Genomic DNA, 57,671 nt, shown 5'->3' on the forward strand with positions numbered 1-57,671 from the left:
CCATCAAACGGCCCTGCATGTCAACCAGACAAACCAATACCGTATCAATCTCGCCAGACGAAACCTCAGCCTTCAAATGCTCAAATGTCAGTGTCGCGCTCACGATGCGCCCTCCCTGATCGTGATATCGTTCAGCGCCGGTTCAAGCAGCGCCAGTATGTCCCGGGACATGTTGGCAACCTGTACTTCATTGCCCAAAAGATCATTGCGTACTTCGATCATCACATTGGCCAGCCCCCGGCTCAGCGCATGAAGACGGAGCGAATGCGTTACACCGTCAGCGGGGCCATAGGGCTGATTACGTTCCGTGCGGCGATGCGGGATCTGATCCATGTGATCCAGCATGGCATCGACCAGACGACTGTCCTCGTCATGGAGAAGTCCAAGTTCAACCGCGCGCGGCTTACCAAAATAGACTGGCGTGAAGGAGTGAATAGTCACAACGACTGTATCCGGACCGCGCGCATCCAGAACCTGTGCAACAGCCTGACAGAACGGGGCATACACTGCCTGGGTGCGTGCATCGCGTTGCGATTGATCCAGGCCCACATTGCCCGGCACTTCGATCAGTTCAGATTTCTCGGGCATCGCGCTTGCCGCTTCGGGCGGGCGATTGCAATCATAGACCAGCCGCGACAACGTTGAGGCCACCACCGGCGCATCCAGTGCCTGCGACAACACCTGGGTCAGCGCCAACGCGCCAAGGTCCCAGGCGGCGTGGCTGACCTGATCAGCTTCGGACAGGCCCAGCCCATCATATTCTTGCGGAATGTGGTTGCTTGCGTGTTCGCACAGCAGAACAACCCGCCCCTTACCCGCCTGGTTCAGGATTTCGACCGATCCGGTCATCCTTTGACCTCGGTATCCGCATCCTGTTCCATCTGCGGCATTTCTTCGATCAGACGCGTTTCAAGCAACTGCCCATTGCGATACAAGATCGGATAGGCAACCGCCGCGATATGGCTGTTGAATTCGCGAAAGGCGCGCAGGGTTTCGAGGTGGATGTCACTGGTTTCAAAGCTCTCCGCACTGCCATGTTGCAGACGCTTTAGGTGACGTTTGCGGCTGTCACGCTCGGCCCGTTTGATTTCGGTCTTCTCAAGGCTCAGCAGGCGCGCGCTTTCCAGATCGTCCGAGATCAGCACGTTCGAGGCCAGTTTCAGATTGGCCAGAATACTTTCGTGCATCTCGATCAGCTCGGACCAGCCTTCTTTCGAGAACGAGGCGCCCTTCTTGCGCATAACATCTGCCAGTTCAGTCAGGCGTTTGGCCGCCACGTCGCCCGCCGTTTCCAGACGAATGGCATACTCCATCAAGTCACGCGCGATCTTGGCATTTTCCTTGCCGAACGCATCAGCGGGGATCGCCGCCACAAATTGCCGGATGCCGGACAGGCATTCATTCACATCGGTATCCATGTCGCGGATCAACCGAATCTGCTCTTTGTCGCCACTGCGATACATCTCCAGCGCAGGGCGGAACATCGCGCCAACCATGTCGCTCATCCGCAGCAGTTCGCGCTTGAGGCTGGACAGTGCCTGGTTGGGTCTGGCCATGGTGTCGAGATCCAGCGCGCTGATCGGTTGGCCCGGCTGTGAGCTGCTAACGGTTGTCTTAGGATCAGGTAGCAAACGCTCGAACGGCGCGCACAGCATGCCACAGAACGGCAGGGCCAGAACCAGAAGCGAAGCGTTGAACAGCAAATGCGCGTTCACCAGCATCTGCCCGCCCTGCAGGTCTCCCAGCACTCCGGTTCGAAGCGCGAGATTGGCGGCAAACAGAGAGACGATGGACCAACTGCCCCGCAGAGCCAAATTGGCAAAAGGAATGCGTCGGGCAGACATGGGCATGCCGCGTGTCAGCCAAACCGGGATGAAGGCGGACCCGAAATTAGCACCCAACACCAGCGAGAGCCCGGCGGCAAACGGGATCGCCCCGATTTGCACCAGGGTCACACACATCAAGATCGCAGCGACCGAAGAATGCATGACAAAGGCCAGCGCTCCACCGACCAGGAACGCTGTGATGTAATCACGCGCAAGATACTCGGCGATGGCGGGTAGAAAGGCGCTGTCACGGATTGGGTCCATCGCCTCGCGCAGAAAACGCAGTGAGATCAGTATGAATGCGACACCCATCAGAATACGGCCCAACTGGCGCGGTTTCTTGGCCTCTGTCTTGACGAACAGATAGCCGCCGACCGCAAGCAGTAGCGGCACCAACCAATCCAGTTTGAAGGACAGAACCTGAATGATCAGCGCCGAGCCGAGATCGCCACCCAGAACCATCGCGAGCCCGGTCGGAAAGGCCAACATCCCGCCCGCCGCAAATCCGGAGGTCAGCAATGCAACCGCGGCCGAGCTTTGCAAGACGACGGCCATTGTAAGCCCTACCATCGAGGCCTGCACATAGCTGCGCTGCCCCGTCATCACCCGCTGAAACGATGCACCATAGCTACGCTCGATGCCCGTGCGCACCATGCGCACAGCGTAGAGCAGCAGCATCGTTGCACCAGCCAGACTTATGAGGAAACTGACAATCGCCATTCCGTTATCCGTTCACCAGATCAAGCAGCTCGGAATGCAGTTGCGGCGTGGCCGCCGATATGACTCGGCCGTCGGAATTCAGACCTAGCGGCTTACCCTCCCAATCGCTCATGATCCCGCCCGCAGCTTCAACTACGGCGGAAACCGGCAGATAGTCATAAGGCTGCAGATCATAATCGATGACCGCATCCACATGGCCCATCGCAAGTAGTGCATGCGGGTAGCAGTCATAGGCGAAGCGTCGGGTCTGTCCCGAATTCATCAACCGATCAAACAGGGCCGGATGATCCCGGTAAATCTTGTCGCCTTCGTTGACGAAAAAAACTGCGTCGCTCAATTGGTGTGTAACGCTGACCGAGACAGGCTTGCCATTCAGTGTGGCCCCTTGACCTTTCATGCCGATCAGAAATTCGTTCAGGGCAGGCATGCCGATGACCCCCAATCGGGGAACACCATTCGTGAGATATCCCAACAGGAACCCAAACAACGGATGCCCCGACAGGAATGATCGGGTGCCGTCAATGGGATCTACAATCCAGATATTCTGCCGATCCTGACCTTCGAACCCCTGTTCTTCGCCAAAGATACCGTCATCTGGAAAGTTCTCAGCCAAATATTGTCGCACCACGGCCTCGACACCCTTGTCCGCCTGTGTGACCGGGCTTTCGTCCGCCTTGAACTCAACCCCCAAACGTCCCCGAAAGTACCCGCGCGCAGCCTGCGCAGCGATATTGGCGATTTCGGCGGCGTGAATCGCGATATCTGACGTACCTTCGGGCGTTGCAACGGTATTAGGTGGGGTTAGCATCTGTTTTTGTCCCTCATTGCAATGCCTTAAGCAGTATTCAGAGACGCCGTCATGGTACAGGTAAACTGGATGACTAACGGATCGCCATTGCACATGGGTGTTCCGGTTGTATCGTCACTCTGCGATGCTGCATTATGCAACATCTTTTAAGCATCAACGTCACAAAACCCCACACAGCACAGCAACATTAACCCACAAAAAACAACTTATTCAACCAAATTATTCCGTTTTTGGTTGATTAGCGGTTTCGTTTGTGGATTTTTGAGCGGTGGGTATCGCCATTCCGAGGCAAAGCAGGCAATACCGCCGCGTAGTTTTGGCAGGAATACACGCGCAGGGCCAAGGATTCGGTTCAGCGATCAGGAGCACCGGGATATGACAGACAAACACAACGTCCTGTTTATCATTACCGACCAGATGCGGGCGGATTGTTTGTTTGGGGCATTGAAGGCCCATGTTGACCTGCCTCACATGCGCGCATTGATGGAGGACAGTGTTTCTTTCACGCGGCACTTTTCCGTTACCAACCCCTGCGGGCCATCGCGCGCCTCATTGCTGACCGGGCAATACGCGATGAACCACCGGTCGGTACGAAACGGCACGCCCCTGCGCCACGATGCACCGACCATCGCCAGCGAGATGCGCAAGGCAGGGTATCTGCCGATGCTGTTTGGATATACCGACACATCACAGGACCCGCGCGTGTTTGATGCAAAAGACCCGGCGCTCAGGTCATATGAATTCCACATGGCCGGTTTTCAGGAAATGCTGGAAATGCGGTTGGAGATGTCATTCCCATGGCGTTCTCATCTGAAAAACCGTGGATATGAGTTCGAAAACTATATTGATGTGTTCAAACCGGTCGCACCCGATGGCGGTCAGCCTGCGCTGAATGACCCGGCCTTCTACGCGGCCGAGGATAGCGATACCGCCTTTCTAACCGATCGGTTTCTGGAAACCATGCCGGCATATGCGGATGATGACCGGGGATGGTTTGCGCATCTGACCTACATTCGCCCACATCCACCGCTAGTTGCCCCGGCACCATATAACCGGATGTATGACCCTGCCTCGCTACCATTGCCATCGCGACTGCCGAGCGCCGAGGCTGAAGAGGCGTTGCATCCGTTTTTCGCCCCGGCACGGGCCAACAGCACGGTTGCCGGATTTGTTGAAGGCTTCCCGGATCTTGAACCGACGGACGAGGTGATCCAGACGCTACGCTCGATCTATCTGGGTCTGGCCACAGAAGTGGATCATCACATCGGCCGTGTGGTGTCGTTCCTGAAAGAGACCGGGCAGTATGACAACACATTGCTGGTGGTCACCGCAGATCATGGCGAGATGCTGGGGGATCGGCACAGTTGGGGTAAAATGTCGGTTTATGATGCGGCCTATCATACACCGTTGATCGTTCGCGTGCCCGATGGAGCCCGTGGCAAACGGGTCGAGGCACCAACGGAATCGATTGATATCGTTCCAACAATTCTCGATTGGGTCGGACAGGCAATACCGGATTCCATGAATGGGCAATCGCTGATGCCCTTCCTTCAGAGAGAATCCTCAACCCCGGTTGACTGGCGCCGCTATTCATTCTCGGAGCTGGACTTCGCTGATCCGCTGAACCCAACCCGCTGGCAACGCGATCTGGAAACGGGGCTGGAGGAAAGCTGCCTAAGCATCCTGCGCGACGACCGATTTACTCTGATCGAGTTCGCAGCCGACCTGCCGCCCATGCTGTTTGACAGTGAAGGGCAGGGTGAGATGGAGAACGTAGCAGAACATCCTGAACACGCAGCCACATTGGCACGCATGACACGCGACATGTTGCGTCACCGGATGCGGAAAATGGACAAGACCCTGTCAAACTGGATGATCACCCCGGATGGTCCGCGCCATCCGTGACATTCCTATATGGCTGAGGATCGTCAACCACCCCAGGTTACAGTCATCAGCATATCCTCGAACTCTGCGGTGTCGAAAAACAGCACGATCTCACCCGTTGGGCCTGCGGGCAACGGAACCGTCGCCAACTGACCAACCGCCAGATCGCCCAGTTCCGGACGGCGGGTCAATGTGTCCTGAACCACACCTCCGTCGCTTGTATCAGAACGATCAGACACCGTGATTGTTGCCGGAGCAGCATCCAGACTGCTTTCAGCAAAAAGATCGCACCGTTTGAGCGTCGTGAGGCGACCAGCCGACCAATAGGGATAGTGCTCGGGTCGGAGTGTCAGCCGCAGCTCGTGACGCCCACCCGCAGCGGGTGTTTCGCGGCGGAAGCGTGCCCATTCTGTCGGGAACTCGTGCCGCAGTGAGAATAGCCGCACATTGCCCACAGTCCCGTCTGCCGCGATATCGGCTTTCAGATGATCAACCGCCGCATTGCGCACAGGTCCACCGCCATCCCGCGCAGTGTAGCGCAGGTGCAAGACGACGTCCGAGATCGTGTCATAGTCGAACTGTTGCGGATCGCCCTGCGTTGGGTCCGCCGGCAGCTCTAGCCGCCATTCGCTGACTGCGCCCACATTCTCGAATGGTAAATAGCGATCATCAGGCATGCCCTCGAACTGACCGGTTTCCATTTGCGCCGCACTGAACACATTGCTTTCGGCGCTGTGAATATCGGCGAAACGGTCGTCTTCGGGGCCCGTGCGAACATAGCCATCCCCGATATCCGGTCGTTGCCGGATGCTGCTCTTGAGATGCACAAGTTTCGCATGGGTTCCTATATAGGGCCCGGAAACACAGGGCAGGCTGAGCGCAACACTCTTGATCCGGCGGAAGTAATGGCCCGGCCCATCCAGATCGAACTGGGCCTCGGGGATTTTAAAGGTACACCGACCTGTTCTTCGCAGATTGACCAGGGCCAGCGGATCGATTTGTAGCAGGCTGACATGTTTGGTCAGCTCGTATTCGTTGCGATTGTGCTCGTGATACGCAAGCTCCATCCGCTTGACGTCCAGCAGCAGCGCCTCGCCTGAAAGAAGCCCCTTGCGACCGCCATCCCAATAGTTGAACTGCACCAGAGTTTTCTGATCCAGCTCGGGCCGCATCAGTTCGGCTTTCATGGTCTGCTCGGCACGCCGTGCGGTATCAAAGGCAAAGCGGTAGTACTCGTAATACAGCTTTGACAACTCGCCTTGCAGCCAGCCATAGAGCTCTTCGTTGGTGTACTTGTCCTGCAAGAAATCGCGGGTTTGCTCTGATAGACGGATTGCCTTCTTCAAGTTCAGATATTCGCGATGCTGCGCCTGTTCCGCGATCAACGATGTCAGAATCTGACGCCCGATCTGCATCACATCATGGGCCGCCAGATTGTGCTGCAATATCCATTCGTCGGCGCGGCGTTCATAGGCGGCAGCGCGAGCCGCCATCCCGGCCTGATCACGGTTCCAATCCGCGATCATCCCGGATACATCCCCCGCGATCCGCATGACCGAGGACAGCACGGTTCCTACCTTAAAGTCGATGGTGCCACCGAGGCCCCAATAATGCAGGTCCAGTTTCGGGTCGGGGATCGGGGTAAGCGTTGCCGAGATCGAGTGGAATACCGATTTGGCCAGCGTTGTGTCCCGGGCTATTGGCAGCAGGATGTTAAGTTCTTCATTCTCTTTTTTCGACAGGTGAAGGTCTCCGTCCCCGGTTTGGCCTGACGTCTGCGCGCCATCGCCATCGCCCGGACGCTCAAGATCGGGAAACTCCAGCCGCTGAACCGGCACGTCATATTGCGCAACAAGTGCTTCGTAGGCTTCGTCGAAATTGGCCTTTGTCAGGGTCTGACGGGTCAACTCAAGGGTCTCGGGCGCATTTGGATCAGCTTCCTGACCCAGCAGGCGCTTGTAATAGTTCAATCGCTCAAGCGCCGCGCCACGACTGCCTATCAGCGCTTGCGTCGCTGCCTCGGTGTTTTTCCATTGAAGGTAACGAAGATCGACCTGCAGTTTCTGCAAGCTGACTTCGTGACCTTGCCGCAACAGGGCCAGTGCCTCGGCGTCGCGTTTTTCCAAGGCGGTCAGCAAGGCCGACCCGATATTGCGGACCTCTCCGGCCAATTCCGCCGCCTTCTCGATCAACACGCGCGAGCGGACGGGGCTGACCGGTTGATTCAAACCCGAAACGACAGAGCCGATATCCAGCCCAGCCGCCGCCGCCTTGACCAGCATTCCGGGATCGATCGGCGGGTCGAACAGGGCAAGCGGACGAACCTGCCCTTCGATATCCATACAGTTGCGGATTTTGAACAGCCGGTCGGCAACCGTATCCCAATAACCCAGCAGCTTTTCATTATGCGGGATGCAGAAATACAACGTGCGGGCCATACCGAATAACGGCGCAGCGCTGTCGCTGGTGCCCGCACCTGTTGGCGTTGTGAAATTGAAGGGGAACGCGCCTTCAAGCTCAACCAGTGCATTGCCCATCGGATCAAGCCCTTGCGCCCGAAGTTGCGCAAAGGTCCGAGGTGTGGTTGTTCCACCCGCAGGCGAACGCTGCGGCTTGTCGCCCAGCAAGTTCGAGGCGAGCACATAGATCTGCAGCGCTTCCATGATAGCTTCGCGCGTGAATTGCTGGAACAGGTTGTCACCCCAGGCAATCAGATTGTCGAGGTACTTCATCACCACGTGCATCATGAATGAAATCGTCCGTGTGCGCGCGACTGTAAAGGGCTGAAACGGGGTGTTTCGCACCGCTTCATACCCATTTAGGATCGCTTCTTTCTCGGCCAGCTCCGCGTCGGTGCATTCGTCGTTTGGTTTGCTGAGCAGGGTCAACAACGTATCGATGGATTGGGCTTCGCCCTCGCGAAAGGCAAGGAAACGCCAATAGCGTGTGGGCACCGGTACATCGGGGTCATTCTCGGTCGGATCGAAAATCAGATGGAACCAGCGTTGCGCTTCGGCGAAACGTTGGGTCTTGGACAAGTGCACCGCAATGGTCAGCGGCACATGGAACATCAGTTCCCAATTGTAGTTGGCATAAGGCCCACCCATCCGCGTGTCGATTTCCTTCGGGAACGAATGGATGTCGATCTTGTCGGTTTCCTGCGGGGAATAGAGGGAATTGAAGAATGACTTGCGCAAGCTTTTGTGAAACTCCGGGGACAACATCCCGGGCACACCCTGTATGTTCAGACGCTCGATCAACTCCGACACGAAGGGGTGGAAGAAGTTTTCAAACGTGTAGTCCCAGTGTTTTTCATAGCTGATAAGCTTGATCTTCTGGGGGCCGAAAATGTCCTGATCAAGCAGGTGATGATAGCCGTAAGTGCTGATCTTGCTGGTATCCATGATCAAAGTCCTTTCCGGATCAAGTGCGACGCATGCGGACGGTGCTGCCCATCGGGCCGATGTCGCGGTCGCCAAAGCGGACCGTGCCACCGGTGCCCAGCGCTGTATGGACAAAGGCGTCTTCGGTCACGAATGCACGAAGAGTGCTCAGGTCGGCGCTGCCAAAGCCGGGGATTGCAGTCACCCGTTCAATCCGGTCGGGCTGCTCGGCAAACGGCTCGAATGCCAGCACCATGGTATCGATTGTCGGGTCAACCTCGGCCACGCGGCCAAAATCAAGCCAAGTCACAACTTCGACGATCCGCTGCTTCGTGGACACGTAGAACACATGTCGCGGGTCGGCATAGAAGAACGGCGACTCCCAGGCTTCTCCATTGGTCGGGTGATGCGGCTGTGTGGCCTGATCGGGCGCCTTATTGGACAGCAACCGATGCGTGATCCCGTCATTGGAATAGATCGCTGTAAGGCGGTTTGACCCGGTCGACGTAATACGTTTCGGCAAGAAATGCGGCGCCTTCTTGGGTGAGCGCGTATCGGGTGTGCTAAACGTGTTGTACATAAAGAACGAAACGCCCAGCCAATCCTTGTACGAGATCGATATCCGCATCCCGTTGGTCCATGGGAATGAAGACAGGCGGATGCCTTTGCGGAAATTGCGCATCTCTCGGGCTGGCACGTTTTCGCGCAGCAACAGGGGCTCATCAGGATCCGAACTGCGCGGCGGTTGCCAAACGCCATCCACCCGTTCAGTCCAGTTCAGCATGACCTTGACGTCAAAGGTGGGTTCATCAACATCCATCAACGATGACGCCTCAACCTCGGCCAGCGGGCCTGATCCCGCATTGGGTGTTCCTTGTGCCGTGTTTTCCGGCATCATCTTGATCCAGAACAGGAACAGACGATTGTTCCAGACCAGCGGCATGACCGGATTATCCTCGATATCCAGCGGGATTTTCTCCCACGCGCTCCACGAGCCGTAGGCACGGGTCCGGTGGTAATAACTGCGTTTGGCCCCGGCGGTGCGCCCGATAACATGCAACACGTCGTCTGCAGCACCGGGATCGCCTTCGATCTTGTAGAGACCGCATACTTCCAGCTTGGCGACCTCTTCCAGTTTCTGCAGATACCCGATCAGCGAGGTGGCTGCGCGTTCCTCGGTGATGTCACCCTGCAGCAATTCACTCATCGCCTCGCGGAAGAAGGGTGACTGGTCGTCGCGCAATTCCGGCTCCATCCAGTTTTCAGGGTACAGGAAGATTTTCCGGTTTGCCTCCCACACGCGGTAACGCTTCATCCACTCCCAATGCTTGGACCGAAGGCTGGATGCAGCCACACGGGGTTCAAGGTTCATCAGGCAGCGCTCGGTAAAGATCTGTACCGAGGACAATGCGTGACGAACCCGCGAAGTGAGCATGCACGGCTCCATCTGCACGTCCATCAGGAAGTATTCGAACAACTTTTCGGGCGTGTTGATATGCGCCGCATCCGGACGCCCGCGCAGATCGTGCAGGATATGCGCCACCAATGCATCACGCTGGCGCTGGCGCAGGCGGTCATTGATCGGTTGCAGGATTTTCAGCCAGTCATCCGGGCTGTAGCGCGCGCGAAGGGCAGCCCGGAAATTCCGCACAATGGGTCCGGTTGGGGCGGGTGTTGCGGCGTCGATTAGCGCTGTCGCTGGAATCCCAAGTGCCGTCAGCCATTGGGCGATGTCATGAAGCCGCTCCAGAACGGCCAGATCGCCAATATCGGCTGGGGTGAGTCCGAAATGTACCAACAGGGCGGCGATATCCACGGGATCCCAGCGCGTGACTTGGAACAACTCAGCCTCGGCGTCGGCTATGGCGACCGCTGGATTCTCGGCTATCGAGACCAGCCGGGCATTTTCAGGGGCATAAGCCGCCTTTAATCGCGCCATGCGCAGGTGGGCCGTTAGCACCCCCATCAGCGCGGCAGAGGTCGGATCATCAGGTGTGCCGGTGACGGGCAGGCTGTTTGGCCAGGCCGCACCCGCAATCTGCAAATCGCCATGTGTCGTCAGGTGCAAGATCTCAGCGACGTCAAGTTTCAGCGTTTCGGACAACCGGGCAATGCGGCGCGTGCGCAAGTAGGCCGCGCCCAGATGCGATACCGGATCAGCCGGGTAGAGATGCGAAGCGCCGATGACCTCAGTTCCTCGGCCCGGTGCACTCCAACGCAACGCCAGTCGGTCGGTCACATTGGCCACGCCCAGCGCGATTTCGACCAAAGTGCCTGCGCGAAGCTCGATCGCGTTGGTGTTTGACCATATGCCGCCCGCCTCGGTCAGAGGAACAGGTTCGCCTGCGATGCTGAGTGTCACGGTCGCGCCCGCATCAGCTTCGACAGCAATGTTGAAGAATCCGTTTTCAGGCGCTTCCAGATATCCCCGTAACTGGATCGAAATCGAAGAACCTGGTGTGGTTTGATTGTCTGGCAGCACTATTCCAGTGGAGGCGAAATCAATCGCGCCAGATAAGGTTTCGACCCGCGCAGGCGGTGCAGTGTGGGCCGGGCCATCGCTGATTTCAGCACTCAGACCCCCGGATTCGAGCATCAGGGCATCCTCAAGCGCGGAGCTGGCCGGATCAGTCGCCGCATGGAGAACCTCGGCCTTTTCGAACAGGACGGCTGCCAGATCAGCCTCAACCTCGATCGCGGTACCCAGAAGCTGCAGCGCCACCTGGCGTTTCCGTCTTGAGATCAGCTGCGGCAGGATTCCTTCAAGCAGGGCACGATAGGCCTCGGCCTTTGACGCAGTTGAGCTGCGGTATGCGTCGTGAAGCGGGAGCAGCTCGGGGAAGCGGGTGAAGAATGGCTGTGATTGTGCCTCGCTGGCGCTGAACAAAGCGTCAATTGCTGGCGTGAAGGCAGCAGGTGTCCCGGCGACGGCCTGCAGGGCATCTCTGACCGTGGTCGACATGAGCCCGTTGAAAACCAGAACCTTGCGGAAATCGTCATAAGCGATTTGATCGGGCGCCTCGGCCAGGATCGCCGGCTCTAGCGCAGGGGCAGAATGGTCATAGGTAACCTCGGCCGAGGATGTGGCCTCCAGATATCCGAAGAACTGCTCGGTCGCTTCGGCCCCATAGACCAGAGCCATGTGGGACCGGGCAATACCGCCATCGGGATCGTCCACCAGAACAAAGTCATTGGTGATCGCCGCAAACCCTGCACGCAGATCGCGTGCCAGGGTCGTGATGTTTTCTGCGGGCGGTGTCGTCTGGCCACTTGGGTCATGGTTCAACAGCAGCGCCAGCGCTGTTTCCAGCGACAGGCCTAGCTCGGACAGGCGATGCACCAGATCGATAACCGTCAGCAGAGCGGGTGCAGTGGCGTCTTGCGGGCCATAGGGGTCAAGACCGGTGGCTTGCAGCAAACGCTCCAATCCCGGCACGCTTTGCTCAAGCGCGCGCGCCAACCAGCCGCGACGGTAGATTGCGCTGACCGTCTCAATGGTCAGGGGTGTCGTGTCATCGAACCCCAAAACAGCAACGACCCGGTTAAATTCCGGACCCGTCAATGAAAAGGCCGCGCGCAATGTTTCAACCTCGGGCAGCAACAGGGCCGCAGGGTCTGTAAGCACGCCGCCAAAACCATCTTCGGCAAAGGCGGGGTTTTCGCGAGCAGGCCGCTGGAACATTTCACGGAATAGCGCGGCGGTTCCATTGGTGCTGATTGGTCCAAAGAGGGCCAGGATCGGGCGCAGCGCGTCCTCAGGCCTTAGCTCCAGCGCATCAAGGGCCGACATGGCGATGCCCAACTGTGGCAGGAGCTCGGCAAAGCCGGCGTCCATGCGAGCCAGGTCCACCTGCGCGTCGGCGCCGTCCGGCATCTGGTTCGTCGGATAAAGCGCAGAGATGATAGCATCCGTGTCGGCAATGCTAAGTTCCAGAACACGCCACAGACGGACGAACCGGTTAATCCGGATAAAGTCATTCCATTCAAGGCGGTTGGACAACGGATCAGGGTCTGGGTGACGCAGTTCAAGCGCGCTTAGGTCGCACATATCCGACGGGTCTTGCGGATTTGTAAGCACGATCAGACCCATGATCCGGTCGAAAGTAGTGTCATCAAGCAACCATGCCTCGATATCACCGCCAAAGCGTTCAGGCTCGACCCCTGCCGCCATCCGGCTTTGTAGTTCTGCGGAGTTGATCGCGCCGTCCCGGAAGGCCCGGATATCGTCGAAGCCCAGGCCAAGATGCTCAAGCTTCGGGATCAGCGCGGCTCCGGGGTTCACGAACTCGGTCTTTAGGATGTTCACGAGATCAACCGGCGTGATCTCGGTGCGGCGGCATAGGTCGCGCACGCTTTCCAAACCATCACGCACTTCGGCTGCGCTGGCACCCGCATCAAAACCATAAAGCGAACGCACTGTCAGATCGGGTCGCGCTGACCCGGCAACCGCCACGCTTTCGGTCAAGACGGCGTTGAGACCGCGCGAGATGTTCAAGCGCTGCAGCCAGATGTCGCGCCATCCGTACGGTGCATCGTCCAGCGCGTCTGACGAACGCAGGTCAGCCATGACCTGATGTAAAGGCGCGTCGAAACGATTGAACAGGGCCTTCAGTGCCTCCAACGAACGGTCAAACGGCAGGGGGGCGGGGAATTGGGCGATGGCCAGCGTGGCATAGGCGGCATCGCGTACAAATTGGGGGCTGGCCAACAACTCTTCAGGCGGTGTTTGACCATCGGTCGAATGACCCTGATATCCACCCAAAGACATGCCATTGACAACGAAATGCTCCAGCACCTCGTTCACCAAGTCGATGTATGGCACAGGCGTCAGAGTGTTTTCGCAAGTCAGAGGCAGGTGTTGAATATCAGGCCGCCGATCAAGCAACACATCAAGTGGATTGGTGAAGCCGTTCGGAATCTCGGTCGCGGGGCGATCGAGAAACAGCAGAAGATCGACAAGATAGGCTGCGGGGCTGAGGACTGACCGGCAATGCTCGCATCCGCAATAATCCATCGAACCAAATAGCTCTTCTAATGTGGAGTATGCGATCACATCGCCAAAATTGTCCGACCCGCCCGGGGTAGGGTTCAAAAACCCGTCAGCAGCGCCCACGCTGGGGCCGATCGCTGGCATCATCCGATGAGTCATATAGGCGGTGGCCAGATTCAGAACCGCTCCATGGACCTGTTCTGCCTTGCGGTAGATCTGCATCGCGACGGCCTCGTTCAGAACGGCCTTGTGGGCGCGCAGGAACTCATCTTGTGGCAGCGCCACGACCGTATAGGCCGAATCCAACCCTGCAGCCAACATGGCATTCATACTGCTGTCGTCGGGCGAGATCTGATAGACCCGCTGAATGCGTGAGATTTCGCGCACCACTTCTGGCGGTTCGTCCAGCGCATTTTTTGCAATAAAGCGCGCAACGGGCTGCTGGCCTATTTGGAAGGTATCGGCATGTTTTGCGAGGAAATCATGCACGTTATTCGACAGCCCTGTATCGACCAATGGCGTCTCCTGCGCCCGGACCATTTCCGCAACAACCGCAGTCGGGAAAGACAGCCGCACCTGAGCGGCCATGAATTCTGCATAGTTGGCGCGTCTTTCGGCGGCATCCCGGCCCTGAACTGCCTCTGGCACGGGGTCGGTATCATCCATGATCGCGGCCCAGGCATCGGCTTTATGAAAACCCGCCTTCACTAGGCCTCCCAACGTACCGTCCGCATCGCCATCGGTGTCACGGTGCAAGCGTTCGACCAGCTTGGAGTTGTTGAGCGTCAGATAGGCAAGCTTGCCATCGGTCTGCAAACGGGCGGCTTTGTCCTGACCCAACTTACCCTCTACCTCGGTCCAGAATGTATCGAGATCATCACCATGCGCCGCATGGAGCGCGGCAAAAGTTTCACGCTCGTCATCCCGCGTCAGCGAAAGTGCAAGCAAAGGCTGCATTCCGGCCAAAGCCCCGGGAGGGGGCGTATCCAGCCGCACGCGCGCGGAGACTTCGGTAAATCGGGCAAGGGAGGCATCTGTCTGATCCGCCAGTTTGGCGTCGATCAATCCTTCATCCAGCGCGGATTTCCAGATTTGCGCCACTTTAGCAGGGGGCGTGCGGAAAATCGCGGTGTCATTGGCGGGAACACCTGCACGTAAAAGCGCATAGAACAGGCCAGAGTCGATGCGTTGACCACGCCGTCCAGCGGTCTTGTCAGACAACTGCTGGGATAGCGACGCCAGTGCCACGGCGCGCGCGTCCCAACCTGTTTTATTGGCCAGATATGTGATGTCCTGACGGGTGTCGCTTTCTTCAAGTTTCGACAAGGCACCGTTGAACTGACCAGAGAGCGCCTTGGTCAGTGTGGCGTGTTCTGACGACAGTTTTGCGGCACTTTCAGCAGGCAGAACCACGGAAAGCTCGGACTCCGGTCCGGCGTCATATTCCACCGCCGAAGCGGCAACCACATCGTCATTCAAACGCACCTGCACCTGAAGGTCTGGCGCATCCTTGCCGCGCTTGGTGATCTGATCTCCGGTAAACACAATCTCGAAGGCACCGCGTTTACCGGTTGTAGCCTTCCCCAGTTCAACGTCGCCGCCGACACCTTTGTCGACAACAACAACAGCAAGGCCATCAACAGCCGCACTTTGCGCACTTATAACGCGACCGCTGACACGGTAGGTGCCAAAATCCGTCGGCGTGTCCAGTCGAGCGACCAGATCGTTAATCACAGCTGCCGTTCTTTTATCGACACTGCCGGTCGGGGACAGATCGGCCTCTTTCTGAACCAGGCGAACGGCTTCAGTGGTGCCCTTTCCGTAGGTCGGTGTGCGGCCATCCTTTTCGCGCGACACGATATCGGCCAGCGCTCGGCGCGCGCTGATATCATTGGCCAGCAGCAAGCCTTCACGCAGCAGTGCCAGCAAAGCGGATTGCAGATCGCCCACCGTAGCGCGGCGCATTCTGGGCTTTAGCGGATGCGTAACTTTGGTCATGAGGAGGTACCCTTTCTGACAACTGCGTTCACCATTTCAAATGGCCTTTGATGCCCTGGCCTTGCAGGATCGATATCGTGCCTGCCGCGCCCAGGCCAAGGTATCCAGCGGACCGTCGGAAGAAGCCGCCAACGCCGCCCTGACGATGGCCTGCGTCGATTTCGTCCACCCAAAAATCGGCCGCTTCGCGCGCGGCGGTTTTTTCGCCTTTGATTGCGGAGCGAGCTTCGGTTCCGGCCAGTGCAATTGAGCCGAAAGCAGCGAGCCCGGCGGCAAAGACCGATCCGGCACCACCACCCGTGACGAGCTTGCCCGACACCGAGACCACGTTGAGAGTGCCCGAGGCTGTGCCCTCGACCACATTTGCGGTGCCCACGCCGGTCTCGCCTTCGGCGATTTGCGTGATCCCTGTGCCAACCTGAATGCCGCTGGCCGCCATACCGATCACCATTAGCCCACGGCCCATGACCCCTAGGATGGCGCGGCCCCCGGACAGGGTCTGCGACACTGCTTTGCTACCCCGCATTGCTTTGGCGAGCTTGGAGATTGAGGTGATTTTGCCTTGCTTGTTCACCATGTTCATGGTGTCGACTTTTTGCACCATCGACGCAGTATCGGGCGCAGCGCCCGGGCGGTAGACTTGCACGGTGCCCTTGATCATGCCGGTATTGGTGTCGAATGAGGTCAACATTCCGTTTCCCTGTTTCGGGATCTCGATCAGCGTCCAATTGCCGTTGCCATGCGCCACCAGGTGAGACCGGACTCCGGCGACCTTCACACCCTGGGCATGGGTGGTGTTGACGTCTGCAAAGGAAACCATGGCAGTGGGCGGGTGCGTGTGTGCGATAGCCGTCGTTCCCTTTGGAATCGAGACCTCGGGCTTGGTGGCCGTGCCCTTCAATATCTTGAACGTGTTGTTCTCTTTGATAAGGGCAAACTCCTGCACGCTGCCTTCAGTGTTCCTGACCTGAGTCGCCAGCGCATCAAGCGTCTCAAGACCCTTCTGCAACGATGCAACTTCAAGGCCTCCGTTGGGCACAGTGGGCGGCGCAGTGCCCTCGGGATCGTTGAGCGTTACCGGGTTGTTATAGGCATAGGCATAAAGGTTCAGCCCACCTTCAATTCCGATGGGATCAGCGCTGATCCATCGACCGAGCCAAGGGGCGGCATAGCGGGCACCATGATGGTTAAGCCCGGTTTCGGCATCCCGCTCCATCGCGGTATATCGAAAACGTTTCGGACCTAGGCCAGCGGTGGCAACGCCTTGATAGGTGGTACTGCCGAAGGGGCTGTATTCCTCGTAAGACAGAACATTGCCGTTCTCGTCCAGTTCGATCCCCACACTGCCCACATGGTTACTGTGCTGATAACGAATGACGCGGCTGACCGCACCACCGGCGATCGTCGTCTCAACCAACGCAATACGGCCAGCTTCGTCCCCCACATGCAGGGTCTCTCGGGTCCGCGGGTTTGCACCCGGTTCGCGGATAATGTCGAACCCGCCCAGCGAGATCGTTTCGCGACGGATGGCTCCTGCAGCGGTTTCTGTCACTTTTCGGATGCGGGTCCCGTCAGATGCGTAAACAAAGAATGTGCGGTCCCCCTGATGGGCAAGACCGTCCGTATCACCCGGTCCAACTGCCTGACGGCGACACATACGCAGCTGGTTGTCATGATCCCATTCGATCTGATCGAGATGGGAAAGCCGCAACATGTTACCCATCGCGTCATAGCCATCGCCGCCCTGACTGATGATATCATTCACCGCACCGACCGATGTTTGACTTAAGCGGTTCGAGGATACCCCCGCGGCCAGATCGCTGTCCTCGCCATAGGTGTAGGTCCGCGTCCAACCGGGCGCCACGGGATCAGAGCCCCGGTGGCGCATCTCAATCAAGTTGCCCGCAATGTCATAGTGAAAACGCTCAAGATAACGGCCAAGGGCGAAACCATCACTGCGGTGTGGCAGCCGGGTTCGCGCGGCGTCGTTATAGCTGTGGGCGCCGAGTGCGCCGCCTTGCTGGCCCAGATGTTCGCGGCCCGTCGCCTCGATCAAACGATGCAGGGCATCAAACGTATAGTCGTTAGAGGCATCAACACGGCGATTGCGGAAAAAGATCTGCTGTTGCGCGCTGTCGCGGATGTGGATCACGTGACCGGACACATCGTAGATCATGTGCTGCGCCTGCAAGTGGCATCCTGGCCAGCCTGCAACTGGCGGTGTCGGACAGTCCGAGCCAAATCCGGTTGCATCGCGCCGGGTGATGATGCGTTCGGTGAGACGGGTCAACGGATCATGCAGGATTTCTGTTTCAACCGCGTTGCCATAGGTGATGCGTTCGCGGTCGCCCCAAGGGTTGTATGCAATGCCTGTGACCACGGCATGATCCGCAGTGGCGGGATCCAATAAAGTGTCAGGTGCCGCGGGTCGTGCGTGCCAGGCGTCCACCCGATCAAGCCGCGAGGACGGGTTATAGCGGTACTGCACAACCTGGATGCGCGCGCCCGGCGATTGCGATTGCAGCGGCACCAGTTGGACCGGACGGTCCAGCGCGTCAAAGCGGGTTTGCCCTGCGAAAATCTCGGGCTCAGTCGCCACGGGTGCGGCCCAATCGAGCGTGGTGCGAAACTCCTGCGCCAGTTGCCGCTGGCTGCGGATTGGGTTGCCTTTGAAATCATGGGCCAGAATTTCCATCGTGCCGGATTGGTCGCGGCTGATCGCGATGCGTTTGCGGCGGTTCAGGGCTTCGGGCGTCGGCAGCGATTCTCCGTAGATCGTTTCATCGATCCGCAGCTCAGGACCCGCATTGATGCTTAGATGAGTGGCGATGGGTCGGCGCAATACATCGAATTCGTGGCGCAGCCGGTGGTCGCGCGCATCCCACGTAAACGCCGTTTCGCCACTTACATCCGTTAGCCGCCAACGGGTACCGCCCTCCATACTGTCGGTCCGAATGGCGGTGCTGAGCATGTCGAAAGCGGTACGCTGAACCTCGCGCCCAAGCTCATCCCAGGTTCGGCGCGTATTGCCTTCGATATCGATTTCGGTCGCAACGCGGTGGAGTGTCTCGGTCGGTAGGGTGCCCGGGGCCGTGTTGCTGTAGAGCGTGCGGTTCGTGGTGAGGCGCGCGATCAGCGCACCACGGGTATCCGCCAATGCCCGCATCGGTGTGTCATCATAAAGCGCCGATTTCGATGCAGCCTCAGTGGCGCGCTGCCGGTCTTCGGGATCGGGGAAACGGGTAGCCAACGCCTGCGCTTGCGCCGGATCAGTGCGCAGCGCGTGCCAAGTGGGTAAATAGGCAGCCTGCGGCAACCTGCGGAAATGGTCGCCAAGATCGGGGTCTTGGGCGGGATCCGAAATCAGTACAGTATCGCCCGGGTCCCATGTCGTCTGGTCCCAAACAGAAAACCGGTGTTTGCTCCATGTATGATCGGGATTCAAAATCCCGATCTCTCTGCCCAATGCGTCGTAGAAGAAAATTGGGCTTACACCGATGCGGATGTCGGACTCATAGGTCGGGCGATCTGTGAAGAACGGTTCGAACTGTCGAACAATATTGCCTTTGTTGTTGCGCACTTGCCAGCTGGTACCGACCCAGCGTGGCGACGGCGATGCGGACATAACCGGTCGACCATCAGGACCCAACAGGATGTTCCCCGAGCCATCACGCGTTGGGACCGGACCGTCTTCGGCCTGAATCTTGCGTTGAATTTCCTGCCCCATCCCATCTGTAAAGGTAAGTTCGGCCAGGAACGGGGTGGTTTGACCCGGCAAAAGATCACTGTCGTGAACCTCTCGATGCAGGGAAAGACCGATGACGGGTGATGGGACAGGATCCCCACGAGAGTGATAATAGGCCCAGGGATCATAAACATAACGCATTGTCGCGCGCCCAAGTGCTGCCAGAGCTTCAGGTCCACGCGGATTAGTCAGCACTTGGGTGCGTGCTGCAGGCACCAGTGTCGGATCAAAGCCATCCAGCCTGTCACCTTCGTCGGGCCCATCGACCTTGCCCATTCGGGCCATGCCGGTCACGCGGCCATAGGCGTCAAAGACCACCTCGCTGCGATTACCGTTCTCATCGGTCAATACCAAGGCTTGCAAAACGCGATAATCCTGTCGGCGTTCGGTGATTGCGCCTGCTGGACCGGTCGAGCGTACCCCTGCCGACATGCGATTGCCCAATGCGTCCTGCGTTTCCTCGATCAGCAGGTCGAAAGCGTCATAGCGGGCTGTTGTTTCCGTATGTGTCGCAGGCTGATGGAACGGGTCCCGCAGGCGATGTGGTCGAAAGAAATGCTGTCGTGCAAATGCCAGCTCTTGCGCGGGCGTATCACCGCTTGAGGGCGACAAAAGCTGACGGTCCGATGGGCGCCACCACTGGCCGTCGCCGTCAATCTCGGTGTATCCCGCCTGCGCCATCTCGGCCGCACCAACGCGGCCTCCATAAACCTGCGTGACAAGACCCGGCGTGAAGGCCAGTTGGAAGCTTTGATGGAGAAGCCCCAAACTGCCCATCTGGCCAAGCGGCAGTGGGCCGGTCAGCGTATCATCCCTGAAGTACTGACGGCGGTGTTCGATCAGACGACGCTGCACCTGACCCGCGGTTGGGGTCGCTTCATAAGTAAGATCGGCTGCAGCGTTCGCCTCTGTCTCGATCTCATCAAAGGACAAACGCGTACCCGGCGCTGGGCTTAAGCCGGTAAGCTCAAAGCTTTGTTCTTCACATGACACCGGGGCGCGGTAGGTTTGATCTGTCGCGATCAGGTCCGTGACGCGCCGCGTGTGTAATACCGCATGTAACTGCGCCTGACGCGCCTGATCTTCAGGCGTCAGCGTCGGATCAGGTGTTTGCCGGCCATACATGACATCGACGCGGCGCAGTTCAGTCCCAAACGGGTCAACCTCCAGTATGACCTGATGCTGAAGGCGTGGGTCATCGGGGATCCGCTCATAATGCGCGGTTAGACTTTCCCGGGCATGGGTCAGAAACACGGCATGACGGTTGGGTCCACGGGATTGCAGAAGATGCACAGTCTGCGTTTGCTCGACCACCTGATAGGGGTGACCGTTGGGATAGCCGGGCTTCGCCCTGCCATCGAGCGCATAGGTTTCACGCCGAAGCACCGTGCCGCGAAGCGCGCGCGCAGCCTCGCGGGTTTCTCCGGTTGTCAATCCGGGTGGCAACACCGTGTCTGGCAAAAGCCGCCGCCGCGCTTCAACATCGTCGTCACGCCAAGCGGGTGCGCGCCAGTATTCCCCACGATCCTGCCCATCAAGCAGACCAGCCAAGACATCGGGCAGACTACCTTGGTCGAGATACACGCCGGTATGAAACCATGTTCTGGTCAGTACGGGCGGAACATGAGATGCCGGGTCTTCGTTTGATGCCAGTGGCCCCAGCGCATCTGACGAGAGCGTCGCAAATTCCTCGGTGTCCCATTGTTCGACCATGCCGAACCCGCGAAACTCGCGCTCGACCCCGTCGAAATGACCATGGTGAAAGGCAAAGCGAGATACGAACCGGGTTTGCGCCACACGATCATGTGTAACGATGCGATCAACCACCTGCACCGGGAACGGCAGGCGCGTGGCCCAAGGGCGTCCTTCATAAAGGTCTTGCAGGTAAAACCGCGACGACGAGGCATAGTGCAACTCGGTCTCGCCACCGAAATTGTTGACATATCGGGTCATAAGATGCGGTTTTTGTCCGCCCATCAGATCGACGTAACGCAGTGGCTGACCTGCGTCGCGGGACAAAGTAGAGGACCACACAAGACAGGCGGTGCCCGTTCCAAATAGATCGAGCAGATCAACCGAAGTTTCGGTATCAAGCGGCGGCACATTCCCTAGGCGTCGACGCGGTGCAAGCCGGTTGCCAGACATGTTGAAATAGAGGTCGATACCTTCTGCACCCAGATAGACAATGTCGGTGGTGCCCGAGCCGTCGATATCCGTCAGGCGCAGGCGGCTGCGGTCGAACATCTCGAGGCGATCAAATTGCGGCGCGTCGTCCATAGCCACTTTGGTGCCGAAACGCCCATATCCGCAATTGGGCCAATAGGCGACTTCATCACAGCGGATACGAACCAGATCAGACAATCCGTCGCCGGACATATCCGCCAGAAAAATTGCAGCCTCAGGATCGGAAAACACAAGTCGGGGTCCGTCAGTGTCGTTCCATGGCTGCGCTTGCCTGCGCGCGGGGCCAAACCCGGCCTCGCCTTCGGAGAGGTGCCAGACAAAAGCGGTGTCCTCGGTCAGAAGAATGTCAGCAAGGCCATCGCCAGTCAGGTCAACCATCTTCATGCTGTCGTTGGACACATCTACATGTGGCCAATATTCAAACGCGCGGAAGTCGGACCAGCCGGATTGCGCGTCGCGCTCATGGAACCCCGGAGTGGTCCGGTCCATTACCACCAGATCCGGGCGACCGTCCCCTGCAAGGTCCATCCATTGGCCTGACTCAGCAAATGCAGGCCGCTCGGCAACCAGCACGGGGGCCGCAAAGCGCGCCGTGCCGTTCATTGGCCCAAGGTTGCGAGTGTAGTGCCAGGCACCCGGGGTCGAGGTCAGTATTCCACCAACACCGTCACCGTCCAAATCAACCCAGTTTGCCGGATCGGTAAGTCCGGCCGGAGCACCTTCGGTCTGCCCGCGGTCAAGGCTGTGCACAATATCGTTCACCTCGGCCCGGCTATAGGTGAATTCCACCGGTGGAATCGCCTGACGCCGATAGGCAAGGAACGTGGCTCCGTTCACATCGCGCGGTGCAACAGTATCGTCCGGAGCGAAGCCCGACTGCGCGACCGCCATGAGGAATGAGCCATAGCGCGTACTGCCGAGGTGCTGACGCTCGTCATCAGTGTCAGCACCGGGAGGGGTGAAATCGTCATAGGAAAACTCAATTGCCTTCACGAGACCGCGATAGCCCGGTTCGCCCGTCGGCAGGTCGGGGATATCGTGAAATGTCAGAATTCGATGGCAGCGACGATAGCGCCGAACCTCAAAGCCCGCGCGGTAGCTTGATGTGGGGTCCGGGCGCACTTGCCAATTTCGGCCGGGATCAGCGGATGCATGGACAAGCTCATGCTGTGCATCCGCCGCCACGTTGGGATCAGGTGCGATTGGCAACAGGTGGTCTTCGCCATAATCGAATACGACCGTGAACAGCCATCCACCTGCATTCACATCCGGATCAACCAAACGAGAGACTCGATTGCCGTAGCGGATGCGTTTCAGATACCGCTCGGCTGTGCGGGACCGATTGGCTTCGTGCGCCTGCGCCTGATCGATTCCAACTGCGTCTTCGGCGACATGCTCGTATCGGATGGCGTTGCCTTTGTCGTCAAAGGTCTCGGACAACAACCAGCGAAATACACGGGCGGGGTCGTCCGGGTCTGCCACCCTTGATAGGCCTGACGCGCCATAGATCGAAGTGACGTTTTCGCGCGACGTGACACGCCAATGCGCGATACCCGTCGCCTCGTCTGTCCACCGCTCAATGCGGGCAAAGGTGCTTTCGATCCGGGGGCGGAACCTGTGGATGGTCACACCTGGAAACCGCGCGCGATCTTCCCATTGTGCCCCCTGAGAATCGAGCAGCGGCACCAGATCTTCAGACCCCGAAATCAGGAAGACATCCGATCCGGCGGCATCGTCGTATTGGGGCAGGCCTTTTTCCGTTTTGCGCGTGATCTCGGGCAGCGAAAGTGACCATCCAAAGCCGAAAATGCCACTGCTGGTGCCAGCCTCATAGCTCAGTTGCAACTCTGGTGTGAAACCACCGCGCCCGGGGCTGACAGGAACCGGAATCGTCAAGGACGCAGACCCGGTCACCGGGTTTGAGGTGATCTTTTCACCAATACCAGAAATCGCGCCACCGCCTTTCGGCAGATTAAGCGACAGCACATCTTTGTTGGCGCCATTGTCACCTGAAATGGCGGATGCTTCCGACCTTTGGGGTCGGGAAATGGCAGTGGAGCCTAACATTCGGCCACCATAAATTCGTCATAAAAATATCAGCGCCACAAGGGCGCTTTACGTAAGGTAAGCAATCGGAAACCGCTGGGTCAATGCAATCAGATGGGATCGGCGATTGTCTGCCATACCGTTCTGGTTGTGTTGTTAAGCACAACCTCGCAAGCCTTGGACAAGGCTACGAAGTTTCATTGCGCCGGCAGTTTATCACCGGGGTTGCGGGACCTGCAGAAACAATAAACCAGTAGGGGTAAGGGCAGGGTTCGCGTGCGAATCCGGTTCATGTGGACCAGCTAGAATCAGCGATCCGACTAACGGACGCGCCTGAGGTAAACGTAATAGGCGCCATCACCGCCATGGCTGATATGTGCGGGTGTTACTTGCAGCACTGCTTGTGCAAGTGGTGGAATAGATAACCAGTGGGGCACCTGATTGCGCAAGACCCCACGCGGCGTTGGAATGGGTCCCGGTTCGTCCCGGTCCTTGCCCTTGCCGGTTATGACAAGCACCAGCCGTTTGCCCTGTGCCTGTGCGGTCAGGACGAACCGAACCAATGCGGGATGAGCAGCGCTCATGCGCATCCCGTGCAGGTCCAGCTTGCCTTCGGGCTTGAGCTTGCCGCGTTTCATGCGACCAAAAGACTTGGTGTCCATCTGCACCGGATTTGCCCGCAAACCTTCGGTGATCGATGGCTTAAGGTTATTCCGTGACGGTTTGGTTGGCGCAGTCTGACCCAGTTCAAAGGCTTCTATCCGTGCCTTGGGCGTTTTGGTCGGTTTGGGCTTGGGCAAGGTAGTGGGGTGCACAGTCTGAGGCAGTTCGGGGTGCAAACGCTCAGCCTGTTTGGCGACCTTGCGCCACAAATCGATCTCATCCGCAGTCAGTTTGCGCCGGGTCATCAGAACTCATCCGGTAACAGGGCGTAGGCCCTCTGGATCGGCAACAGCACAACCATACGGCCGGGATCCTTCAAGCGACCGGCGGCCTGCCCGGCATCATCCCCTGTGCCAAAGAAAATGTCGGCACGTTGCGCACCCTTGATCGCCGATCCGGTGTCTTGTGCGATCATCAATCGGCGCAGCGGGTTTTTGCCATCCTTTTCTACCCAAACTGGCGCGCCCAAAGGTGTATAAGCCGGATCTGCCGCGATACTGCGCATCGTGGTCACTGAGCGGTTCATGGCGCCTAAAGGCCCGAACTCGGGCGCGACACGCGTCACTTCACGGAAGAAAACATACGAAGGGTTGTGTAGTAACAGCTCAGCCCCGGCTTCAGGGTTTTTGCGTACCCAGGTCCGGATCATCTGCGCGCTGACCTGGTGCGCGCCCAGCGCACCCCGTCGGACCAGTTCCGCGCCGATCGAGCGATAGGGATGCCCATTCGCACCGCCATATCCAACCCGCAATGCACCGCCATCGGGCAGACGTATCCGGCCCGAGCCTTGAATTTGCAGAAAGAACAGCTCAACAGGGTCATCGACCCACGCTATCTCAAGGCCCCGACCTGTCAGGGCGTCACCGGTCAGCAGGTCACGGCGACTGAGCCACTTGCCCGCCTCTCGCGCCTCGGGCGGCATCCGATAGAGTGGATAGCGGTATTTATCAGTTGGGGTTTTCGACCCATCCAGTTCAGGTTCAAAATATCCGGTGAACAGGGCGTCATCGCCGTCTTCGACCAGAACAGGACGAAAGAACAGCTCGAAAAAAGCCCGCGCCGCGCCAGGTTCATAACTCTGAGCCACGCCACACAGCGTCTGCCAATCAGGATCGTCCAGATCACCACAGGTGTTCAGAAAAACCGAAAGGGCCGCCCCGTGATCGTCGGCGGCCCAGCCATCGAGGTCATCGAATGACAGGATGGATCGCGTCGCCTCGGCTCCGGCGGCGCTGGCAGTGGTCATGACGACCCACAGAAATAGCGACCGGAGCGCTGCAATCATGCGTCCGTGGCAACAAGCAGCCAGTTCGGATCGTCCGCGCCCATGACACGGGCAAAGGTCCAGCTGTCCTTTTGGCGTTTGACGGTGTTCGGGTTGCCTTCGACAATATCCCCGCCGCGATCGCGCACGACCGACGTCAGCTCACCGATAAAGCGCATGGTGATCTCGGCCTGATTGGTATCCTTATCGAAGGTCGCATCGACCAGAGTGGTTTCACGCACCCCGATGAATTCGGCTTCGATGGTCAGACCTTTGTCTTCACGATCCGCAACAACTGATACAAAACTGTCGAATACTTCTTCGGACAGGAACGGCTGGATTTCGTCCAGATTGCCCTTTTCAAAGCCCATCACGATCATCTCATAGGCGCCGCGCGCGCCCTGCACAAATTCGCTGACAGAAAAACTGGGTTCGACCCGCTTCATTGCGGCCAATGTTTGCGCCTGTTCACTGTCTTCGGCCACATGGTCGGTGATGTCGTGATCTGGCCCGCCTTCAATCACTTCGAAATCACGGCGCGCGCCATTGGTATCAGGCTGTTGCTGAAGGGGCGGTTTCTCAAAACCTTCGCGTGTACCCAACACGCTTTTCAAGCGCAGGATCAGGAAAATGGCAATTCCGGCCAGCACCAGAAGCTGGATCAGGGGTGAGTTCATTTCGTCCTCTTTTCAGAACCCGGGCTTTGTATACGCTGCCCTCTGCCACTATGTAGGTGACAGTCGGGGCCAAGTCCACAGCCCGGACCATGCTAAAGGATACCGCAAATGTACTTGTTCTTGGCTTTTTTATTGGTTCCGATCATCGAGATCGCCCTGTTTATCCAGGTTGGCGGTCTGATCGGGCTTTGGCCGACGCTTGCAATCGTGGTTCTGACCGCCGTTCTGGGCACGGTTCTGGTGCGGACACAAGGTCGCATGGCGCTGGCGAATTTGCAGCGATCCTTTGCCGAATTGGACGACCCAACCGAGCCGCTGGCCCATGGGGCGATGATCTTGCTGTCTGGTGTTTTGCTGCTGACACCAGGGTTTTTCACCGATGCCATTGGTTTTGCGCTGCTTGTTCCCGGCATCCGGGTCGCAGTGTTCCGCTATCTCAAGTCCAAGGCGACCATCACACATTTTCAAATGGGCACCGGCGCACAATTCAGGTCGGGGCCAAACCCGTTTGATCAGGACGATGTGATAGATGGCGAATTCACCGAGGTTCGCCCTCGCCAGAACTCCGGAAAGCCGTCGAAGTGGGTGGAAGGCCCGCACCAGCATTGAGCTATCCGGCCCAAATTGCTAAGCAGTGCCGAATTTCAATTCCGGAGAAGTTTCATGGCTGACGAAAGCCCTGCAGAAAACACCGCCGCACAGGCAGCCCCTCAGATCCAGATGCGCGTTCTGGGACAGTTCATTCGCGACATGTCCTTTGAAAACGTCATGGCGCAAAAAGGCGTCTCAGGCGACGTACAGCCCGAGATTTCAGTTCAGGTCAATCTGGACGCAAAGAAACGCACGACCGAGCACCAGTATGAAGTCTCGATCAAGCTAAAACTGACATCCAAGGCCAAGGGCCTAGAAGACGTCCTGTTCCTGTGCGAAATCGACTATTGCGGCCTGTTCCACGTGGAAGGTGTGCCCGAAGATCAAATGCATCCGTTCCTGATGATCGAATGCCCGCGCATGCTGTTCCCGTTCCTGCGCCGCATCGTCAGCGACATCACACGCGACGGTGGCTACCCGCCGGTCAACCTGGATAACATTGATTTCGTGGCGCTCTATCGCAACGAACTGGCGCGCCGTCAGGCGGCCGCTCAAGAGCAAAAAACCGACGCCTAAGGTTTTGGTCCGCGTCTGGTTCGTGTCAGGCGCGGGTCCACAGGGCGTTCTCGCCCAGCTTTTCAACAAATTTCTGATGTGCTGCGCGCTCATCCTCGGTGATCCGGGATGGCAGGGCATCCGGTCGCGCTGTCGGGCGCCATTCCTCACCACCGCCAGACGCTGCACTTGCCGACGTTGACAATCCAAAGTCGGGCTGACGGCCTCCGATCAGCTCCAGATACACTTCGGCCAGAATTTCCGAGTCAAGCAGCGCGCCGTGCAGCACCCTGTTCGAATTGTCGATGCCAAACCGGCGGCACAATGCATCCAACGAAGCGGGTGATCCCGGAAACCGTTTGCGGGCAATGGCCAGCGTGTCGATTGCCTGATCCATCGGGATCAGCGACACCCCCATCCAGCCCAGTTCGGCGTTCAGAAACTTCATGTCGAACGAAGCGTTGTGGATCACCAGCTTGGCGTCACCCACGAATTCACGAAACCCTTGCCCAACCTTGGCAAAGACAGGTTTGTCCTTCAGCGTCACTTCGCCCTTTTCCGGCGGGCGCGGGTTTTCCAGCAGGTCGGGGCCGATGCCATGCACACCAAATGCCTCTTCCGGCATAGAACGCTCGGGGTTGATGTAGACGTGATAAGTTTCTCCTGTGGCAACGTGGTTCCACAGCTCAACCGCGCCGATCTCGACGATCCGGTCGCCGCTTTCGGGATCAAACCCTGTGGTCTCGGTATCGAGTACAATCTCACGCATCTGCCAACCCTGCCCGTATCTGCCTGACGATATCCTGCACCTGCGCGCGAGCATGGTCCAGAGTATCCGTGACAATCACGAAATCCGACCGCCCGCATTTCTCTTCGTTTGGCATTTGCTTGGAGCGAATCTGCTCAAACTGCGCCTCATTCATCGTGCCGCGCGCCATGACCCGTCTTTTTTGTTCTTCAGCAGAGATTGAAACACAAGCAACAGCATCCACCGCCGCATCACCACCGGTTTCAAACAACAGCGGAATGTCGAATACCAAGATATCGGCGGACGACGAAGAACGAAATGAGGCGCGATCCGCCGCTACCAGAGGGTGTACGATTTTTTCAATTGTTTTTAGCGCGTCAGGATCATTCGCAATGATTTGCTTCAATGCATCCCGGCTGACCGCATCCTCGGCAATGGCGGTGGGAAACGTAATCCGCACGGGCTCAACCGCCGCGCCGCCCTTTGCATAGAGCCGATGCACCGCAGCATCCGCATCCCAAAGCGCACAGCCTTCATCTGCAAACATCTGAGCGGTCGTGCTTTTTCCCATTCCGATTGATCCGGTGAGCCCCAGCGCAAAACTCATGCCAAGGCCGCCGCGCGGGTTTCAGCGTCCACTTCGGGGCGAACACCGAACCAGCGTTCAAACCCGGGAACAGCTTGATGCAGCAACATTCCCAGCCCGTCGACCGTTGTACATCCAACCTCTTCCGCCTGTTTTAACAGATGCGTTTGAAGCGGCGCGTATACCAGATCGGTGACAACAGCGCCGGGTTGCAATCCATCCAGTGGAACGCGTAACTCTGGCTGCCCTTGCATACCCAAAGACGTGGTGTTCACGACTAGTTCTGCGTCTTCGATCACATTTCCCGCCTGCACCCAGTCAACGACCGTAATCCGTTGGCCGAACTCTTCCTTCAAATGATCCGCACGGGTGCGGGTGCGGTTGGTCAACAGGATTTCAGGCACTCCGGCTTCTGCCAGCGCTTGAAGCACCGCCCGCGCAGCACCGCCCGCACCAAATACAACCGCAGGCCCATCCTGCGGGTTCCAATCGGGCGCACCGCTGCGAAGATTGGCCATGAACCCGTAGCCATCCGTATTATCCGCGTGAATTGAACCATCCTCGCGGAATACAAGCGTATTTGCCGCCCCGATGACTGAGGCACGGTCCGAGACATGATCCGCCAACCGCAAAGCAGCCTCTTTATGCGGTACGGTCACGTTGGCCCCAACAAACCCAGCCTTGGGTAGTGTCCGCAGAACGGTTTCCAGATCGGCCGGGGAGACATCCATTGGGATGTAGTGCCCCACCAATCCATAGGTTTTCAGCCAATGCCCGTGCAGTTTTGGCGAGCGGGAATGTGCAATGGGTTGCCCAATCACGCCGGCCAGAGGAACGCGATGCTCCGTCATTGATCGATTACTCCCTTTACGGCCAGAAAATTGAGCAACTCTAACAGGGGCATACCCAAAACATTAAAATAGTCGCCGTCAATGGTAGCAAACAGGCGCACGCCTTCTTCTTCCAGTTTATAAGCCCCCACTGCGTGCCGAATACTGTCCCAGTTCCGCGCCACGTAATCACGTAAATAAGCATCCGAGCTGGCCCGCATCCGCAAACGCACCTGACCGACTTGCCGCCAGATGGGCTCACCATCCTGATAGATCACCGCCGCCGACAGCAACATATGTCGCTTGCCGCGCATTGCTTTAAGCTGCGCCAGTGCTTCTTCCGGCGTTTCCGGCTTCGACAGCATCTGACCTTCGAAATCCAGAACCTGATCGCAACCCAGAACCATAGTGCCGGGCACTTTGTCACTGATCTTACGTGCTTTCATTTCGGCAAGCGCATCGGCAACATCACGGGGCGGAGCTCCCTCAGCCATCAGGGCGCGTTTGGCTGTGTCTTCATCCACCCGCGCGATCTGAACCGAAAACGGGACGCCTGCGTTTCTGAGCAACTGCGCGCGGATCACGGACCCTGAGGCAAGGACTATGGGGACAGTCATGTGGAAAACCCCGTGTGCAAATCAATGAGTAGTCTCGAATGGTTTGTATGGCTTTCCGGTTGACACGCAACCCCGGGAATTTGGCGCAAGACTTCCCCGAGTCGCCCGGATCCTGTCCAGACGGGACAAGGATAAGTTGGAATACTCGGATAAGCATCCCGTCCCGGATTGTTCCAATGGTTATCCACAATTCAGCCCGAGCTTTTATCTCATAATTTATTGTTATTAATAATTTTTTTTCTTGATCAACAGATTCTGCGCCGATGTGCTTCACTTTTTCCACCTGGGGAAAAAGGCAGGACAAAAAAGTAATCCACCGAATTTGACCTCCCTACAAAACCATCATCCTTTTTCTTTCTTATTTTTTTTATTAGGAGGGTTTCAGGTAAGCCCGGAATACCCAATGACCGATATTCTTTTCGCAATATACCCTTGGGTGAAATCGCTGCACATCATGGCCGTGATTTCATGGATGGCTGGTTTATTCTATCTGCCCAGATTGTTCGTGTATCACGTTGAAAAGGCGCAAGCCGTAGAGGGTGCGCAACAGATTTTCTTTGAAATGGAAGAAAAGCTGCTGCGTGTGATCATGCGCCCCGCAATGGTCGTGGCCTGGGTTTGCGGGCTGATCATGGTGTTCACGCCTGGTATCGTCGGATGGGATTGGAGCTGGCCGTGGGTCAAAGGCGCAGCAGTGATCGGCATGACATGGTTTCACCATTGGCTTATGGCTCGGCGCAAGGACTTTGCTGAGGGGCGAAATAAGCTGACTGGGCGGCAGTACCGCATGATGAATGAGGTTCCGACCGTTCTAATGGTTGTTATCGTTCTAGCGGTCGTTGTGAAGTTCTGAGGGCCTGTTTGACTCTTCTTAGGTAAGCGCTTATCTAACGCGTAACGCGCCCGTCCGGGCGAGGTATCTTCCGTTCTGAAATTCCACTCTGGTGCCGCGATCCAAGCGGCCGAGGTTCGTATCATCATGACAACTGAATCCCTGAATCTGGCCGATCTCAAGGCCAAAAGCCCCAAAGACCTTCTGGCCATGGCCGAGGAGCTTGAGGTCGAAAACGCCTCAACCATGCGCAAGGGCGAGATGATGTTCCAGATTCTGCGCGAACGTGCGGATGAGGGCTGGACCATCGGCGGCGATGGCGTGCTAGAGGTTCTGCAAGACGGCTTCGGTTTCCTGCGCTCGCCCGAGGCGAACTATCTGCCGGGCCCGGATGACATCTATGTTTCGCCTGACATGATCCGTAAGCACTCGCTGCGCACTGGAGATACGGTTGAAGGTGAGATCAAAGCGCCTGACGAGAATGAGCGCTATTTCGCGCTGACCAATGTCACCAAGATCAACTTTGAAAATCCGGACAAGGCCAAGCACAAGATCCTGTTCGACAACCTGACGCCTCTGTATCCAGATGAGCGTCTGAAGATGGAAATCGAAGATCCCACCATCAAGGACAAATCCGCCCGTGTGATCGATCTGGTTTCACCGATCGGTAAAGGCCAGCGTTCGCTGATCGTGGCGCCGCCGCGGACCGGTAAGACGGTGATCCTGCAGAACATCGCGCATTCCATCGAACAGAACCACCCGGAGTGTTATCTGATCGTCCTGCTGATCGACGAACGCCCGGAAGAGGTGACGGATATGCAGCGCTCGGTGAAGGGTGAGGTTGTGTCTTCGACCTTCGACGAACCGGCAACCCGTCACGTGGCTGTGTCGGAAATGGTGATCGAAAAAGCCAAGCGTCTTGTCGAACATAAACGAGATGTTGTTATTCTTCTCGATTCGATCACAAGACTTGGTAGGGCGTTTAACACCGTAGTGCCATCCTCGGGTAAAGTTCTGACCGGTGGTGTGGACGCAAATGCCCTGCAACGGCCCAAGCGCTTCTTTGGTGCGGCGCGGAATATTGAAGAAGGTGGTTCTCTGACCATCATCGCCACCGCCCTGATCGATACCGGCAGCCGGATGGACGAAGTGATCTTTGAAGAATTCAAAGGCACCGGTAACTCGGAGATCGTTCTGGATCGGAAAATCGCCGACAAGCGCGTATTCCCAGCGATCGATATCCTCAAGTCTGGCACAAGGAAAGAAGACCTGCTGGTCGACAAGGGCGATCTGGCCAAGACATTCGTTCTGCGCCGTATCCTCAACCCAATGGGCACAACAGACGCGATCGAATTCCTGTTGTCGAAGTTGAAACAGACCAAGACAAACGGCGAGTTCTTCGATTCGATGAACACCTGATAGGGTCTGGCACTGACGCGGGGGCTATCAATGGATACGATATTCGCCCTGGCCAGCGCCCAGGGCAAAGCAGGCGTTGCAGTGATCAGGCTGTCTGGTCCGCAGGCGCTTTCAGCCGCTAATGCGCTGACCGGAGGTGGTTTACCCCTGCGCGGTATGACGGTCCGAACCCTTCGCGCGCCTGATGGTTCGCGGCTGGATGAAGGGCTGGTTCTGACCTTTCAGGCTCCGTCCAGCTTTACCGGGGAAGATGTGGCCGAGCTGCAGATTCACGGAAGTATGGCGTCGGTCAACGCCGTGCTGGCATCGCTGTCGGATATGGATGATCTCCGTCTGGCAGAGCCGGGTGAGTTCACGCGTCGTGCGCTGGAAAACGGTAAGATGGATCTGGCGCAAGTCGAAGGCCTCGCCGATCTGATCGATGCAGAAACCGAAGCGCAACGGAAACAGGCACAGACGATTTTGGCTGGTGCCTTGGGCACATTGGCTGAAGGTTGGCGGCGGGATCTGATCCGTGCGGCGTCCTTGTTGGAAGCCGTTATTGATTTTGCTGATGAAGAGGTACCGACAGATGTATCACCTGAGGTTCGGACGTTGATCTCTGGTGTGATGGCCGAATTGACCCAAGAAGCCAAAGGTGTTCGGATCGCCGAGCGCATTCGCACCGGCTTTGAGGTCGCCATAGTTGGTCTTCCGAACGCAGGAAAATCGACCTTGCTGAATGCGTTGGCAGGGCGGGAAGCCGCTATTACCTCGGAATATGCCGGGACAACCCGTGATGTGATTGAAGTTCGTATGGACTTGGACGGATTGCCTGTCACGCTGCTGGACACGGCCGGTTTGAGGCAAACCGATGATCACGTTGAAAACCTGGGAATTGAACTGGCGCGCAAACGGGCAGAGGCGGCCGATCTACGAGTATTTCTGTCGGATGAGCCTGATCAGCTAGGTGTACCGATGCAGGCAGATGACATTCATGTTCTGCCAAAATCTGACCTGCGTGAGCCCTTTTCCGGTGGTATATCGGGGAAAACCGGGCACGGGATTGACCAGTTGATAGACAACATATCGCGTGTACTGACTGTTCGAACAGCTAGCCATGGTATTGCAACGCGGGAACGTCACCGTATTGCGATGACTAAAGCATCGGACGCACTTGCGGCTGCGCGAGATGTTCTGGAATCAGGTCCGGACATGTATGATATAGCTGCTGAAGAGTTGAGAACGGCAATTCGGTCGCTTGAATCTTTGGTTGGCAGGATTGATGTCGAAACCCTTTTGGATGAAATCTTCGCAAGTTTCTGTCTGGGAAAATAGGGAGTGTTTCACGTGAAACATTCGAGATTTGATGTTGTAGTCATTGGCGCTGGACATGCCGGTACCGAAGCTGCCCATGCGGCAGCACGGATGGGTGCGAACACGGCGCTGGTTACTTTGTCCGAACAGGACATCGGTGTCATGTCCTGCAATCCTGCGATCGGAGGGCTAGGGAAAGGTCATCTGGTCCGTGAAATCGATGCAATGGACGGGGTCATGGGTCGTGTGGCTGATCGTGCCGGCATTCAGTTTCGTCTATTGAACCGACGTAAAGGACCAGCTGTTCAAGGCCCAAGGGCGCAAGCGGACCGTGCGCTTTATCGGACCGCGATGAAGGAAGAAACGAAAAAACAAGACAATTTGTCGGTGATCACTGGGGAAGTGATCGATTTCCTAATGGATGGTGACTGCGTAATCGGTGTCAAACTAGCCGACGGTTCCGAGGTCCCAGCTCAGACAGTTGTTCTGACGTCGGGTACATTTCTGCGCGGTGTAATTCACATAGGAGACGTTACAAGGCCAGGTGGACGCATGGGGGATCGTCCATCGGTTAGGTTGGCTGAGCGCCTTGACGCGTTTGAATTACCGACGGCACGGCTGAAAACAGGTACGCCACCGAGGTTGGACGGACGAACCATAAATTGGGATATACTTGAACGACAGGATGGCGATGCAGAGCCAACACTGTTTTCATTCATGTCCCAAGCGGTGACGGCGCCGCAAATCGCCTGTGGAATAACTCATACCAATGCTCAGACGCACGGAATAATCGAGAAAAATCTATCGCGATCAGCAATGTATGGAGGTCATATTGATGGTGTTGGTCCCAGATATTGCCCTTCAATCGAAGATAAAATCGTCCGATTTGCGGAAAAGAAGTCACACCAGATATTTCTGGAACCAGAAGGCGTGCGGGATCATACAGTGTATCCAAACGGGATTTCAACGTCTTTGCCCGAAGATGTACAAGTCGAATATGTCCAATCCATCGTAGGATTGGAAAGCGCGGTAATCCTACAACCCGGATACGCGATTGAATACGACTACGTTGACCCGCGCGTTCTATCTGCGTCTTTGTCTGTGCCCGATGTTCCTGGTCTATATCTTGCAGGACAGATCAATGGGACCACAGGATATGAGGAAGCGGCCGCGCAAGGCCTCGTTGCAGGTTTGAATGCAGCTCTGGAAACACAGGGACGTGCGCCAATACATTTTACACGCTCAGACAGCTATATTGGCGTGATGATTGACGATTTGACAACTCGGGGCGTTGCCGAGCCTTATCGGATGTTCACATCCCGTGCAGAGTTTCGCCTATCACTTCGTGCTGACAACGCAGATCAAAGACTGACTCCGATTGGCGAGCAGCTGGGCTGTGTGGGTGAACTCCGCCGCAAGGTTTTTGCTGAGAAATCAGAAAAGCTTGAAAAAGCAAAGAATAAACTGACAGAGACCACATATACGCCAAAGCAAATTCGCGAAGCTGGTATCAGCATAAATCAAGACGGAAACCGGCGTGATGGAATGGCGGTTCTTGCTTTTCCAGAAGTATCGTTTGAAGACATGGTTTTGCTCGAACCCGATCTACAGAATACAGACGATGAAATTCGCCGTCAGGTCGAGCGCGATGCGTTGTATGCAAACTATATTGCGCGCCAACAACGGGATGTCGAAGCAATGAAGCGCGATGAGGCGCATGAAATTCCTCGGGATTTCAATTATTTTGCGCTTGATGGTCTGTCGAATGAAATGAAGCAAAAGCTATCGCAGGCGAAGCCTGCGAATATTGCGCAGGCGAGTCGGGTAGAAGGTGTCACGCCTGCGGCTTTAACTCTCGTCCTGGCGAAGCTCAGGCGTGATGTGAAAGCCAGAAAAGCATGATTTATCAGAACGTCGCTTCTGCGGAGGCTCTGGATGTTTCACGTGAAACATTCGAACGCCTGGTGATCTATGTATCTCTGCTTGAAAAATGGAACCCAAAAATCAATCTGGTTTCAAGAAATAGTCTTGAAGAGATTTGGATTCGCCATATCAAAGACTCCATTCAAGTTTTTCAGAACGCAGATCGGGTAGATCATTGGGTGGATTTAGGCAGCGGAGGCGGCTTTCCTGGCATGGTCTGCGCCATCATGGCAATTGAATCTGCGCCTGAAACGCGTTTCACATTAGTCGAAAGCGACCAACGTAAATCCGCATTTCTTCGAAGTGTGACCAGAGAGAGTGGCGCCAATTGTTCCGTGATCTCTCGTCGAATCGAAGCCATTGATCCCTTGCATGCGGACGTGCTTTCAGCTCGGGCTCTGGCTGATCTGACCACTCTAATGTCATTTTGTGACAGGCATTTAAGTAAAAACGGTACAGCGTTGTTGCCAAAAGGCGCAACCTGGAAAAAAGAGCTGGAAGATGCGCGCAAAGAATGGAAATTCGAGGCTGAACCCATTAAGAGTTCAACAGAACCCCAAGCCGTTATCCTGAAAATCAAAGGAGTTGCACGTGGTTGATCTGTCTCGTCCTGCTGGGCCTCGGATTATCGCGGTTGCTAATCAAAAGGGCGGGGTCGGGAAAACCACTACAGCGATCAATCTGGCAGCCGGATTGGCCGAGGCCGGATGCAAGGTTCTTGTGGTCGATCTCGATCCTCAGGGAAATGCCTCTACGGGTCTAGGGGTCGAAGATCGCGACTGGACGACATATGATCTTCTTCTCGACGATGCACCCTTGGAAGCTGTGGTGCAGGAGACCGAGATCGGTAATCTTTTTGTGGTTCCGGCGACCGTAGATCTCAGCTCGGCAGATATTGAGCTGATCTCGAATGAAAAGCGCAGTTATTTGCTGCATGACGCGCTTCGACAGACTGCAATTGATGCTTTCGATCTGGACTTTGTGCTGATTGATTGTCCGCCGTCCTTGAACCTGCTCACCGTAAACGCAATGGTAGCAGCGCATTCCGTCCTTGTACCATTGCAAAGTGAGTTCTTTGCGCTGGAAGGCCTGTCACAATTGATGTTGACCATTCGCGAGGTTCGTCAGACCGCCAATCCTGACCTCAGAATCGAAGGTGTTGTGTTAACGATGTATGACAACCGCAACAACTTGTCCCGTCAGGTCGAAAAGGATGCGCGTGACAATCTGGGTGAGATGGTATTTAAAACCAAGATACCCAGAAATGTGCGGGTCAGCGAAGCACCATCTTACGCGCTTCCTGTGCTGCAATATGATTCGGGTTCGCTCGGGGCGATGGCGTACCGGTATCTCGCCCGAGAGGTTATGCACAAGAACAACAAGGTAGCCATTTAAGTGGCCGTGAGGAGGGCAACATGAATGCCAGGAAAGGAAAACCCCGAGGATTAGGTCGCGGGCTATCTGCGTTGATGGCTGATGTCGCACCAGAAGCTGACGGTCGGATTGTATCTGAACCCCGCCGTCCGGATCTCACGGTACCGATCGAAAAACTGCAGGCGAACCCAGATCAGCCGCGCCGCCGTTTCGCGCAAGAGCAATTGGATGAGCTTGCGGCCTCGGTCAAGGAAAAGGGTATTATCCAGCCGCTGATTGTCCGCAGCATCGATGGTGGCCAATACGAAATCGTTGCGGGTGAACGGCGCTGGCGTGCTGCGCAGATGGCGCAACTGCATGATATCCCAGTTATTGTTCGCGAATTTGATGACACCGAAGTGCTTGAGGTCGCGATTATCGAGAACATTCAGCGCGCAGATCTGAACGCGGTGGAAGAGGCGGCAGGCTTTAAGCAATTGATGGATCGCTTTGGTCACACGCAAGAAAAGCTGGCCGAAGCGCTTGGTAAAAGCAGAAGCCATATCGCTAATCTGCTGCGTCTTTTGTCACTCCCATTGGATGTACAAACCCTTGTAATAGAAGGAAAATTATCCGCCGGTCATGCAAGGGCATTGATCACGGCAGAAAACCCATCGGAGCTGGCGAAACAGGTGGTTCGTGAGGGCCTTTCGGTGCGTGCGACCGAGGCATTAGTGAAAAAGCAGCAAGGTGGAGCGGATAAGCCGGCTCCGAAATCCAGAAACCTGAATGCTGGGAAGGACGCAGACACCCGAGCGCTTGAAAAGGATTTGTCTGCGATTCTGGCGATGAAGGTGACGATCAACCATAAGGCCGGATCTGAATCCGGGCAGGTTGTGTTGGCTTATGAGAACCTGGATCAGTTGGATGATCTGTGCGCGAAGCTCAGCCGTTAGGTCGGGTCCAGATAAAGAGCATCACAGCGCTGAGCACAATGGCCTGAATGATCAGGACGTGAGAAGGAACCGACAGCAGAACCGATAAGCCAAATACGGCGGCAACCGAAAGGGTGGCCGCCTTTTTTGCACCGGGTCTGATCGCGCCAGAGCTTTGCCAATCGATGATCATAGGACCAAAGGTTCGATGGCTCAGCAACCAGTTATGTAGCCGTGACGATGAGCGGGCAAAAAAGAACGCGGCCAACAGAAGAAATGGCACCGTCGGCAGCAGCGGCAGAGCGACTCCGATCATGGCAAGCGCAACGCATAACAACCCCAATCCGGCCCAGAGAAATTGCATCTGTTACTCCAACAGCTCTCGGATTACCGCGTTGAGCACGGCGCGCCCGTTTGAAGTGGCGCGCAATTGATTGCGATCAAGGGTTAGCATGCCCAGATCGATCAGTGAATCAAGTTTGTCATGCGAAAGTTCTTCACCTGCAAGCCGAGTATATCTGTCTATATTAAGGCCCTCGACCAAACGCAGACACATCATAAGGTATTCTGAGGCTTGTTCACGTTGGCTAAGCTCGAACCGATTGCTTTCGCCGTGCCCGTTGGAGGCAGCTTTCAGCCATTTGTTTGGTGAAAGGTGAGTTTCTGTTGCGAATTTTTGGCCACCCTTTGTGATCCGCCCGTGCGCGCCGGGTCCAATACCGATGTAATCACCATAACGCCAATAGATGAGGTTATGCCGTGATTCCGCTCCGGGCCGGGCGTGGTTTGAGATCTCATAGGCAGGCAGCCCATGCGCTTCGCAGATTTCCTGCGTCGCCAGATACATATCCGCAGCGTTGTCATCCTCGGGCAAACCGCGCAGCTTGCCCAGGGCATAGCGATCACCAAAGGCTGTGCCTTCCTCAATGGTCAGTTGGTATAGCGACAGGTGATCAACTGCCATCGATAGGGCTTCGGTCAGCTCAGCACGCCAGGCGTCCAGAGTTTGATGCTGGCGGGCATAGATCAGATCAAAGCTCACACGGTCAAAGCAAGAGCGCGCGATATCGAAGGCAGCGCGAGCCTCGGCAACCGTGTGAATGCGCCCCAGACGACGCAGGTCATCGTCGTTCAAGGCCTGAACACCCATCGAGATGCGGTTCACGCCCGCATCATGATAGGCCGCGAACCGCCCGGCCTCGACCGAGCCTGGATTGGCCTCAAGCGTGATTTCCATATCGTTGGCCGATCGCCAAAGGGCGCGGGCCTTGTCGATGATGGTGGCGACGGTCTCGGGGGCCATCAGTGATGGAGTTCCGCCGCCAAAGAAGATTGTGTTCAAAACCCGGTCAGGAGTTTCGATGGCCGAGCGGCTCAGTTCACTGAGATAACACTCAAGCCATTGTTTTTGGTTAATATTCTTGGAAACGTGGCTGTTGAAATCGCAATAGGGGCACTTGGCCTCGCAAAAGGGCCAATGCACATAAAGGCCAAAGCCCCCGTTTCGCCAATCATCCGCCAAAGCAGCCTTTCACGAATATCTCCACCGCGCGCCCGCGATGGCTGATCTTGTTCTTTTCCCAGCGATCCATTTCGGCAAAGGTAATGTCGTGCCCCTCAGGGACAAACATCGGGTCATAGCCGAACCCGTCCTTGCCACGGATCGGCCAAATCAGGTGACCGGGCGCGATGCCCTCGAACACTTCGTCATGCCCGTCGGGCCAGGCCAGAACCAGTGTGCAGCGAAACTGGGCCATACGCGGGTGGGGGGCGTTTTTCACCTCTAGCTCATTATGGGCGCGAGTCATCGCCATCAGGAAATCGCGGCCACTGCCGGTTTCGGCCCAATCGGCGGTGTAAACACCGGGTGCGCCATCCAATGCATCGATGGTGATCCCGGAATCGTCCGACAAGGCAGGTAGGCCGGTCGCCTTTGCAGCTGCGTGGGCCTTGATCCGGGCGTTGCCGACGAAAGTGTCTTCGGTCTCTTCCGGTTCGGGCAGGTTCATTTCGCCCGCGCCGACAACCGTTACGCCAAAGGGCTCAAGCAGATGCGCCATCTCCTCGAGCTTGCCTTTGTTGTGGGTGGCGACCAGCAGTCGATCACCTTCGAACCTGCGAGTCATGCGGTTGCAGCTTTCTGGACAGCAGCAAGTTCACCCACGCCTTTCTCGGCCAGGTCCATCAGTTGATCCATTTGCGCGCGGCTGAAAACGGATCCTTCGGCGCTCATCTGCACTTCGATCAGCTTGCCCGAGCCGGTCATGATGAAATTGCCGTCAACGCCAGCTTCGCTATCTTCGGGATAGTCCAGATCTAGCACGGGCTGACCGGCATAAATTCCGCAGGAAACGGCCGCAACAGGGTCTAACAAAGGGTCGGATATCACATCGCCCGTTTTCATCAGCTTGTTCACGGCAAGGCGCAGCGCTACCCAACCGCCAGTGATCGAGGCACAGCGGGTGCCGCCGTCGGCTTGAATGACATCGCAGTCGACGGTGATCTGACGCTCACCCAACGCAACCCGATCCACACCGGCGCGGAGGGCGCGGCCGATCAGGCGTTGAATCTCAACCGTGCGGCCACCTTGCTTGCCGCTGGCAGCCTCGCGCCGCATCCGCGTATTGGTCGCACGGGGCAGCATGCCATATTCAGCGGTGACCCAGCCCAGGCCCGAGCCCTTTATAAAAGGCGGCACCCGATCCTCAATTGTGGCGGTGCACAGCACATGCGTGTCGCCCATCTTGATCAGGCAAGAGCCTTCGGCATGTTTGGTGAACCCCGTTTCAATTGAAACGGCGCGCATTTCGTTTAGATCACGTCCTGAGGGTCGCATGAGAAATCCTTTATCTGCTGGGTTGGGGATACCGTCCTGCGGCGTTACGATGCAAGCCCGATTGACCTTTCATTTGCCTGCGATTTAATGACGATCCAGCAGAGGGCCGCCGATGAGCGAAGCAAGCAAAATTCTGGACGAGATGAATGACCGGTCGCGCGAGGTGTTCCGGTTGATTGTCGAAAGCTATCTGGAAAGCGGTGAACCCGTGGGCAGCCGGACTCTGACGCGCACATTGTCCGAGAAAGTCAGTGCTGCGACCGTACGCAATGTGATGCAGGATCTTGAATTTCTGGGTTTGCTCGACAGTCCGCATGTCAGCGCTGGTCGAATTCCAACACAGCAGGGGCTGCGCATGTTCGTGGACGGATTGCTAGAAATGGGCGATCTGGGTGCGGATGATCGGCAGAAGCTGGACGAAACACTAGGCTCTAACGCAGGCGATGTGGGTGGTATGCTCGATCGCGTCGGCGCGGCGCTATCACACGTGACACAAGGGGCTTCGCTGGTTCTGACGCCAAAGCATGAGGCCGAGATCAAGCATATCGAGTTCGTCTCGCTTGGTCATGACCGGGCCTTGGTGGTTTTGGTGTTTTCGGACGGGCAGGTAGAAAACCGGCTGTTTACACCTCCGCCTGGGCAGACGCCAAGCTCGATGCGCGAGGCCGCAAATTTCCTGAATGCACTGATCGAAGGTCGAACGCTTGGCGAAGTGCGGCGGCAGATGCTGTCGCAGATCGACGCGCGGAAACAGGAAATCGATGTTCTGGCGCGTGAGATGGTCGAGAGCGGCATTGCCGCATGGGACGGGGACGGTGGCGACTCGGCCCGGCTGATCGTGCGCGGGCGTGCGAATCTGTTAAATGAGCCGGGTCAGGCAGAAGAGCTTGATCGAATCCGCACCCTGTTTGACGACCTTGAACGCAAACGCGATATCGCCGAATTCCTTGAATTGACCGAAGAAGGCGAAGGTGTGCGCATTTTTATTGGCTCTGAGAACAAACTTTTCTCACTTTCGGGTTCCTCTTTGGTGGTGTCTCCATATATGAACGCTGATCGTAAGATAATCGGTGCGGTTGGGGTCATTGGACCCACACGTCTGAATTACGGGCGAATCGTACCAATCGTGGATTATACGGCGCAACTGGTCGGCAAGCTGATTTCCGACCGGAGCTAGAGGGTAAGAGATGGCAGAGCCCAAGAACGAAGATTTTCTGGACGACATCATGTCCGCCGAGGCGGAAGAGTTTGCCGAAGATTTTGCTGAGATCAGCGATGAGGCGCTTGAGGTCGATCAACTGCGTGCTGAGCGCGATGATTACAAAGACAAGTTCATGCGTGCGCTGGCCGATGCCGAAAATGCGCGCAAGCGTGGCGACAAGGCGCGTCGGGATGCGGAACAATATGGCGGGTCAAAACTGGCCCGCGACATGCTTCCGGTTTACGACAATATGAAACGCGCGCTTGAGGCCGCGACGGATGAGCAGAAAGAGGTTGCCGCCGGCTTGCTGGAAGGTGTCGAGTTGACCATGCGCGCGCTGAAGGATGTGTTCCAGAAGCATGGGATTGAGGTGATTACGCCACAGGTCGGGGACAGGTTCGACCCGAATGTACATGAGGCGATGTTCGAGGCCCCGGTGCCCGGAACCAAAGCCGGCGACATCATTCAGGTGTCGGCAGAAGGCTTCATGCTGCACGACAGGTTGTTGCGCCCGGCGCAGGTTGGGGTGTCGTCAACGCCCGCAAGCTGAACAGTTCCTGGGTCAACCGGGTTCGAGGCGGTCAGGATCTGGCCGCCTCTTTCAGTTTGTAGATCAAGTCCAAGGCTTCGCGGGGGCTGAGTTCATCTGGAAGGATGGTTTCCAGCATATCAGTAACGGGCGAGGTTTTTGGCGCAGGGGGAGGCGGCGGCGCAGCTGAAAACAGGGGCAGATCGTCGATCAGTGCTTTCTGCTTACCGCCTTCACGTTCGGTTTTTTCTAATTGATCCAACACGATACGGGCGCGGTCCACGACCGAGGCGGGCAAGCCAGCCAATTGTGCAACCTGGACGCCGTAAGACCGATCGGCAGCGCCTTTATGTACCTCATGCAGAAAGATGACTTCACCCTCCCATTCTTTGACTGCAACGGTCGCGTTTTCTACACCGTTCAGACTTCCAGCGAGTGCAGTTAATTCGTGGTAGTGGGTGGCGAACAATGCGCGGCATTGGTTTGCCGCGTGTAGGTGTTCCAGTGTGGCCCAGGCAATGGAAAGGCCGTCGTAGGTCGCGGTGCCTCGGCCGATCTCATCAAGGATTACGAGCGCGCGGTCGTCGGCCTGATTCAGAATAGCTGCGGTTTCGACCATTTCGACCATAAACGTCGAGCGGCCCCGCGCCAGATCGTCTGACGCTCCGACGCGGCTGAACAATTGACTGACTAATCCGATTTGCGCCCGTTCTGTCGGAACATAGCTGCCCATCTGCGCCAGTAGGGCGATCAGCGCATTCTGGCGCAGGAAGGTTGATTTACCGGCCATGTTGGGACCGGTGAGCAACCAAATTGCAGCGCCTGCATCGGCGCTCAGATCGCAGTCGTTGGCGATGAAAGCATCGCCGCTTTGCTGCCTCAGGGCATGCTCGACCACCGGGTGACGGCCTCCTTTGATGTCGAATGCGCGTGACCCGTCGACCTTTGGACGGCACCAGCTTTCGCCGCGAGCCAGATCGGCGAGTGCAGTGGTTAAATCCAGCTCAGCCAGTCCGCGCGCGGCCTGATTTAGCCGTGCGGCAATATCCAGAATAGCCCCAGAAAGCCTTTGATAGAGCCGTTTTTCGATCTCTAACGCGAGATTTCCGGCATTCAGAATCTTTGTTTCGATCTCGGACAGCTCCACCGTGGTGAAGCGCACCTGATTGGCGGTGGTTTGGCGGTGGATATAAGTCTCGCTAAATGGCGGGTTCAACATTTTCTCGGCATGGGTTGCCGTGGTCTCGATGAAGTAGCCAAGCACATTGTTGTGTTTGATCTTCAGTGACGTGATGCCGGTATGCTCGGCGTATTTCTGTTGGAAACCTGCGATGACCGAACGGCCTTCGTCACGCAAGGTGCGCGCTTCGTCCAATTCGCTATCAAACCCGGGGGCGATAAAGCCGCCATCGCGGGCCAGCAAGGGTGGATCGGCAACCAATGCTTCGTCCAGCAAGGTCAACAGATCGTCAAATCCGACAAGGTTCTGGACGGCAGTGGCCAGCAGAACAGGCAGATCCTGTGAGGCACAGGTTTCGGCGATTGTTGCGGCTTGTTCCAATCCATTGCGGATAGCGGCCAGATCACGCGGGCCGCCTCGATCCAGCGAAAGACGAGACAAAGCGCGATCCAGATCGGGTGTTTTGCGTAAAGCTTCGCGCAGATCTGAGGCGATCAGGCTATCTTCGACCGCTAAAGATACTGCGTCCAGTCGGGCGTGGATCACATCCAGATTACGCGAGGGGCTGGACAGTCGCTGTTCCAGAAGTCTTGCGCCACCTGGCGTTACTGTTCGGTCGACCACGGACAGCAGCGACCCGGCGCGTCCACCAGACAGTGACCGGGTCAGCTCCAGATTGCGTCGCGTCGCGGCGTCGATCTGAACCACGCGATCCTCGGATTCCTTCAGGGGAGTTTGCAGCAGGGGCAGTTTGCCCTTTTGCGTGATCTCCAGATAATCGATCAGCGCGCCCATGGCCGAAACCTCGGCGCGCCCGAAGTTCCCGAATGCATCCAGAGCGCCCACGTGAAACAACCCGCAGATGCGTTTCTCGGCTGCAGCGCTGTCAAAACTGGCGCGTCCGACAGGCGTAAGCGATATGCCAAGGTCCATGACGGTTTCATGCAGCTTTTCCTCGGACCCATCGGCCACGATCAGCTCAGATGGGGCCAGCCGAGCGAGTTCAGGGCTCAACCGGATTGACGTCAGCGGCATCACGTGAAATGCACCGGTTGAGATATCGGCCCAGGCCAGTGCGGCTTCGTCCCGAACCTCGGCATAGGCGGCCAGAAAGTTGTGCCGCCGCGCCTCTAGCAAGGCATCTTCGGTCAGTGTGCCGGGCGTCACCAGACGCACAACGCCGCGCTTTACCACCGATTTAGAGCCTCTTTTCTTGGCTTCCGCCGGGCTTTCCATCTGCTCGCAGACCGCGACGCGGAACCCTTTTCGGATCAGGGTCAGCAAGTAGCCCTCGGCAGAATGCACCGGCACGCCGCACATCGGGATATCGTCGCCATTGTGTTTGCCGCGCTTGGTCAGCGCGATATCCAACGCCTCAGCCGCGTTCACCGCATCCTCGAAGAACATCTCGTAGAAGTCACCCATGCGATAAAACAGCAGGGCATCTGCATGAGCCTCTTTGATCTCAAGGTACTGCGCCATCATCGGCGTGACTGTGGACAAATTCGGTCCCCTTCTGGCGTGTTCCGGGCGCGACCTTACAAATCCCGCATCTTCAGTAAAAGGTGAAAACTCATTCTCGTTGAGGCGCGGCCCCGCCTGCGTTATGAGGCAAAAGCCCCAAAGTCATGGAAACGACCTGTAAGATGCCCAAAGCGAAGATCACCAAAGAAGAGGCGCTGGCCTTTCACCTAGACCCGACCCCCGGCAAGTGGGAGGTGCAGGCCACCGTACCCATGACCACGCAGCGCGATCTTTCGCTAGCTTACAGCCCTGGCGTTGCGGTTCCCTGTGAAGCCATCGCTGAAGCACCAGAGACGGCGTATGACTATACAAACAAAGGCAATCTGGTTGCCGTGATCTCGAACGGTACCGCCGTTCTGGGCCTTGGAAATCTGGGTGCGCTGGGCTCAAAACCGGTGATGGAAGGCAAATCGGTCCTGTTCAAGCGGTTCGCTGATGTGAACTCGATCGATATCGAGCTGGATACCGAAGACCCTGACGAGTTCTGTCGCGCTGTGCGCCTGATGGGTCCGACCTTTGGCGGTATCAATCTGGAAGATATCAAAGCACCCGAATGTTTCATCATCGAACAACGCTTGAAGGAAGAGATGGATATCCCGGTCTTCCACGATGATCAGCATGGCACAGCAGTGATTTGTGCGGCGGGCCTGCTTAACGCGTTGCATATCTCGGGGAAGAAGATCGAAGATGTAAAAATCGTCCTGAACGGGGCAGGCGCTGCAGGAATTGCCTGTATCGAACTGCTCAAGGCCATGGGTGCACGGCACGAGAATTGCATCGTCTGCGACACCAAGGGCGTGATTTATCAGGGCCGGACCGAGGGCATGAACCAGTGGAAGTCGGCCCATGCCATCACGACTGATCTTCGCACTTTGGAAGAGGCCATGAAGGATGCGGATGTATTTCTGGGCGTATCGGTCAAAGGGGCGGTGACACAAGACATGGTCGCCAGCATGGCTGACAATCCGGTGATTTTCGCCATGGCGAACCCTGACCCGGAAATCACCCCGGAAGAGGCGCACGAGGTGCGCGTTGATGCGATCGTCGCGACGGGCCGTAGCGATTATCCGAATCAGGTGAATAACGTTCTGGGTTTTCCTTACCTGTTCCGCGGTGCGCTGGATATTCATGCCCGTGCGATCAATGACGAGATGAAAATCGCCTGCGCCCACGCTCTGGCGCGATTGGCACGTGAAGATGTTCCGGATGAGGTTGCCATGGCCTATGGCAAGTCGCTGACTTTTGGGCGCGACTACATCATTCCAACGCCTTTTGATCCGCGCCTGATCCACCGTATCCCGCCTGCGGTTGCCAAGGCTGGTATGGATACCGGCGCGGCGCGACGTCCGATCATTGATATGGACGCTTATGAGCTGAGCCTGAAATCCCGCATGGACCCGACGGCCAGTATCCTGCGCGGCTTGAACGCGCGGGCGCGTCAGGCGCAAAGCCGGATGATCTTTGCCGAGGGTGACGATCCGCGCGTATTGCGCGCGGCCGTTATGTACCAACGCTCGGGCTTTGGTAAGGCTTTGGTTGTGGGCCGGCCAGACGACGTAAAGGAAAAGCTCGAATCCGCTGGTCTTGGGGACGCGGTGCGTGAAATTGATGTGGTGAACGCCGCCAACACCGCGCATCTCGAGGCCTATAAGGATTTTCTGTATCAGCGCCTGCAGCGTAAGGGCTTTGATCACAAAGATATTCACCGACTCGCTGCACGGGATCGACATGTGTTTTCGTCTCTGATGCTGGCGCATGGTCATGCGGATGGTCTGGTGACCGGGGCCACACGCAAGTCGGCGCACGTGCTGGACCGTATCAACCATGTGTTTGACGCCGATGCCGCCCATGGCGCGGCTGGGGTTACCGCGTTGCTGCACAAGGGACGGATTGTTCTGATTGGCGACACTTTGGTGCATGAATGGCCGGATGAGAACGATTTGGCCAATATCGCTGAGCGCGCCGCAGCCGTGGCGCGCCACATGGGGCTAGAGCCCCGGGCGGCCTTTGTCAGTTTCTCGACCTTCGGTTACCCGGTGTCTGAACGTGCTGAGAAGATGCACCGTGCCCCGGCAGTGCTGGACGAGCGCGGCGTCGATTTCGAGTACGAGGGCGAGATGACGGTTGATGTCGCCCTGAATGTTGATCAGCAGGAAGCCTATCCGTTCCAACGACTGACCGGACCAGCCAATATCCTGATTGTTCCTGCACGACACTCGGCCTCGATTTCGACCAAACTGATGCAGGAAATGGGCGGCGCCACCGTGATCGGCCCGATCCTGTCCGGCGTCGACAAGCCGATCCAGATCTGTTCGACGGTCTCGACCGCAAATGACATTCTGAACATGGCCATCCTGGCCTCCTGCGATATCGGGTAATTCATGACAATCTGGAACCTTGGCTCAATCAACGCGGATATGGTCTATGCCCTGCCGCATTTGCCCGAAGCGGGTGAGACACTGGCGGCCAGCAGGCTACAGAGGTTTCTGGGTGGCAAGGGCGCCAACATGTCTGTGGCGTCTGCACGAGCCGGATCGCGGGTATCCCATATCGGCGCGGTGGGCGCGGATGGCCTTTGGGCACGGGACCGGCTGACCGAATATGGCGTGGACACGCGGCATATTGCCGAGGTGGATGTGCCGACCGGTCACGCCATCATCGCAGTAGATGCGCAGGGTGAAAACCTGATCGTTCTGTATCAAGGCGCCAACCATGCCATCTCGAACGACCAACTTGGTCAGGCGTTGTCCTCGGCGGTTTCAGGTGATCTTCTGGTGATGCAGAACGAAACCAATGCGCAGATTGAGGCCGCTAAACTAGGTTGCGAAATGGGGCTGACTGTCTGCTACGCCGCCGCCCCATTTCAGGCAGACGCAGTGCAAGCGGTTTTACCGTATCTGGATTTTCTGATCCTCAACGAAGTCGAGGCCGAGCAATTGCAGGATGCAACGGGTCTCGCCCCTTCAGACCTGCCGGTCGAACATGTGATCGTCACCTTTGGCTCAAAAGGTGCGCGCTATTATCAGCAAGATCATCAACCCCAAGCGTTTCAGGCCCATAAGGTCAACGCTGTGGATACCACCGGGGCAGGTGACACATTCACCGGCTATGTGTTGGCTGGCATGGACCGGGGTATGCCGATGGCGCAGGCGATTGCCCAAGCAAACCGCGCCGCGGCCCTGATGGTCACGCGGCACGGCACTGCAGATGTCATTCCTGATCTGAAAGAGGTGCGCGAAGCGCAGTTTGACTAGGACCCTGCAAAGGGCGCTTCGTTGCCCCACAATTGTTTGACCCGCGCATCGCGACCGCAGGCTTCGCGGTAGGCCTTATAGGCGTTCTTTTGGCGCTTGGGGCCAAAGCGGGTCAGTACCAGCTTGCTACCCTTGTAATAATCCTGGTGATACGCCTCGGCTGGATAAAACGTTCCGGCTTGCAGGATCGGCGTGACCACAGTCTGCCCCAGCGCGTTTTGTGCGCTGGCCTTGGCTTGCTGTGCCTGCGCCTTTTCCCCTTTGTTAGAGACGAAAATTGCTGTGCGATAGCTGTCGCCGCGATCGCAGAACTGGCCGCCCGCATCCGTGGGATCGACTGAGCGGAAGAACATGTTCAGCAAGGTTGCACGGGAAACGCGGGCGGGATCGAAGGTGATCTGGACCGCCTCGTAATGCCCTGTTCCGCCTTTCGAGACCTGATCATAGGTGGGGCTATCCGTCTTGCCACCGGTATAGCCCGAGACCGCGCCGATCACGCCGGGCACGGACTCGAAATCGGATTCCACGCACCAGAAACAGCCACCGGCGACTGTTAGCGTCTCAGTGCCAGCGGCCGGAGCAGGTAAGGCGCGCAGCATTGCTGCCAACAAGATCAGCACAAACAGAAGTGAAGGTTTCAGGCAATCAAGGTAAGTGATCCGGGTCATGGCAGGTCTCCTTCCGAAACCAAGCTGCCCGCAGATTTTTGTGCTTGCAATGCGCTGACATGATTTGTCACGCGCTGGTGAGACGAGTTTATCAGCCCAGCAGCTGCCCCAGCTTCATCGCAACACCCATGTTGCCCGAGATTTTCAGCTTGCCCAGCGCAACCCCGGTCATTGGGTTCAGCTTACCGGTCAGCAACTTAGAGAGGTTCTCGCGCGAGATGCGGATGGTGCAGTCTGTGTCCCGATCCTGGGTTGAGGCAGTATTCTCCGCCAGAACGATCACGCCCTCATCACCACAATCGAACTTAAGCGATCCGTCAAAGTTTTTGCCGTTCAAACCCTTTTGAATTCCGTCGGCGATGTCTTGCAGCATTATCCGTCCTTCCCTGATTGACGTATGCGTAAAGTCAATCGCCTGATCCGGGCAAGCCCGACCCGACGGAAACCCGGCAAAGAAAAACCCCGGTGCCTGATCAGACACCGGGGCCAGATCTAAAATTCTGAACGCTTACTTGCTCAGCCGTTTGTCACGCGCGGCCAGAAGCTTCAGGCGCAGTGCGTTCAACTGGATGAAGCCTGCCGCATCTTTCTGGTCATATGCACCGGCGTCTTCCTCAAAGGTCACGTGCGCCTCGGAGTACAGCGAATGATCCGACCAGCGGCCCACGGTTGAGGCAAGACCTTTGTACAGTTTCACGCGAACGGTGCCGGTGACATGCTCTTGCGACTTGTCGATGGCTGCCTGCAGCATCTCCCGCTCGGGGCTGTACCAGAAGCCGTTATAGATCAGCTCGGCATATTGCGGCATCAGCTGGTCCTTCAGATGCATCGCGCCGCGGTCCATGGTGATGGACTCGATCCCACGATGCGCTTCCAGCAGGATGGTGCCGCCGGGGGTTTCGTAAATACCGCGCGATTTCATGCCCACGAACCGGCCTTCGACCAGATCGAGACGGCCAATGCCGTGCTTGCCGCCATATTCGTTCAGCTTGGTCAGGATGGTCGCGGGGCTCATCGCCTCGCCATTGATGCTGACCGCGTCGCCTTTTTCAAAACCGATCTCGATAAACTCCGGCTCGTTCGGCGCATCCTCGGGGTGGACAGTGCGTTGATAGACATAGTCGGGTGCCATATCGGCGGGGTCTTCCAGAACCTTACCCTCGGACGAGGTGTGCAGCAGGTTGGCGTCAACCGAGAAGGGCGCTTCGCCGCGCTTGTCCTTGGCAATCGGGATCTGGTTCGCCTCGGCAAATTCCAACAGCTTGGTACGGCTGGTCAGGTCCCACTCACGCCACGGCGCGATCACCTTGATTTCGGGATTCAGTGCGTAAGCAGCCAGTTCAAAACGAACCTGATCGTTGCCCTTGCCAGTCGCGCCGTGGGCCACAGCGTCAGCACCGGTCGCTTCGGCGATCTCGACCAGACGTTTCGAGATCAGAGGCCGTGCGATCGAGGTGCCCAGCAGGTACAGCCCTTCGTACTGTGCGTTGGCGCGGAACATCGGGAAGACAAAGTCGCGAACGAATTCCTCGCGAATATCTTCGATATAGATGTTCTCGGGCTTGATCCCCAGCAGCTCGGCTTTCTTGCGGGCGGGCTCCAGCTCCTCGCCCTGACCCAGATCGGCGGTGAAGGTCACGACCTCACAACCATACTCGGTCTGCAGCCATTTCAGAATGATCGAGGTATCAAGGCCACCGGAATAGGCCAGAACAACTTTCTTGGGCGCGGACATCTGACTTCCCTTTATGCGTAGAACGACTGGCCCCTAACGGGTTTTGGGCGTGGGGGCAAGCTGTGTGGATTGACGCAGCCCGGGAATTGGGGTGAAACGGGCGGATAGAGAACAAGGATTGGTTGAGAGGGCGGTATTTATGCTGGGATTAGAGATTTTCGTGCATTCGGTGAGGATGGTTCTTAGGAACCTGACGCAGGCGCTACAGATTTCAGTCGTACCGGCGCTCATTGGCGGCTTTTTAGCCATCGGCCTGTTCTTCCTGTTTGGCATCCCTTTCGAAGAATTCAACAGTGAAACCAATGGCTTCCCTGAAGGCGTAACGGCCGCGTCCTTCACCGGATTTCTGCTCTGCCTTATGGCCGTTGTCTTTGGGGTCATGCTGTGGATTGTCGTGTCGTGGCACCGTTTTGTTCTACTTGAGGAATATCCAAGCGGTTTGGTTCCGCCTTTCAGGTTCGACCGTGTGCTCGCCTATTTCGGACGCCTTCTGATGCTCGGCCTAATCGCTCTTATCATCATGATACCGGGAGCGCTGATCATGGGCATGATGGCGCAATCCTCTGTGGCGCTGGGAATTCTGGTTTGGCTGGGTTTGATCATCATTCTCACGATCGGATTCTATCGGGCCTCCCCGATTTTACCCGGCGCAGCGATCGGAAAACCAATAAAGCTGTCTGAAGCGTGGCAAGCAACCTCGGGCGCAAGCGGAGCCATCGCACTTCTGGTCGTCTTATCCATCCTCTTCCAAATATTGCTTCAGCTACTTGCGTCTTTGCTGCTTTTCGTCCCGATCATCGGTGTCTTGATTGTCTTGTTTGCGAGCATGCTGATCGTCCCACTGATCAATGTCAGTATCCTGACGACGATCTATGGTGTGTTCATCGAAAAGCGCGAGCTGGCCTAAGCCCGTACACATATGTATTCCTTGCCCTTTCGACGATGATGGGGCAGGGAATCCAACATGACTGATTTCACGACCCGCGCCCGCGCTGCCGAAAAGGCAATGCGCTCAGTGTTTCCGGCAACTCCGTTGCAGCGGAACGCCCATCTGTCCGACCGTTACGGCGCGGATATCTGGCTCAAGCGCGAAGACCTCAGCCCGGTGCGGTCGTATAAAATCCGCGGTGCGTTCAATGCGATGCGCAAGCAGCAGGGGCAGGACCTTTTCGTCTGCGCCAGCGCTGGCAACCATGCGCAGGGCGTGGCCTATATGTGTAAGCATCTGGGTGTGCGGGGTGTGATCTTCATGCCGGTGACCACGCCGCAGCAGAAGATCCAGAAGACGCGCATTTTCGGCGGCGACAATATCGAGGTTCACCTGATCGGTGACTATTTCGATGACACGCTGGCTGCGGCGCAAAGCTGGTGCGCAGAACAGGGCGGATATTTCCTGTCTCCGTTCGATGATGCGGATGTGATCGAGGGGCAGGCCTCATTGGCGGTTGAGATCGAAGAGCAATTGGGCCGAGTGCCCGATCATGTAATTCTGCCGGTTGGCGGCGGCGGTATGTCTTCGGGGGTGGCGACCTGGTTCGGGGACCGGGCGCATTGCCTGTTCGTGGAACCGGCCGGCGGGGCGTGTTTGCGCGCGGCGCTGGCAGCGGGGCACCCGGTGGCGCTGGATCATGTGGATACATTTGTCGATGGCGCAGCAGTAGGCCGGATTGGTGAGAAACCGTTTGAATTGCTGAAATCGCGGCATCTGTCGGATGTGCTGACTTTGTCCGAAGACCGCATCTGTACCACAATGATCGAGATGCTGAATGTCGAGGGCATCGTTCTGGAACCTGCCGGTGCGTTGGCGGTTGAGGCTGTGGGTGACGTGCAAAGCTTTGTGCGTGGCAAGACGGTGGTCTGTGTCACCTCGGGCGGGAACTTCGATTTCGAGCGTTTACCAGAGGTCAAAGAACGTGCGCAGCGCTATTCCGGGGTGAAGAAATACTTCATCCTGCGCCTACCGCAGCGCCCCGGTGCCCTGAAAGAATTCCTCGGCATCCTCGGCCCTGAGGATGATATCGCACGGTTCGAATACATGAAGAAATCGGCGCGCAACTTTGGCTCGGTCCTGATCGGAATCGAAACCCGCAAGCCCGAGAATTTCATGCGCCTGTTTGCGCATCTGGATGAAGCCGGGTTTACTTATACGGATATCACCGAAGACGAGACGCTGGCACAGTTTGTGATCTAGCGCAGGTTTTCGGCCAGACCGGCCTGAAACAGTTTTTTCGACTCGTCGTAGGCCGCGATAATCGCCAGCAAATCAACGGCGGCGCTTTCACCTGCGGCTGCGCGTCGCTCACCGTCTTGGCACAGTTTCGAGAAACTATCAAAGCCAAGACTCAGCGCGCTGCCCTTCAGGAAATGCAGGTTCTGTTCGATCTCGGACCGGGTAGTGTCATCGCGTAGCTTAGTGATAACTTCCTGAACCTCGTCCAAAAAGATTTCGACAACCTCGGTGAACTCGTCTGCGCCGACTTCATCACGTAACTGTCTGACTCTGGACCACTGAATCATGCCACCCTCTTGCGGTTGCATATTGTTAGACCGTCGCGGGTAAAGATGGGGTTAAATCGCGGCCATTTGGTTTTTCATAGGATGTTAAGCTGAGAGGCATAGCGTTGCGACAACTGGAGAGTTGAGCAAGTACAGGGACTTCATGGTGCCGGATGCCAGTCAAGTTGAGACCCGGTTGGAGCTGGATTTTGGCGCGATCCGCAAGGTTCTTGTTGTGGACGACAGCCGTCTGCAGCGGCGCATTCTGGTGGCCTCGCTAAAAAAGTGGGGATTCGAGGTTCTTGAAGCCGACAGTGGTGAAGCCGCGATAGAGCTTTGCACCTCGGACCCGCCTGATCTTGTTCTAAGCGACTGGGTCATGCCAGGTATGGGCGGGCTTGAGTTTTGTCGCGCCTTCCGAGAGCTGGACAGTGAGCAATATAGCTATTTCATTCTTCTGACCTCAAAAAGCGAAAAGCAGGAGGTCGCGCGCGGTTTGGACGCTGGGGCAGACGATTTTCTGATCAAGCCGCTTGAGGCTGATGAGCTGCGTGCGCGCATATCGGCCGGGGCGCGTATTCTTGACATGCAACGCGAATTGTCCCGAAAAAACCAATTGATCGAAACAGCGCTGAACGAACTGAAGCTTGCCCATGATGCGATCGATAAAGATCTGATGCAGGCCCGAAAGATTCAGGACTCGCTGGTGCCCGAATTGAAGGGAACCTTTGGCAACTCACAGGTCAGCCTGCTTCTGAAACCTTGCGGTCATATCGGCGGTGATCTGGTGGGGATGTTCTCGCCCGGTGTCAATCGGCTGGGGTTTTACAGCATCGATGTCTCCGGCCACGGGATCACCTCTGCGATGATGACGGCACGGCTGGGCGGGTATCTGTCCAGCACGCATTTCGATCAGAACATCGCGATGGAGCGTCGTTTTAATAAATTCTACGCCCTTCTGCCACCCGAAGAGGTCGCGTCGTTGCTCAACTCGCGTCTGATCGCCGATGCCGGGATCGAAGAGTATTTCACCATGGTCTATGCCATCATCGATCTGCGCAACGGACATCTGAAAATGGTGCAGGCCGGACACCCGCATCCGCTGTTGCTGCGCCGTGATGGTAAAACCGAGTTTCTGGGCGAAGGCGGGTTGCCCATTGGTTTGCTGCCTGATGCGCAGTTTCAGCAGACGGAAACCTATATGCAACCGGGCGACAAGCTGCTCTTGCATTCGGATGGGTTCACCGAATGCCAGCTCGCCGACGGCAGTCTGCTGGATGATGACGGGTTGAAGGCGATGGCTGTTGAATGCGCCGCCGATCACGGTGGACCGGAATTCCTGGATGACATGTTCTGGCGTCTTACACAGGTGATGTCACCGGACAGCGGAATTGCGGATGATGTCTCTGCAGTGTTTTTTGAATATAACGGACCTTAAAGCCCATGCAGGTGGCGCTGGGCGAAATGGGCGTCGCCCTCGTTGCCCAACAGATGAACGGCATCTGCGGTCTCCATCCAAATGGCCTCGTGAAGGTCTTCGGTCGGAGGGCCTAGGCGTCTGACCGGGTGGGCGCGGTAAATCAGGCAGACCTTCTCGGCCCACAGATCGTATTCCGGCATGTAGGTATATCGACGAAACGCACCCACTCTCCGGGGCGCGGCGATCAGCCAGCCGGTTTCTTCGTAAACCTCACGGTGAAGCGCTGTAATGGGTGATTCCCCCGGATCGATGCCGCCGCCCGGCAGCTGCAGATCGGGTCCGGGTTCCAGCTGACAGGTCAGCAGCAATCGGTTGCCTTGTGGCAATAGGGCATAAACGCCGACCCGCCGGGTGTATTTTCGCTCTGCCTCGGGGCTTTCACCGAACCGTCTGATCATGTAAGGCCCCTTTCAACCCAAACTGTTCAACCTATATGGTGGCGGTATGCCAACCTGTGGCGCTTAAGGAAACCCCATGTCTATTGGAACCAAAATCGCGTGGGACGATACCGTCCTGCCCTTTCAACTCGATATACCCGACATGCGAGGCCGCGTGGCCCGGCTGGACGGCGTGTTGGGCGGCATCTTGAAACAGCACGACTACCCGGAGGTGGTCGAGGCGCTGGTGGCCGAGATGGCCCTGCTGACTGCATTGATAGGGCAAACGGTATCGCTGCGCTGGAAGCTGTCTCTGCAGGTGCAATCCAAGGGCGCGGTGCGGATGATCGCAACCGATTATTATGCGCCACAGGTCGAGGGTGAACCCGCGCAGATCCGCGCATATGCGAGCTTTGACCGCGACCGGCTGACCGATGCAGCCCCTTTCGATCAGGTGGGTGACGGGTACTTCGCCATCATGATCGACCAAGGTGAAGGTACACAGCCTTATCAGGGCATCACTCCACTGGCGGGGGGATCACTGAGCGCGTGTGCGGAAGCCTATTTCGCGCAGTCCGAACAGCTGCCGACCCGATTTTCGTTGAGCTTCGGCAAATCGACCGAACCCGGTGTCGGTGAACACTGGCGCGCTGGCGGGATCATGCTGCAGCACATGCCCAAAGCCTCGCCCTTTGCCGCTTCCGGGGAGGGCAGCGGAGAGATCCTGTCTGCCTCGGATTTGGTGGATGGTGAAGAGGGCGAGAACTGGGATCGCGTCAACATCCTGCTCGACACCGTGGATGATCTGGAGATGATCGGGCCATCCGTTGCGCCAACCGACCTTCTGGTGCGTCTGTTTCACGAGGAACAGCCTCGCGTCTATGATGCACAGCAGGTAAAATTCGGTTGCACTTGTTCCGAAGATCGCGTGCGCCAAAGCCTGTCGATCTATTCGGCGCAGGATATTGCGACAATGACCACGGACGAAGGCACCGTCACAGCAGACTGCCAATTCTGCGGTGCGCACTATGTGCTGGACCCTGCGACCGTCGGGTTCGAGGCCGAAGGCCCGGATGGCGCGTGATCTGATCACAGACCTGACCGAGGCGCTGAGCCGTGACGGGTCCGGGTCCAGTGACTTTGATCTGAACCCGGAAACGGTGCTGCCGGCGGGACGCAAACTGCGCCCTGCAGGCGTGTTAGTGCCTGTTTCCGTGACGGGAGACGCACCCAGATTGATCCTGACCAAACGCTCTTCGGCGTTGAAACACCATCCGGGCCAGATCGCCTTTCCGGGTGGAAAACAGGATGAGGGCGACATCGACGTTACTGCGACAGCTTTGCGCGAAGCACAGGAAGAAATTGGTCTTCCGCCAGAACTACCCAGTATTCTGGGTCATCTGCCCACTCATGAAACCGTGACGTCCTTTTCGGTCACGCCGGTTGTTGCGATCCTTGAAGCCAGTTTTGAACCAGTCGCCGAACCGGGCGAGGTGGATGAGATCTTCTTCGTTCCGCTTGCGCATGTCCTGAACCCAGAGAATTATGTCGTCGAGTCGCGCCGTTGGCGTGGCCAAAGACGGTATTACTATGCTGTGCCCTATGGCCCCTATTATATCTGGGGTGCGACGGCACGGATGCTGCGGGGATTGGCAGCGCGGATGAGTGAATGAAGCGGATCACAGAAGATTGGTTAACCGACCAAGCCACGCAGGATGTATGCACCGCCCTGACCAACGGCGGGGCGCAGGCGCTATTCGTTGGTGGCTGTGTGCGCAATGCTCTGCTGCAGGCGCCGGTTTCTGACATTGATATCGCCACAGACGCCGAGCCGGAACACGTCGTGGAACTGGCGCAGAAAGCTGGGCTGAAGCCGATACCAACAGGGATAGACCATGGCACCGTGACGATTGTCAGCAAAGGTATCCCGCACGAGGTCACGACGTTTCGCCGTGACGTCGAAACGGATGGTCGGCGTGCTGTCGTCGCCTTTTCCGACAAGGTCGAAGAAGACGCCGCGCGTCGTGATTTCACCATGAACGCGCTTTATGCCAAACCTGACGGCACAATCCTTGATCCGCTGAACGGTTTGCCGGATCTACAGGCGCGTCGCGTACGGTTCATCGGGGAGGCCAGTGATCGCATCCAAGAAGACTACCTGAGATCGCTCAGATATTTCAGGTTTCATGCTTGGTACGGGGATGCGGACGGTGGCTTTGACCCCGCTGCACTGGATGCAATAGCTGCAAATTTGGACGGGTTAGAGACACTTTCGCGCGAACGGGTCGGGGCCGAGATGCTTAAACTGCTCGCTGCGCCTGACCCCGCGCCGTCGGTGGCCGCCATGCGCATCACTGGCGTTTTGGCGCAGCTTTTGCCCGGGGCTGATGACCGGGCGCTGGCGATCCTGATTCAGCTGGAACAAGACGCCCATGCAGCGCCCGAAGCGATTCGTCGTTTGGCCGCGATTGCATCGCCCGAAGTGGCCAAAACCCTGCGTCTTAGCCGCGCGCAACTG

The 57,671-nt window shown here is 57.1% G+C and carries 43 protein-coding genes (1 of these 43 running past the window's edge); 20 read left to right on the forward strand and 23 right to left on the reverse strand.

Going from position 1 to position 57,671, the window contains the following annotated elements:
* Positions 1-99: 99 nt before the first annotated feature.
* The 3 genes from ACR0AH_RS16510 to ACR0AH_RS16520 are packed head-to-tail and all read right to left on the reverse strand — an operon-like array spanning position 100 to position 3,354.
* On the reverse strand, positions 100-849 hold the full coding sequence (locus ACR0AH_RS16510; protein WP_480592835.1) for an N-formylglutamate amidohydrolase: 750 nt from the start codon (positions 847-849) through the stop codon (positions 100-102).
* Positions 846-2,546 (reverse strand): Na/Pi cotransporter family protein, encoded by a 1,701-nt coding sequence (locus ACR0AH_RS16515; protein WP_170802814.1) that lies wholly within the window; start codon positions 2,544-2,546, stop codon positions 846-848. Before ACR0AH_RS16515 ends, ACR0AH_RS16510 begins: the two co-directional genes overlap by 4 nt.
* A gap of 4 nt (positions 2,547-2,550) precedes the next feature.
* On the reverse strand, positions 2,551-3,354 hold the full coding sequence (locus ACR0AH_RS16520) for an inositol monophosphatase family protein (RefSeq protein ID WP_170802812.1): 804 nt from the start codon (positions 3,352-3,354) through the stop codon (positions 2,551-2,553).
* 375 nt (positions 3,355-3,729) lie between these two features.
* Here ACR0AH_RS16520 and ACR0AH_RS16525 point away from each other — a divergent pair, with 375 nt between their 5' ends.
* Positions 3,730-5,259, forward strand: coding sequence for a sulfatase-like hydrolase/transferase (locus ACR0AH_RS16525; protein WP_480592837.1), 1,530 nt, complete (start codon positions 3,730-3,732; stop codon positions 5,257-5,259).
* Positions 5,260-5,282: 23 nt separating this feature from the next.
* Here the strand turns inward: ACR0AH_RS16525 and ACR0AH_RS16530 are convergent, their stop codons facing one another.
* The 6 genes from ACR0AH_RS16530 to ACR0AH_RS16555 all read right to left on the reverse strand — a co-directional run bounded on the left by ACR0AH_RS16530 (position 5,283) and on the right by ACR0AH_RS16555 (position 26,188).
* Positions 5,283-8,642: a Tc toxin subunit A-related protein gene (locus tag ACR0AH_RS16530; RefSeq protein WP_480592839.1), complete on the reverse strand. Its 3,360-nt coding sequence runs from the start codon at positions 8,640-8,642 to the stop codon at positions 5,283-5,285.
* A gap of 19 nt (positions 8,643-8,661) precedes the next feature.
* The gene (locus ACR0AH_RS16535; protein ID WP_480592841.1) at positions 8,662-15,609 is read right to left on the reverse strand and encodes a neuraminidase-like domain-containing protein; all 6,948 of its coding nucleotides are present in this window, start codon (positions 15,607-15,609) and stop codon (positions 8,662-8,664) included.
* A gap of 28 nt (positions 15,610-15,637) precedes the next feature.
* Positions 15,638-23,605: a SpvB/TcaC N-terminal domain-containing protein gene (locus tag ACR0AH_RS16540; RefSeq protein ID WP_480592842.1), complete on the reverse strand. Its 7,968-nt coding sequence runs from the start codon at positions 23,603-23,605 to the stop codon at positions 15,638-15,640.
* A 299-nt stretch (positions 23,606-23,904) separates the two neighbouring features.
* Positions 23,905-24,492, reverse strand: a complete 588-nt coding sequence (locus ACR0AH_RS16545; RefSeq protein ID WP_170426358.1) for a Smr/MutS family protein — start codon at positions 24,490-24,492, stop codon at positions 23,905-23,907.
* On the reverse strand, positions 24,492-25,532 hold the full coding sequence (gene mltA, locus ACR0AH_RS16550) for a murein transglycosylase A (protein WP_480592844.1): 1,041 nt from the start codon (positions 25,530-25,532) through the stop codon (positions 24,492-24,494). The genes ACR0AH_RS16545 and mltA overlap by 1 nt, the downstream gene beginning before the upstream one ends.
* Positions 25,529-26,188 carry a Tim44/TimA family putative adaptor protein gene (locus ACR0AH_RS16555; protein WP_170399461.1) on the reverse strand — a complete coding sequence of 220 codons (660 nt, stop codon included), beginning with the start codon at positions 26,186-26,188 and terminating at the stop codon, positions 25,529-25,531. The genes mltA and ACR0AH_RS16555 overlap by 4 nt, the downstream gene beginning before the upstream one ends.
* Positions 26,189-26,296: 108 nt before the next feature.
* On the opposite strand from ACR0AH_RS16555, the gene ACR0AH_RS16560 reads away from it, so the two are divergent.
* Positions 26,297-26,797 carry an FxsA family protein gene (locus ACR0AH_RS16560; protein WP_170399458.1) on the forward strand — a complete coding sequence of 167 codons (501 nt, stop codon included), beginning with the start codon at positions 26,297-26,299 and terminating at the stop codon, positions 26,795-26,797.
* A gap of 54 nt (positions 26,798-26,851) precedes the next feature.
* A complete protein-coding gene (gene secB / locus ACR0AH_RS16565; protein WP_170399455.1) occupies positions 26,852-27,355 on the forward strand; it encodes a protein-export chaperone SecB in 504 nt (167 codons plus the stop codon).
* A gap of 25 nt (positions 27,356-27,380) precedes the next feature.
* Here the strand turns inward: secB and dnaQ are convergent, their stop codons facing one another.
* The 4 genes from dnaQ to ACR0AH_RS16585 are packed head-to-tail and all read right to left on the reverse strand — an operon-like array spanning position 27,381 to position 30,115.
* Entirely contained in the window at positions 27,381-28,103 is a 723-nt protein-coding gene (dnaQ, locus tag ACR0AH_RS16570) for a DNA polymerase III subunit epsilon (protein ID WP_170399452.1), read from the reverse strand.
* A complete protein-coding gene (gene coaE / locus ACR0AH_RS16575; protein WP_480592846.1) occupies positions 28,096-28,689 on the reverse strand; it encodes a dephospho-CoA kinase in 594 nt (197 codons plus the stop codon). The genes dnaQ and coaE overlap by 8 nt, the downstream gene beginning before the upstream one ends.
* Positions 28,686-29,519, reverse strand: a complete 834-nt coding sequence (locus ACR0AH_RS16580; RefSeq protein WP_480592848.1) for a shikimate dehydrogenase — start codon at positions 29,517-29,519, stop codon at positions 28,686-28,688. Before ACR0AH_RS16580 ends, coaE begins: the two co-directional genes overlap by 4 nt.
* The gene (locus ACR0AH_RS16585) at positions 29,516-30,115 is read right to left on the reverse strand and encodes a Maf family protein (RefSeq protein WP_480592850.1); all 600 of its coding nucleotides are present in this window, start codon (positions 30,113-30,115) and stop codon (positions 29,516-29,518) included. Before ACR0AH_RS16585 ends, ACR0AH_RS16580 begins: the two co-directional genes overlap by 4 nt.
* 403 nt (positions 30,116-30,518) lie before the next feature.
* Here ACR0AH_RS16585 and hemJ point away from each other — a divergent pair, with 403 nt between their 5' ends.
* The 7 genes from hemJ (at position 30,519) to ACR0AH_RS16620 (ending at position 37,894) form a co-directional block, all read left to right on the forward strand.
* On the forward strand, positions 30,519-30,968 hold the full coding sequence (gene hemJ / locus ACR0AH_RS16590; protein WP_170399440.1) for a protoporphyrinogen oxidase HemJ: 450 nt from the start codon (positions 30,519-30,521) through the stop codon (positions 30,966-30,968).
* A gap of 126 nt (positions 30,969-31,094) precedes the next feature.
* Positions 31,095-32,366 carry a transcription termination factor Rho gene (gene rho / locus ACR0AH_RS16595; RefSeq protein ID WP_170399438.1) on the forward strand — a complete coding sequence of 424 codons (1,272 nt, stop codon included), beginning with the start codon at positions 31,095-31,097 and terminating at the stop codon, positions 32,364-32,366.
* Between the two features lie 30 nt (positions 32,367-32,396).
* Positions 32,397-33,683 carry a tRNA uridine-5-carboxymethylaminomethyl(34) synthesis GTPase MnmE gene (gene mnmE, locus ACR0AH_RS16600; protein ID WP_480592852.1) on the forward strand — a complete coding sequence of 429 codons (1,287 nt, stop codon included), beginning with the start codon at positions 32,397-32,399 and terminating at the stop codon, positions 33,681-33,683.
* A 12-nt stretch (positions 33,684-33,695) separates the two neighbouring features.
* Positions 33,696-35,564 (forward strand): tRNA uridine-5-carboxymethylaminomethyl(34) synthesis enzyme MnmG, encoded by a 1,869-nt coding sequence (mnmG, locus tag ACR0AH_RS16605; protein WP_480592854.1) that lies wholly within the window; start codon positions 33,696-33,698, stop codon positions 35,562-35,564.
* Positions 35,561-36,184 (forward strand): 16S rRNA (guanine(527)-N(7))-methyltransferase RsmG, encoded by a 624-nt coding sequence (gene rsmG / locus ACR0AH_RS16610; RefSeq protein ID WP_170649056.1) that lies wholly within the window; start codon positions 35,561-35,563, stop codon positions 36,182-36,184. The genes mnmG and rsmG overlap by 4 nt, the downstream gene beginning before the upstream one ends.
* Entirely contained in the window at positions 36,177-36,980 is an 804-nt protein-coding gene (locus ACR0AH_RS16615) for an AAA family ATPase (protein ID WP_170408801.1), read from the forward strand. The genes rsmG and ACR0AH_RS16615 overlap by 8 nt, the downstream gene beginning before the upstream one ends.
* Positions 36,981-37,000: 20 nt before the next feature.
* Positions 37,001-37,894 carry a ParB/RepB/Spo0J family partition protein gene (locus ACR0AH_RS16620; protein WP_170613556.1) on the forward strand — a complete coding sequence of 298 codons (894 nt, stop codon included), beginning with the start codon at positions 37,001-37,003 and terminating at the stop codon, positions 37,892-37,894.
* Here the strand turns inward: ACR0AH_RS16620 and ACR0AH_RS16625 are convergent.
* Genes ACR0AH_RS16625 through rph form a run of 4 tightly spaced genes read right to left on the reverse strand, consistent with a single transcriptional unit; the run spans position 37,884 to position 40,709 of the window.
* Positions 37,884-38,237 (reverse strand): YbaN family protein, encoded by a 354-nt coding sequence (locus ACR0AH_RS16625; RefSeq protein WP_170399420.1) that lies wholly within the window; start codon positions 38,235-38,237, stop codon positions 37,884-37,886. The genes ACR0AH_RS16620 and ACR0AH_RS16625 overlap by 11 nt on opposite strands.
* Before the next feature lie 3 nt (positions 38,238-38,240).
* Complete coding sequence (gene hemW, locus ACR0AH_RS16630) at positions 38,241-39,395, reverse strand: radical SAM family heme chaperone HemW (protein ID WP_480592856.1); 1,155 nt, start codon at positions 39,393-39,395, stop codon at positions 38,241-38,243.
* On the reverse strand, positions 39,385-39,999 hold the full coding sequence (gene rdgB / locus ACR0AH_RS16635) for an RdgB/HAM1 family non-canonical purine NTP pyrophosphatase (RefSeq protein WP_480592858.1): 615 nt from the start codon (positions 39,997-39,999) through the stop codon (positions 39,385-39,387). The genes hemW and rdgB overlap by 11 nt, the downstream gene beginning before the upstream one ends.
* Positions 39,996-40,709, reverse strand: a complete 714-nt coding sequence (rph, locus tag ACR0AH_RS16640; protein ID WP_480592860.1) for a ribonuclease PH — start codon at positions 40,707-40,709, stop codon at positions 39,996-39,998. Before rph ends, rdgB begins: the two co-directional genes overlap by 4 nt.
* A 112-nt stretch (positions 40,710-40,821) precedes the next feature.
* On the opposite strand from rph, the gene hrcA reads away from it, so the two are divergent.
* Positions 40,822-41,886, forward strand: coding sequence for a heat-inducible transcriptional repressor HrcA (gene hrcA, locus ACR0AH_RS16645; RefSeq protein ID WP_170399408.1), 1,065 nt, complete (start codon positions 40,822-40,824; stop codon positions 41,884-41,886).
* 10 nt (positions 41,887-41,896) lie between these two features.
* Positions 41,897-42,460 carry a nucleotide exchange factor GrpE gene (locus ACR0AH_RS16650; protein WP_170399405.1) on the forward strand — a complete coding sequence of 188 codons (564 nt, stop codon included), beginning with the start codon at positions 41,897-41,899 and terminating at the stop codon, positions 42,458-42,460.
* A gap of 31 nt (positions 42,461-42,491) precedes the next feature.
* Here the strand turns inward: ACR0AH_RS16650 and mutS are convergent, their stop codons facing one another.
* Entirely contained in the window at positions 42,492-45,104 is a 2,613-nt protein-coding gene (gene mutS / locus ACR0AH_RS16655) for a DNA mismatch repair protein MutS (protein WP_480592909.1), read from the reverse strand.
* Between the two features lie 161 nt (positions 45,105-45,265).
* Between mutS and ACR0AH_RS16660 the strand changes: the two genes are divergently transcribed.
* Both ACR0AH_RS16660 and ACR0AH_RS16665 read left to right on the forward strand, forming a co-directional pair.
* Entirely contained in the window at positions 45,266-47,521 is a 2,256-nt protein-coding gene (locus tag ACR0AH_RS16660; protein ID WP_170466734.1) for an NADP-dependent malic enzyme, read from the forward strand.
* Positions 47,522-47,524: 3 nt separating this feature from the next.
* Positions 47,525-48,397 (forward strand): ribokinase, encoded by an 873-nt coding sequence (locus ACR0AH_RS16665; RefSeq protein ID WP_170466732.1) that lies wholly within the window; start codon positions 47,525-47,527, stop codon positions 48,395-48,397.
* On the opposite strand, the gene msrA is transcribed toward ACR0AH_RS16665, so the two are convergent.
* The 3 genes from msrA to ACR0AH_RS16680 form a co-directional block, all read right to left on the reverse strand.
* Positions 48,394-49,065: a peptide-methionine (S)-S-oxide reductase MsrA gene (gene msrA, locus ACR0AH_RS16670; RefSeq protein WP_480592862.1), complete on the reverse strand. Its 672-nt coding sequence runs from the start codon at positions 49,063-49,065 to the stop codon at positions 48,394-48,396. The genes ACR0AH_RS16665 and msrA overlap by 4 nt on opposite strands.
* A gap of 91 nt (positions 49,066-49,156) precedes the next feature.
* Complete coding sequence (locus tag ACR0AH_RS16675; protein ID WP_170598637.1) at positions 49,157-49,438, reverse strand: SCP2 sterol-binding domain-containing protein; 282 nt, start codon at positions 49,436-49,438, stop codon at positions 49,157-49,159.
* Between the two features lie 135 nt (positions 49,439-49,573).
* Positions 49,574-50,800 (reverse strand): argininosuccinate synthase, encoded by a 1,227-nt coding sequence (locus ACR0AH_RS16680; protein WP_170426327.1) that lies wholly within the window; start codon positions 50,798-50,800, stop codon positions 49,574-49,576.
* 139 nt (positions 50,801-50,939) lie between these two features.
* Between ACR0AH_RS16680 and ACR0AH_RS16685 the strand changes: the two genes are divergently transcribed.
* Complete coding sequence (locus tag ACR0AH_RS16685) at positions 50,940-51,707, forward strand: hypothetical protein (RefSeq protein WP_170408791.1); 768 nt, start codon at positions 50,940-50,942, stop codon at positions 51,705-51,707.
* 57 nt (positions 51,708-51,764) lie between these two features.
* Positions 51,765-52,991: a threonine ammonia-lyase IlvA gene (ilvA, locus tag ACR0AH_RS16690; protein WP_170399362.1), complete on the forward strand. Its 1,227-nt coding sequence runs from the start codon at positions 51,765-51,767 to the stop codon at positions 52,989-52,991.
* Here ilvA and ACR0AH_RS16695 read toward each other — a convergent pair.
* The gene (locus ACR0AH_RS16695) at positions 52,988-53,338 is read right to left on the reverse strand and encodes an Hpt domain-containing protein (protein WP_480592864.1); all 351 of its coding nucleotides are present in this window, start codon (positions 53,336-53,338) and stop codon (positions 52,988-52,990) included. The two genes, ilvA and ACR0AH_RS16695, sit on opposite strands and share 4 nt — an antisense overlap.
* Positions 53,339-53,459: 121 nt before the next feature.
* Between ACR0AH_RS16695 and ACR0AH_RS16700 the strand changes: the two genes are divergently transcribed.
* Positions 53,460-54,734 carry a PP2C family protein-serine/threonine phosphatase gene (locus tag ACR0AH_RS16700; protein ID WP_480592911.1) on the forward strand — a complete coding sequence of 425 codons (1,275 nt, stop codon included), beginning with the start codon at positions 53,460-53,462 and terminating at the stop codon, positions 54,732-54,734.
* Here the strand turns inward: ACR0AH_RS16700 and ACR0AH_RS16705 are convergent.
* Positions 54,731-55,174 carry an NUDIX hydrolase gene (locus ACR0AH_RS16705; RefSeq protein ID WP_170399359.1) on the reverse strand — a complete coding sequence of 148 codons (444 nt, stop codon included), beginning with the start codon at positions 55,172-55,174 and terminating at the stop codon, positions 54,731-54,733. The genes ACR0AH_RS16700 and ACR0AH_RS16705 overlap by 4 nt on opposite strands.
* A gap of 76 nt (positions 55,175-55,250) precedes the next feature.
* Here ACR0AH_RS16705 and hslO point away from each other — a divergent pair, with 76 nt between their 5' ends.
* The 3 genes in view from hslO to ACR0AH_RS16720 are tightly spaced (each overlapping or abutting the next) and all read left to right on the forward strand, a layout consistent with a single transcriptional unit that may run on beyond the window.
* The gene (gene hslO, locus ACR0AH_RS16710; RefSeq protein ID WP_170399357.1) at positions 55,251-56,237 is read left to right on the forward strand and encodes an Hsp33 family molecular chaperone HslO; all 987 of its coding nucleotides are present in this window, start codon (positions 55,251-55,253) and stop codon (positions 56,235-56,237) included.
* Complete coding sequence (locus tag ACR0AH_RS16715) at positions 56,227-56,826, forward strand: CoA pyrophosphatase (RefSeq protein ID WP_170399354.1); 600 nt, start codon at positions 56,227-56,229, stop codon at positions 56,824-56,826. The genes hslO and ACR0AH_RS16715 overlap by 11 nt, the downstream gene beginning before the upstream one ends.
* Positions 56,823-57,671: the 5' portion of a CCA tRNA nucleotidyltransferase gene (locus tag ACR0AH_RS16720; protein WP_480592866.1), read on the forward strand. 306 nt of this gene lie beyond the right edge of the window; 849 of the gene's 1,155 nt are visible here — the first part of the coding sequence; the start codon lies at positions 56,823-56,825; its stop codon lies beyond the right edge, outside the window. Before ACR0AH_RS16715 ends, ACR0AH_RS16720 begins: the two co-directional genes overlap by 4 nt.

The sequence above is a fragment of the Ruegeria sp. AM5 genome (genome assembly GCF_056540645.1).

Excerpts from the sequence above, each read along its gene's own strand:
- ACR0AH_RS16685 (WP_170408791.1), top strand. The coding sequence starts at position 50,940 with ATGCTGGGATTAGAGATTTTCGTGCATTCGGTGAGGATGGTTCTTAGG.
- secB (WP_170399455.1), top strand. The coding sequence starts at position 26,852 with ATGGCTGACGAAAGCCCTGCAGAAAACACCGCCGCACAGGCAGCCCCT.
- hrcA (WP_170399408.1), top strand. The coding sequence starts at position 40,822 with ATGAGCGAAGCAAGCAAAATTCTGGACGAGATGAATGACCGGTCGCGC.
- ilvA (WP_170399362.1), top strand. The coding sequence starts at position 51,765 with ATGACTGATTTCACGACCCGCGCCCGCGCTGCCGAAAAGGCAATGCGC.
- ACR0AH_RS16545 (WP_170426358.1), bottom strand. The coding sequence starts at position 24,492 with ATGACCCGGCGCAAACTGACTGCGGATGAGATCGATTTGTGGCGCAAG.
- ACR0AH_RS16555 (WP_170399461.1), bottom strand. The coding sequence starts at position 26,188 with ATGAACTCACCCCTGATCCAGCTTCTGGTGCTGGCCGGAATTGCCATT.
- hslO (WP_170399357.1), top strand. The coding sequence starts at position 55,251 with ATGTCTATTGGAACCAAAATCGCGTGGGACGATACCGTCCTGCCCTTT.
- ACR0AH_RS16665 (WP_170466732.1), top strand. The coding sequence starts at position 47,525 with ATGACAATCTGGAACCTTGGCTCAATCAACGCGGATATGGTCTATGCC.
- ACR0AH_RS16620 (WP_170613556.1), top strand. The coding sequence starts at position 37,001 with ATGAATGCCAGGAAAGGAAAACCCCGAGGATTAGGTCGCGGGCTATCT.
- ACR0AH_RS16510 (WP_480592835.1), bottom strand. The coding sequence starts at position 849 with ATGACCGGATCGGTCGAAATCCTGAACCAGGCGGGTAAGGGGCGGGTT.
- ACR0AH_RS16560 (WP_170399458.1), top strand. The coding sequence starts at position 26,297 with ATGTACTTGTTCTTGGCTTTTTTATTGGTTCCGATCATCGAGATCGCC.
- mltA (WP_480592844.1), bottom strand. The coding sequence starts at position 25,532 with ATGATTGCAGCGCTCCGGTCGCTATTTCTGTGGGTCGTCATGACCACT.
- coaE (WP_480592846.1), bottom strand. The coding sequence starts at position 28,689 with ATGAGTTTTGCGCTGGGGCTCACCGGATCAATCGGAATGGGAAAAAGC.
- ACR0AH_RS16700 (WP_480592911.1), top strand. The coding sequence starts at position 53,460 with ATGGTGCCGGATGCCAGTCAAGTTGAGACCCGGTTGGAGCTGGATTTT.
- rph (WP_480592860.1), bottom strand. The coding sequence starts at position 40,709 with ATGCGACCCTCAGGACGTGATCTAAACGAAATGCGCGCCGTTTCAATT.
- rdgB (WP_480592858.1), bottom strand. The coding sequence starts at position 39,999 with ATGACTCGCAGGTTCGAAGGTGATCGACTGCTGGTCGCCACCCACAAC.
- mutS (WP_480592909.1), bottom strand. The coding sequence starts at position 45,104 with ATGATGGCGCAGTACCTTGAGATCAAAGAGGCTCATGCAGATGCCCTG.
- ACR0AH_RS16715 (WP_170399354.1), top strand. The coding sequence starts at position 56,227 with ATGGCGCGTGATCTGATCACAGACCTGACCGAGGCGCTGAGCCGTGAC.
- rsmG (WP_170649056.1), top strand. The coding sequence starts at position 35,561 with ATGATTTATCAGAACGTCGCTTCTGCGGAGGCTCTGGATGTTTCACGT.
- ACR0AH_RS16695 (WP_480592864.1), bottom strand. The coding sequence starts at position 53,338 with ATGCAACCGCAAGAGGGTGGCATGATTCAGTGGTCCAGAGTCAGACAG.
- ACR0AH_RS16535 (WP_480592841.1), bottom strand. The coding sequence starts at position 15,609 with ATGACCAAAGTTACGCATCCGCTAAAGCCCAGAATGCGCCGCGCTACG.
- ACR0AH_RS16675 (WP_170598637.1), bottom strand. The coding sequence starts at position 49,438 with ATGCTGCAAGACATCGCCGACGGAATTCAAAAGGGTTTGAACGGCAAA.
- hemJ (WP_170399440.1), top strand. The coding sequence starts at position 30,519 with ATGACCGATATTCTTTTCGCAATATACCCTTGGGTGAAATCGCTGCAC.
- ACR0AH_RS16625 (WP_170399420.1), bottom strand. The coding sequence starts at position 38,237 with ATGCAATTTCTCTGGGCCGGATTGGGGTTGTTATGCGTTGCGCTTGCC.
- ACR0AH_RS16515 (WP_170802814.1), bottom strand. The coding sequence starts at position 2,546 with ATGGCGATTGTCAGTTTCCTCATAAGTCTGGCTGGTGCAACGATGCTG.
- rho (WP_170399438.1), top strand. The coding sequence starts at position 31,095 with ATGACAACTGAATCCCTGAATCTGGCCGATCTCAAGGCCAAAAGCCCC.
- ACR0AH_RS16650 (WP_170399405.1), top strand. The coding sequence starts at position 41,897 with ATGGCAGAGCCCAAGAACGAAGATTTTCTGGACGACATCATGTCCGCC.
- ACR0AH_RS16530 (WP_480592839.1), bottom strand. The coding sequence starts at position 8,642 with ATGGATACCAGCAAGATCAGCACTTACGGCTATCATCACCTGCTTGAT.
- msrA (WP_480592862.1), bottom strand. The coding sequence starts at position 49,065 with ATGACCCGGATCACTTACCTTGATTGCCTGAAACCTTCACTTCTGTTT.
- mnmE (WP_480592852.1), top strand. The coding sequence starts at position 32,397 with ATGGATACGATATTCGCCCTGGCCAGCGCCCAGGGCAAAGCAGGCGTT.
- ACR0AH_RS16580 (WP_480592848.1), bottom strand. The coding sequence starts at position 29,519 with ATGACGGAGCATCGCGTTCCTCTGGCCGGCGTGATTGGGCAACCCATT.
- dnaQ (WP_170399452.1), bottom strand. The coding sequence starts at position 28,103 with ATGCGTGAGATTGTACTCGATACCGAGACCACAGGGTTTGATCCCGAA.
- ACR0AH_RS16660 (WP_170466734.1), top strand. The coding sequence starts at position 45,266 with ATGCCCAAAGCGAAGATCACCAAAGAAGAGGCGCTGGCCTTTCACCTA.
- ACR0AH_RS16585 (WP_480592850.1), bottom strand. The coding sequence starts at position 30,115 with ATGACTGTCCCCATAGTCCTTGCCTCAGGGTCCGTGATCCGCGCGCAG.
- ACR0AH_RS16525 (WP_480592837.1), top strand. The coding sequence starts at position 3,730 with ATGACAGACAAACACAACGTCCTGTTTATCATTACCGACCAGATGCGG.
- ACR0AH_RS16540 (WP_480592842.1), bottom strand. The coding sequence starts at position 23,605 with ATGTTAGGCTCCACTGCCATTTCCCGACCCCAAAGGTCGGAAGCATCC.
- ACR0AH_RS16680 (WP_170426327.1), bottom strand. The coding sequence starts at position 50,800 with ATGTCCGCGCCCAAGAAAGTTGTTCTGGCCTATTCCGGTGGCCTTGAT.
- ACR0AH_RS16705 (WP_170399359.1), bottom strand. The coding sequence starts at position 55,174 with ATGATCAGACGGTTCGGTGAAAGCCCCGAGGCAGAGCGAAAATACACC.
- ACR0AH_RS16520 (WP_170802812.1), bottom strand. The coding sequence starts at position 3,354 with ATGCTAACCCCACCTAATACCGTTGCAACGCCCGAAGGTACGTCAGAT.